This window comes from Mesorhizobium sp. ESP-6-4 (assembly GCF_020164735.1).
Classification (GTDB): domain Bacteria; phylum Pseudomonadota; class Alphaproteobacteria; order Rhizobiales; family Rhizobiaceae; genus Mesorhizobium.
In genome coordinates this window covers 57,672-115,342 of the sequence record NZ_JAIUGS010000015.1, presented here as the reverse complement: position 1 = coordinate 115,342, position 57,671 = coordinate 57,672, and the positions used below count along the sequence as shown (strand labels likewise).

Genomic DNA, 57,671 nt, shown 5'->3' with positions numbered 1-57,671 from the left:
ATTTCGAAAGCTCGATGTGGATCATTCCTGAAGCACGCATGAAAATGCGCCGGCCGCACCGCGTACCCCTTTCAAGGCAGGCCATAAGCGTCTTGACTTCGCTTAAAGAAATCTCTGGTGGTGGATCGCTGCTCTTTCCTGGCGTTCGATCGGTTTCGCGTCCGATTTCCGACAACACGCTTAACGCCGCCCTTCGCCGCATGGGCTACGGCAAGGAGGAAGCGCCGCGCATGGTTTTCGAGCAACAGCATCAACTCTGCTAAACGAATGCGGAAAATGGCATCGGGATGCGATAGAGCGCCAACTGGCCCACATTGAGAACAACGACGTTCGTCGAGCCTACGCCCGGGCTGAGCACTGGGAAGAGCGCGTCAAGATGATGCAATGGTGGGCCGACTATCTGGATGAACTCGAGAGCAACAGCGGACGGGTGATCTCAATCGGCGGACACGCCAAGCCAGCTCTCTATACGCGCGCCGAAATGGGAATGGTCTTCCAGCTGTCCAATCTCTGGCCGCATCTTTCGGTGACGGAGAACGTCGCGATCGCCGTGCGCAAGGTGCGCGGGCTTCCCGGTAGGGAAGCGAAGCAGCTGGCGCTGGAGATGCTCGCCAAGGTCCACATGACCCACCGCGTCCACGACGAACCAACCTCGGCGCTCGATCCGGAACTGGGTGCATGAGGTGCTGAAGCGGCCGGCAGGACGAACTTGCCGTCGACCTGCTTGAACTGGGCTCATTTCTCCTCCAGCCTCTTTCGAAACATCACCGAATGCGGCAATGATCGGTCCGAGGGACACGGAAAGAAAGAGTATCCCTGCCACGGGCGATACGCGGAAAGCTGTACTGTGACTCGCAGGTGTCACAGCTTTCCTACTCCGTTGTGCTGGCTTTTTTTCTGCGCCGATTGGTGTGCGACTGCGCGACGGCCACTTTCAACTCGGGTGTGATCTCCAACGGCGCGTTCCCATGTGGGTTCTGCAGCCCCTCGACGTGGACGGTCGGGAATGGGAGTTCGATGCCCTGCTCCTTGAAGACCTGGCGGAGACGTACATAGAATTTGCGTTTCATGTTGAAGGCGCCTCCCGGTCTGGTTGTGGCCTTGACCCTCAATACGATGCCATACTCGCCGAACTCCTGTACGCCCTGCATTTTGATCGGTTCGAGCACCCAGTGTTTGAACTCGGGATCTTCCGCCAGTTCGAGCCCGATCCGCTTGATTAGCTTGCGGGCGAAGTCGATATCGGTGTCATAGCCGACGGTGATATTGAATTTGTCGATAACCCAGTCACGGCTCTGGTTCTGAACTGCCCCGAGTTCACCGAAAGGTATCGTGAACAGCGGACCACGATGGTGGCGCAACTTCACCGAGCGCAGCGAAAAGCTTTCCACAGTACCCTTGTAATTGCCCGAGGAAATATATTCGCCGACACGAAACGCATCATCGAGCAGAAAAAACACGCCCGAAATGATGTCCTTGACAATGGTTTGTGCCCCAAAGCCCACCGCGACGCCGACGACGCCAGCGCCAGCGATCAGCGGGCCAATCTGGATACCCAGCGAGGCGAGCATCATAAGCACCGCCATCACTATGATCGATGCGAGCAGAATGTTCTGGAGGATAGGCAAGAGCGTGTGCAGCCGCGCCTGCTGCGGATCGAGGATCGGGACGTCCTCGTCGCCGATCACAGGGTGCGGTGTTTCGATGCCCAGCTTTCGTTCGATCAAAGCTTTGATGATCGACCAGCCGAAATCGGCTGCGAGGGCAATGACCACGACATTGATCAGGCCGCGCAATACGACCGTGGTCGTCGTATCGCTGTCCCGCATCGACTGCATGTCCAGGCCCCAGACACGCGCGAGAAAATAAGCCGCCGCCAGGATCAAGATCATCCGGACTCCGCGGTCGATGACAGCGATCGTCACCGCCGGGATCGTAGGCCGGCCAGCATCCTCCGAACCCGGCCGCAGGACGAAATTGACCCCGCGCTGCGTCAGCACGACCGCCAAAGGCAGGAAGAATGCGGCGAAGGTAAACCAGAATAATATATTGAGGCCGGCGATGCGCAGCAGGAACAGAACGACGAAATAAGCAGTCAATAGCCATGTCGCTGCCGTGTGGCCGCTTTGGTGCGCACCGTCTCGCTGTGTTCTTGGTCGACGCCAAACCGCAAGCAGCAAGAGCAACAGCAGTACGAAATCGGCGCCCGTTGACAGGACCAGCATTCCGTCCCGATCGATGCCGAGACCCGGCAAGAGGATAAACGCCGCGCCGAAGAAGGCGAAGACGCCGACGATCCGGGGTAGCCAATAGAACCAATGGTCGGCCGTTTCGTTGGTGATCGGCAAAGCACGAACCTCGACGGCGTTCTCGACTTTCATGAAGGAAGGGACGAGCATGGCTGCGAGGTACATGCGCACACCCGCCGTAACGACCGCAGCCATCAGAAATGTCAGCACGATCTCGCGGATAAGCATTGGCCAGTCGAACAACATGAACGCGCCGGCGCTGCCCAGCGCGAACGAGACGATCAGCAGGCTGGAATAAAGCGTGCGGCCGCCAATCTTCTTGGCTCGCCCAATCGGCGTATCCTTCGACTGCGCGATGATCCAAAGACGAAACGGACGGGTGAGCCTGTACATTGCCCAGGTGAGCGCCACGCCGGCGGCGATGAAGATCGCAATCAGCATGAATACGCCGGCAGAGCCCTTGCTTGACATATCGTCCATGGTCTCCGTGCGAACGCGCGCGAACTGACCTGGCAGCAAGGGCACGGTTCGCGCAATTCTTTCGATATGATGCTTGATCCGATCGAGCGTCGAGGATGCCATCGTATTCATCTGGCCCGGTGCGGCCGCGGGGTCGGACGATATGTCGGCCGGCGAAGCTCCCGCCTCGGCAGGCGCTCCCGTCGGCCCGGAGCCCTGCTTTCGCTGTTCGGCCACCCAGGCCTTCACTGACGGATCGTCGAAAAGCTCGAACAGCTGTTTGACCTTTTCAGGCGGGACGGCCGCCGGCGCCTGTGCCTGTACCGGACCGGCCAACAAGAGGGCGATCCCAAGGACAAGCGGCCCGGCAATCACCGCCAGCAGCGCCGTCAGATCTCCGAAATGTCGTGCCGGGCGCGCCAGATACCCGGCTCCCAATCGTCGATTCATGAGTGGCATCGTGGTTTAACCTTCCCTCAAATCGGCAGGCAACGACGTCTATGTCCCCCATTACTCCTACCTTGAAGAAGCCGAAGTTGTGGTGCAAGACTTCATCGTTCCGAGCTAGACCGTTGCGCCGGGCACGTTTTTGACATTCGCCGACTCTTGCCGAAGAAAACGAAAGCTCGATGATCCAGGACAATGCTACCGCAGGCGGTGTGATACCGATGTTCGATGCCAAGAACACCATCGGCGCAACGCTTGCCGGCATCCGCCGGAAGACCTACCAGGTACTGGATATAGTCGTGATGGATGATGGGTCGACGGACGGATCGGCGTCGATTGTGACGGCCTGCGCCGAGAAAGACCAACGCATCCTGTTCCACCTTCGAACTAGGCGCGGGTAGGACGGCGTGGCGTCTAATCCTTTGGTTTCAATCGTGGTTCCTGCGCACAACGCGGAGGTAACGCTGGCGCGCGCGCTCGATTGCCTTCTCGATCAGGAAATAGTGGATTGGGAGGCGATCATCGTCGACGACGCCTCCACGGACCGCACCCCCGCTATCATTGCCGGTTATGTGGAGCACGATGCCCGATTTCGGGCGTTGAGGTCTTGCGCGTATAGCGCCGCCGGCGCGCGCAATAGCGGGATTTCGACAGCGCGCGGCCAATGGCTCATGTTTCTGGACGCGGACGATTGGGTGGATGCCAGCTTCCTTGCGAAAATGCTGGCCGCATTGAAAACCACGCCCGATGCAGTGGCCGCCTATTGCGGTTCTCGGCGCGTGATGCCCGATGGCGAACTCACCCCGTCGAGCATCTCAACTGAGGTTGCGATCCAGCCCTTCGAAACTTTCGCCCGCCGGTGTGCCATTCGCACTCACGCGCTGCTGGTCGACCGGGAGACAATTGTCGAGTTGGGCGGTTTCGATGTGTCGCTGCGCACCTGTGAGGACTGGGATCTGTGGCAGCGCCTCGCACGTCTAGGCAAACGTTGGGTGATGGTCGACGAGCCGCTCGCTTTCTATAGCGTCAGCCCCAACTCGCTCTCCCGCAATTCGACGCAGATGCTGGCAGATGCGGAAATCGTGATCGCCCGCGGCTTTTCTCCTGATCCCAGGGTCAAACACCCAGCATCGGCTCACGCCAATGGAGCGATCGAGGCGAACGGCCGCACCGCTTCCCAGGCACTCGCGTGGTTCGCACTGTGGAACGCCGCGTCGGATTGCGGCGGCGGCTCGCACTCGATCAACCCGCAGTCCCTGCGCGCGCTCCCGGCAGGACGTAAGTGGGCGCGTGAGGTCGCCAAGGTGGTCTTCGATGGCCTTTTGGTAGGAAGCCTATCGGTGCCAACGCAACTGGCTGCCAGATGGGAGAGGTTCGGCGGCTCTCTCACCGAGCTGATCATCGAATTCGGCAAGATCTGGGACGATCCCGCTGCGGGTCGCCGCGTCCAGTATCACCTTGAGCAAATGCTTCTCGACTTCGACGATCTCGCCGCGCCGCGCAGACTGGCACGGACACTGGGAATTCGCGTCGACGCTCGAAATCCGATCTCGATAGAATTGCCGGAAGGAATCGACCAAATTTATGCCTATCTGATGGTGGACGGCCGGATCGGGGCCCGCGTGCAGTTCGGCGCGCTCGGGAAAGTGACAAGGAGCCATTGGATTAAGCTGGCCTCGCAGAGCGGCGTTGCCGACGATTCAAACCTGTCTGCAGCCGAGGCGTCGTTGCCCATGGCGGAGCATCCGTCTGATCCGGACAGCCACTTCGGCGAACTCGCCCGATTGGTCGCTGAAGCGCAGGGGCTGGTTCGGTCGAGCGCCGAAATTACAGAGCCTCTTGCAGTGCCGCGCCGTCCACGGGCCGCGGATGACCACGACAATGATCGCACGTCTTTCTGGAATCGTTATTTCGCGACGGAGGACCCCTGGAACTACAGTTCACCCTATGAGCAGGAAAAATATGAGCGGCAGCTCGAAATTCTGCCTGCCGGTCCTATCGGACGGGCGCTTGAGCTGGCCTGCGCGGAGGGCCACTTCACGCGGCAGCTGGCGCCGCGAGTGGGCCATTTGACCGCAACTGACATCTCCGCCATAGCCATCGGGCGGGCGCGCGCGCGATGCAGCGATCAGCCGAATGTTGAGTTCGGTGTGCTGGATTTCTCGGCGGACACGCTGCCAGGTGGGATGGATCTGATCGTCTGTTCGGAAGTGCTCTACTACCTGGATGATCTCGCCGAGTTGCGGCGCATCGCCAAGAAATTTGTTGAGGCGTTGGCGCCTGGCGGCAGTTTCATCAGCGCACACGCATTCGTGCTCCGTGACAATGTTGAAAGGACGGGCTTCGACTGGAACACTTTCGGCGCACAAGCGATCTCGGGGACGCTGGCAGTGACTGAAGGCCTCGTCCTCGAACAATCGATCCAGACCGAGCTCTATCGCATAGACCGCTTCCGCCGCCTGTCACCAGACGACGTGGCGACGGAACCGATGATTGATCATGTGCCGATCCGCGCGCCCATCGGTATTGGGGTCGCGCGAAATATCGTTTGGGGCGGGGCACGGGCCTTGCGCCGCGACGTCGCACGTAGCGAGCGGCGGCAGCGTATCCCGGTCCTCATGTATCACAGCGTCGCCGATGATGGTCCGGCCGCGCTCGCCCGTTTTCGGTGCACGCCCGCCGCATTCGAAGGCCAGATGGCATGGCTGCGCGCCAATGGCTTTCACGCGATTATGTCCGAGCAGCTGGAATGGTCCATTGCCAACCGTCACTCTTTCGTCGGCCGCCCAGTGCTTATCACCTTCGATGACGGCTTCCAGAACTTTGCCGACCATGCCTGGCCGACCTTGCGCAAGAACGATCTGACCGCGGAAGTATTCCTGGTGACGGACTTGGTGGGCAAAAGTGCACAGTGGGACACCCACAGTGGTCCCCCGACGCAGCTTATGGACGCCGGGACGGTGCGACGCCTCGCCGGCGAAGGTGCGTTCTTCGGAAGTCATCTGGCGACGCATCGCGCGATCGATGGTCTGTCGAGTTCTGACTTGGCCGCCGAGCTCCTGCGCTCTCGTATGTTCATCGAACGGTGGACCGGTCGTCCAACCACGACGTTCGCGGCACCCTTCTCTGTCACCGACCGACGGCTTGGCCGGCTGGCCAAAGAGTGCGGCTATCGGATCGGCTTCGGCGGCAAACACGGGCCGGCGGACCTCGATTGCGACCCCATCGACCTTCCGCGCATCGAGATTCGGGGAGACCGCTCGCTCGACGACTTTGTTGCCACTGTCGAGGCCGTGCTCCAATGAACGGTGAACAAACCTCTTCTGCTTTTTTGTCGGTGTCCGCCGACTACTTGGTCGCAAGTCTATTGGGCGACCTGGGACACGGCTGACATCAGCTCCTGCGGATTCGGCGCCCCAAACATGTATCGCCCACCCTCTGGGACTTCAGTGAAGCTCCAGCGGACGACCCCCTGCCGGTCCAGCAGGAACTGACCGATCAGTTGTCCGTGACCCGTTGCCATCATCTGCTCGTCGGCCTCGGTCACTTCGTAATGGTCCTTCTTGTCCAGGAATTCGCTGGCCGCAAAAGGATCCATGGGAGCGGGCAACTCGCCTGGTATGTCGACCCGCATATCCTTTGCCGCTGCCATCGAGACCTTGTACGGCCAGTTTGTCTCGTTTTGGGTGAATTCGAGATTGGGCAGTCCAAAGGCACGATGTGAAGCGCGTTCGGGGTCGGAGGCCGCAAGCAGGTTCGGCATCGGGTGATAGCGGAAATAGAGACGCGCCCGTTCGATCGGCGTGTTGACCACTGTCAGGCTTTCCACCCCCTTTTCGCGCAGCTCCGGATCAAGCCGCGCCTGGGCGGCGATATGGCGCCGGCAGAACGCACAATGCAGACCTCGAAACAGGCCGACCAGAACCGGCTTTTGTCCGCGAAAGTCGTCAAGCGCGATCTTGCCTTCCTGGGTAATGGCGTCGAGCACCACGTTCGGCGCACGGTCGCCCGGTTGAAGCGGTACCAATTCAATACGCGCGGACATTTTCAACCTCCCACCCGGCTAGTCGAGAAAAGGCAGCACCACAAGCGCTTCCGGGTCGAGCCCGTGCTGGGCGCATATTCCCTGCGCCAGGGAAAAGTAGCGCTCGGCCTCGGCCAGATTGTCGAGGTCGAGATTAAGCGTTGCAAGACCATCATAGCACGGAAACAGCAGTTGGGGCTCGCCCGTTTCGCTGGCCACGTCCAGTGCTTCGTGGAACAACGCAACTGCCAGTTCCGGACGGCCGTTGCACTGGTGGATCTGCCCAAGCACGATCAACGGCACCGCCAGGTGCTCGCGCTGGTCGAGCGCCCGGTCGATCTCGATGGCCTTCTCGGCAGCAGGCACGCCCTCCGTTGGACAGCGATCCGTAAAAGTACAGCAAGCAACCGCCAGATTGGCGAGGAGGCGCGCCTGGAAACCCAAATCACCAATACGGCGTGCCACTTCAAGACCGCGCCGGCAGACCTCCATCGCCTGTGCCGGATCGATGGTCGTGTAAAGCACGCCGAGATTGGTATAGCCGCGGCAGGCCGCGCCCAGCAGACCGGCGGCTTCGGCCAATTCGATGCTGCGCTCAATCTGACGTACGGCTTCATGGTCTCGCCTAAGGCGAGCCAGCGCAACAGCCTTGGTATTGAGTGCCTCGGCGGTCACAAGAGTGGCATCACGCCCCACCTCTGAGACATGCTCGGCTGTCAGAGTGCGTACGCAATCCAGCGCCGCGTCTGCCCATTTTGCCGCGAGAGCGTGATCTCCGCCACGAAACGCCTGTCGGCCACGTTCTTGCCAGAGATGCGCCTGCTCGACCGGGGCATCCGCGCCATCGAGAAGCGCTGCCGCTTCGGCATAACGGGATTCTGCGTTGTCCCGCTTGCCGACGTCCCAGAACAGCCGACCGATCTTGCGCAAAACTCGCGCCGAAGCGACGCGATCGGCGGACTCGCGATATGCCCGCAAGACCGTCTCGTAGTGCTGGTGCGCGATCTCGCGGCGGCCTAGCGGACCGCTCAAATCGGCAATGCGCTCTGCAATTGCCAGTTTGAGCGGTGTTTGCCCGACCGCGCCCAACGCAGTCATGGCTCGCTCGTAGAAACGAAGGGCGTCGTCGTTGGCATATATCATGCGAGCGCGATCGCCCGCCGCCTGCAGGTATTGCGCGCCCCTTTCCCGCTCGGCGCTCTGTGCGAAATGATGACCGAGCACGGTCAAATCCTCGAGCCGTTCCGGCTTGTCGCCGCACAGTTGCTCCAAGGCGGCACCGATCCGCCCGTGGATGTCGGTCCGGCGTTGCAGGAGCAGATTCTGATAGATCACGTCCTGCAGCAATGTTTGCGTAAAGCGGTAGCTTTGCGATGAGACCGAACCTGATCCGGCAACTTCCTCGATGATTTCCGCATCGCAAAGCAGTTCGCAGCCGGCTTCCAGGCGGCTTGGGTCGGCTGTCACGGCTTTTAGAAGTGTGGCATCGAAGCGCGGGCCGATTACCGCGGCTTCCTGGGCCAACCGTCGCACCTCTTGGGGCAGTCGGTCGACGCGGGCAAGCAACATTGCCTGGATAGTGGCGGGAATGCCGGTTGCGACTTCGCCTGCCACAGTCTGCCATCGCTGGCCCTCGCGCACCAGCACACCCCGATCGATAAGGCCGCGAACGATCTCCTCTATGAAAAGCGGGTTGCCGCCCGCGCGCTCGAGGATCTGGTCGGGAAGCCCTCCTGCGGTGTTTACCCAGCTCTCGCCGAAAAGCGCCGCCAGCAGGCTGCGTCCGTCGTCACCGTTGAGCGGCGAAAGCCTGAGCGCTGTGTGACTGACCCGACTTGAGTCGAGCTGGTCGTTGTGCGGCGCCGGACGATGCGTGACCAGCAACATCAACCGCGTGCGTTCCAACCTGTCCATCACGAAACGCAGTGCCTCGAGCGACACGGCGTCGGCCCAGTGCAGGTCTTCGACGACAATCAACAGCGGCGACAACGCAAGCCGCCGTTCGATGATCGTGCGGACCGCGTAGAGAATTTGCCGCCGCAGTTGCTCGGGCTCGACATGCTGCAAGGTGGCGTCGGGGTCGTCAAGCCCAAGCACATGGTAGAGCAAAGGCATCAGCCGCTTCGCCTCCTCGCCCTGCAGGCCGAGGTCGGTCAGCAAGCCTCCGAGCTTCGCCCGGATCTCGTCCCCATTGTCGTTTTGCATCATTCCGGCAGCGCTGCGCACCACTGCACCCAAAGCGCCGAATGATTGTTCGCCAAGCGGCGAGCACGTGGCCTGCCGCACGGCGACGTTGCGAAAACGATCCTCGTCGCCGACGCGGGCGACGAACTCCCTCACCAGCCGCGATTTCCCGATACCGGCTTCTCCGACGAGGCGGACAAGCTGGGCCGAGCCGCCGCACGCCTGATCAAGGCTGGCCAGCATTCTATTGAGCTCCGCACCGCGGCCTATTATCGGCGCGCTGAGGCCGAGCGCCTCGAGCCCGCGCGCTGCACGCGGCGCCGCAAGCGGTCCATCCAGTCGGTGGACTAGCACGCTGCCAGCCTTGCCGCGAAGCACGACATCACCCAGCGACTCGTAAGCAAAGGCATGCCGGGTCAGCCTGTGAGTGAGCTCGCCAACCAGCACCTCACCCGGTGCGGCCAGCGATTGCAGGCGTTGCGCCGTGTTCACCGTATCGCCGGTCACCGAATAGGATTTGGCGGTACCGATGCCCAATCCCCCAGTAACGACCGGACCAGTGTTTATGCCGATGTGAAGCAACAGAGGCGAGCCGGAGTGGGGAGCGCTTTCGCCGAGCCGTGCCGTCCGGGCCATCATGTCGAGAGCGGCGCGAAGCGCACGTTCCGGATCGTCCTCATGCGCGACCGGTGCACCGAACAAGGCAAGCAGTGCATCGCCGATGAACTTGTCGACGAAACCGCCAAAGTTTCGCACTGCCGCTGTCAATTCCTTGAACAGTTCGTTCTGCAGCGTTTGCATGACCTCTGGGTCGAGTTGCTCGCTGAGTGTGGTGAAGCCGCAAAGGTCGGCGAACAAGACCGTTACCGTCCTGCGATCGGCGTCAGAGACGGGATGCAGCCCGTCTTCGCTTTCGATGTTTGCAAGCAGCGACGGAGTTCGAGAAGGCGGCACAATGGTCCGGCTTGGTGTCGGATCAGGCCGTTCGACGGCTTTTGCCGGCGCACCGACGCTTGTCCCACATTTCGGACAGAACTCGAAATCAGGTGCGCAGACGTAGCCACAACTGGAGCATGGCACGGGCTGGCGCCTGCCACACCTCGGACAGAAAGCGTAACCGTCCTCAACCTCGAAACCGCAGCCCGCGCAGTCCATCGAACAAGACCTCACCAGGGGCCGTGACGGCGTGATCTAGCTACGCACTTCACGGCCGGGTATTCACACAAGGATGAACCGATAGCCGTCGACCAGCAAGCGGCAACGCAAATGGGCATCGAGCGATTAGTGTGGGTTCTGTGGCAGAGCGCTGTCGATTCGGGCGGCTGCCTGGCCGTCCCTTGCGAAAGTTCCCTCTTACCCTCCGTCTTCCTGCTATCCTGGAAATGAGGAGACGACCCATGAGCGAGAATCGTAAGCTAGCGGCAATCCTGGCTGCCGATGTGGTCGGATACAGCCGGCTCGCGAGCGCGGACGAAGATCGTACTTTGGCGAGGTTGCGGGCGCTGCGCAGCGACCTGATCGATCCGACCATCGAAGTGCACCACGGGCGGGTGATCAAGCGCACCGGGGATGGAGCGCTGGTCGAGTTCCGCAGCGTGGTGGATGCCGTGCGCTGTGCCGTTGAGGTTCAGAACGGCATGGTCGAGCGCAATGCCGGCGTGCCGCAGGACCGCCGCATCGAGTTCAGGATCGGCATCCATCTGGGCGATGTGGTCGAAGAGAGCGACGGCGACCTGATGGGCGACGGCGTCAACATCGCCTCGCGTTTGGAGGGCGTCGCGGCGCCCGGTGCCATCTGCCTGTCCGAGGATGCCTATCGCCAGGTCAAGGCGAGGCTCGACCTCTCGGTCAGCGATCTCGGCAGCACACAGCTAAAGAACATCGCCGAGCCGATCCGGGTCTATTCGCTGCAAGTCGGCGCCGGGACCAAGGCGGCCGCGACCCCGGAAACCGCGCCGAGCCGGCCCGCGACGGCAGCGCCGCCGAAATTGTCGATCGCCGTCCTGCCGTTCGCCAACATGAGCGGTGACGCCGAACAGGATTACTTCGCCGACGGCATCTCTGAAGACATCATCACGGCGCTGTCCAAACTGTCGCAGCTCTTCGTCATCGCACGCAATTCGTCGTTCACCTTCAGGGGCCAGAACGTCCAGGTGCAGGAGGTGGGCGCGAAGCTCGGCGTGCGGCATGTACTTGAGGGCAGCGTACGCAAGTCGGGGAACAGGGTGCGCATTACCGCGCAGCTCATCGATGCAGCCTCCGGCGGCCATCTTTGGGCCGAGCGGTTCGATCGCGACCTGACCGACATATTCGCCGTGCAGGACGACGTGACGCAGCAGATCGTCGGTGCGTTGGCGCTCAATCTGACTGAGGGCGACCGTCAGCGGCTGGCGCCCGAGTATGCGCGCAACACGGAGGCGTATGACTATTTCCTACGGGGCCGAGAGCTGTGGCACCGGCTGACGAAGGAGACGAACGTCGCAGCCCGCGACCTCTTGCAACGTGCCATCGAACTTGACCCGAAATTTGCCTCTGCCCACGCCTTCCTCGCCCTGACGCACGGGCTCGATTACCTGAACAGGTGGAGTGGGTCGCCGCCGGAATCGATGGCGCAAGCGGAAGAGGCTGCGACGCGAGCGGTAACGCTGGATGAGAGCGATCCCTGGGCGCACTGGGCGTTGGCTATCGTCAAGCTGTATACACGACGGCACGATAAGGCCATCAACGAAGCCGAGCACGCGATAGCCCTCAATCCGAACTTCGCCGAAGGGCACGTGATCCTCGGCGAGGCGCTGCACTATTCGGGCAGGTCCGAAGAGGCGCTCGAGAGTTTCGCCCGGGGCAAGACCTTGAATCCATACTTTCCGGATGTGCTTCTGCATTTCCAGGCTTTGGCATCGTTTCAACTCGGAAGGTACGAAGAGGCCGTTGACCTCTTGCTGCAACGGCTGGCTCGCAACGCTGCCACCGATGTCTCGCGCGCGCTTCTGGCCGCCAGCTACGGCCATCTGGGCCGTTTCGACGAGGCCCGTGGGGCATGGCAGGAGGTGCTGCGCGTCAATCCGGACTATTCGCTGGACTACCGACGCAAAGTCTTGCCCTACAAGAACCCTGCCGATTTCGAACTCGTCGTGGACGGGCTCCGCAAGGCCGGTATCGTGCAATGACAGGTGAGGCCAAGTCAGGTCTGGCCTTGAACTGCAGCCGATCGCGATGGAGCCTCCGTAACCGTTTTGTTTCCGTTTGACTGCTGCTAACCCTCAAGGAAGCGGCCGGATCAGACGCCAGAGGCTCACCGATAAATCGCCGTCGCTTGCGGTTGCACCCTAGAAAAACAGCCTGAGATAAGGGCTGAAGTGAGGCTCAGGTCGCCTTGATCTCTGCCTGGCCGACCTTGCGCCACCGGGCGTCTTCGCGAACCAGTTTCAGATCGTCGGTCGTCTCGGCAAATGTCCGCAAACGATATTGCCGGAGCAGTTCCGGGAAGAGAGCCCCTGCCGGCAGGCCGGCAAGCTGCTCGCGGACAGAGATCCTTTCATCGATGACCCGCACGCCCCACGCATTTTCCTGAACCTGCAGCTCCGCGGCCAGATCGCGCTCTTCCTGCGCGTTTTCGTCCAGCGCGGCCAGCAGGATCGAGTGGAAAAGCGCCACATAGCCAATCTGTCTCAGGCCGCCCACAACCCGCACGCGGGGCAATATGGCAAGAACGAGGAACGCCAGGAACAAGTTCGGCAGCAGCATGCCGTCCAGCAGCGCCTGCCTGAGATGCGGTCGCTCGAACGGGATGGAAAGACCATGCGGCCTGTCAGGCTCGATCAGGTGCCCGCCCTCGAGGACGAGCTTGCGCACGCGCTCCTCGCGGATGCCCCAGAAATAGGCTGTGGCATTGGGCAGGAATCTGCCAAATGGGCCCGATGCGGTCTCTTGCAAGGCACGTTCGAGACGCTGGCGCCTCGCGGGTTCAAAGAGCAGGCTGGAGAGGAGGCTGCCGTCATATTGCAGATGCCGGACCATGGCGGCCGCGGCGAGCCGATCATCAATGAAAACCGGCCGGGTCACGCCGGAACAATCCCAATTGGCGACCAGATCCTGGTTGAAGGCTGTCAGCGCATCGGCAGCGGTTCCAAACACCTTGTCTTGACTGGCAAGCAGTGTGCCCAGCCAGCGGCTGGCATCCGTTTCATCGCCCACCGCTTCGAGCGCGCGCTTGTTGAGGGAGACGGGACCGGCCACGCAGGCACTTTTGCGGCACAGTTTATGGCGCCCTATGCCAAACAGGTTGATCTTGTCGCCGCCGACATCGAGCCATCCCGGCCCCTCCCGGCCAATTGTCTCCATGGTCATCGTCGTTCCCATGAAGCCGAAGAAGACCGACAGCCCGTTTTCGACCGCGCCGAGCCAGGCAAGCAGGAGGGCATCGAAGGTGATCCGGTCCATCAGAAGCAGGCAGTGCAGGCCGGCCTGAATCACCGGTCTGTGCTCGAACTCTTCGAGGGCCTTGCCGATCTCCTCAGGCTGCATAATCACACCGAGGCGCTGATGCAGGACTTCGCGCAGGATCGAGCGGGCAGCGATCGCGGGGCCGGATGTGGGCCTTGCCACCGGCCGCCACAGATGGCGGGCGTAGTCGGAAACCGGTGCATTCCAGTTCTGCTCGATGTCACGCACGACTTCCGGGCAGAGTGGCGACAGCAAAGCCAGAATTTCCACCGGAGGCGTAGGGGTCGGGTCAAAGACGGCGGTCATTGGTTCCCGTCAGCCGCTTGCGGTGCAGAGGCCAAGGGAACCAGACTTGCTGGACGCGCTCGGCCCACGCAACGCGATCAAATGGTGTAAGACGAAATTGACCGTATCCCACGGAGTTCTCCATCAGCAATCACCCGTTCGCCGACTCGGCACAAAATGTCAGATCGGCTGCACGGCCAAGGCCAACAGCGGATCTCAGAACCGCAGCCGGGCCATGCTCAGGAGGTCGTGGTACCGCCCGTCGGTAAAACCGGCCTTCACATGCCGACCTTCGATCTCGAAGCCGTGGCTCGTGTAAAGACGGATAGCCGGTTCGTTGTCGGCATAGACGGTCAATTCGACCCGCTTCAGGGCCCGCCAGTTGTCGGCCACGTGAAGCAGCGCGCCAAGTATGGCGGAGCCGATCCCCTTGCCGACAAAGGCGTCGTGAAGGCCGATGTTGATCTCGCCGATATGCGAACGGCGCGGCGAGCCCTGTACGATCAGGCTGCCATGGCCGACGATCTTGCCGTCCACCTCCGCAACGATCCAGGTGGTTTCCTGGCCGGACTTGGCGATACGCCGCTCCACCTGCTCCACCCTCTCGAAAGGCATCCTGAACGTGCCCCAGCGGAAACCCGGCATGTTGAAGATAGCGCAAAGCGCCTCCGCATCGCTTGACCGGATGGGTCGGAGCTGTGGCCGGATCTTCTCGGACGATGGCGAGGTCGTGCTGGTCATGGCGTTCCCGGCGAAGGCAATCGGTCCGGCACGATGCACCGGACCTCAACTGGAAATCCAGCCGTCTCTTCGACCTACGATGCCGGTTGCGAGCTGAAATATTGGGAGGCGGTGTAGAGCTTGAAGGCGCCGCTGAGACCGATCCAGCCGAAAAGGGCGAGCCAACACAATGTCCCGGTCGCCGTCCAGCCGATCCGGTGCACTGCAGCGTCGGTGATGAAGAGGCCGAGGATGGCAAGCAGGCCAACCAGAAACTGCGCCAGGCCTAGCACCAGCAGTTCCTCGCGCGGCGCGTTTTTCCAGAGGAGATATACGCCGCCGGCGCCGGCGAGGAAGATGGCGCTGTAGACCTGGGCGTGGAAGGGATCGACCGGCCATGGCCAACTGCTGCTGACCACCCGGGGAAACAGCAACATGCCGACGCCGTATAGCCCAAGGATCGCCGTTTCCGCTGACATGTAGCCGCGCCATGCGGGGGTTAAGGCCACGCCTTTTACCGAAGGACGGGCCCTGGCCCGCCACAGGAACAGCCCGGATACCGCGGCCGAGGCAAGATAGACCAAAAACCACAGCCACGGCGCTTTGCGCTCGAAGTTGAAATAGCCGAGATTGATGAACGAAGCCGCCGAGACGATGACCGTGAAGACGAAGGCCATGACCAGCACGAGCCTGCCGGGCGACCAGCGGTTCCAGAACAGCAGCGCCGCCATCACGACCATTTCGGCGGTGTAGAAGCCTCCGAGGAAGCGGGCATTGAACGGGGTGACGGCCCAAGGCCACCTCGGCTTGACCAGCACAGGCGCGAAAAACAGGCCCGCGCCCACGATCAGGACGATGATGACCGCCACCGAAAAAAGGCGCAGGGCCGCGGGAAATGGCGGATTGTCGGATGTCGGCATGGGAGAGAGTCCCCAAGGTGAATGCCCGTGGACCATCATAGTGCCGCTTGCGGCCGGTGAAAATCTGCCGAATGGAATTGAACCGTCATCAGGTTTGTCTATTCGAATGGTCGCACGGTCCGTTTCGAAGTAAAATGCAGCGGCCGGACCAAGGAGCGGTCCGGTCAACATGGCTTGGGCGCATTTTCGGAGCCTGCACGATGAACGAAGCTCAGGATCTGTTCTCGCTTTTGCGGCAATCACCAGATGTCGATCCACTTGCAATCGACGCGATCCAGCGAACCATCGCGGAAGGCGGGGACCGTGAGCTTTGCCGCATCAATGCGCCGGCCTTCGCCAGCGAGCATGGCCTCGACGAGGAGCGCACCATAGGCGCCTTTCTCCATGCGGCGCGGGTCGGCATCTTCGACATTTCGTGGAATGTTCTGTGCCCCGGCTGTGGCGGCGTGCTCGACACCAACGCCACGCTGAAAACGGTGCAGAAGGACGAATACACCTGCACGCTGTGCGCCGAGGGTTATTCACCGACCCTCGACGAGATGGTCGAGGTGACGTTCACCGTCAGTCCCCGCATACGCAGGATCGCCGCCCACAATCCGCATGAGCTGCCGTTGATGGAGTATTTCCGGCAGATCTACTGGGCGTCCGGCGTCGATCTGCCGGATGAAGACTTCGCGAAAAGGATGGAAGAGATCTCGCTGGAGGACATCGAGCTTGCGCCCGGTGAAAAGGCGGTTCTGCCCGTACAGCTTCCGTCAGAATTCATCATCGTCTTCGAGCCGGTCACCCATTCAGTGCAGTTCATCGACGTGAAGGGTGAACCGACAAAGGAGCGCCGAGGCCTCTCCTTGGTCTTCGACCGCGACCATGTCCAGAGCCAGACGCTGGAGATGCAACCCGGCCCGTTGCGCATTTCGCTGGAAAATAGAACAGACACTCGCGTGCTACCGACGGTCTTCATCGCCGGCCAGGGCTTGCATGATTTGCTGCGCAAACGCCGACCCTTCCTGACCGCCAAGCGCCTGCTCACCAACCAGACGTTTCGCGATCTCTATCGCACGGATACGGTCGACATCAACCAGCGCCTGAAGATCACCAGCCTGACCTTCCTTTTCACGGACCTGCGCGGATCGACCGCGCTCTACGAGCGGGTGGGCGACCTTTCAGCCTTCGATCTCGTGCGCGAGCATTTCCAGGTTCTGCACGAGATCGTCGCGGCGGAGGCCGGCGCAGTGGTGAAGACGATCGGCGATGCGGTGATGGCGACCTTCGCGACGCCTGATCGGGCGATTGCTGCGGCCCTCAGGATGCGCGAGGCAATGCGTGCGCTCAACAACGAGAGCGGGCGCGAGGATCTGCTGCTCAAGATCGGAATCCATGCCGGCCCCTGCATCGCCGTGTCCATGAACGAGCGGCAGGACTATTTCGGCCAGACGGTCAACATCGCTTCGCGAGTCCAGAACCTTGCCAACGCACAGGCGATCTTCGCCACTCGCGCGGTGGTTGACGACAATCTCACCGCCGATCTGTTGCGCAGGAAATCGCTGAAGCCGGAACCCCACGAGGTCTCGCTGCGCGGCATTGAGCGAGAGATAGCAGTATATACGATCCCCTGAAGACTCGGTCGTCCCGGTCCCTTACACGCGCCTGCAGATAAAGTAACGATCGGCAGGCACCGAAGGCGGCAGCGGGAGGCGTTGCAACTGCGGGTGATCGAGCGGCGTGCCGCTGACCACGATGCCGCCGACGCGAAGCAGGCCCGCGGTCAGATCGGGAAGCCAGGTAGCGGTCACTGCGTCGCGATCTTCATAGCCGGTGCCGATGTCGGCATGAACAAGAGCGGCGTCGATGCCAATGAACCTGATCGCCGTCTCACGTATTTCGCCGAGCACCAGGTTTTCGGCTTCGGGAATTGAGCTGGAGTGTGCGGCCAGTGCGCGGTCGAACGCCACGATCCGGCGTCCGGGCAGGCGCTCGCGCAGATGGTGGAACGTGCGGCCATTGCCGAGGCCGAGCTCGAGGATGGGGCCCTCGATCTTCGCCACCTCCGCGCAGACCTGATCGAGAATGTCGCGCTGTGCCGTCAGCCTGCGGATGAAACTCTCGAGGCGACTCATATGCGTTTGTGTGCCCTGAACCAGCCCAAGAATCCGGCAATGCCCGCCACCCGGGTGAAACGCAAAAGTAGCGTGCCGGACCCGATCCAGCCTCGCCGCATATAGAGCAATTCCAGGAAAAGTGGAAACGGTTTTCCTTCCGGAATTGCGTCAAAACAATGAGATAGAGCGGGTTGCTGTTTCCGCGAAACGGTGAAACCGCTCTAGAGGCGAACGGTGAACGCTGCAACAGCCGTTGGAATCTGCGGCCCGGCGCGCGGCGGAATAGCGATGTCACTTGTAGGGGTCTGCGGCATCCCGCAAGCCGTCGCCGAGGAAGTTGAACGCCAAGATGACGAGAATGACGGGGAGGATCGGCAAAAGCAGCCATGGATAGAACGCGATCACGCTGACGCTGCGCGCCTCGGTGAGCAGGATGCCCCAGCTGGTTATCGGCGCCCGCAAGCCGAGCCCCAGGAAGCTCAGCGCCGTCTCACCCAGGATCATGCCGGGTATGGAGATCGTCGCCGTCGCGATCAGATGCGACATGAAGCCCGGAATGAGGTGCCGCCGGATAATGCGGCTGCTCGAGGCGCCCATCAATTGCGCGGCCAGAACGTAATCCTCCTCACGCAAGGCTAGAAGTTTTGAGCGCACGGCCCGCGCCAGTCCGGTCCAGTGGAGCAGCCCGAGGATGACGGTGATGCCGAAATAGATCAGGATCGGACTCCAGGTTATCGGCATGATCGCCGCCAGAGCCAGCCAGAGCGGAATGCTGGGGATCGATTGCAGAACTTCGATTATCCGTTGAACGATCAGGTCGAAGATGCCGCCGTGATAGCCGGCCAGCCCCCCGATGACGATGCCGAGCAGGAAGCTGAAACCGATGCCGACCAGGCCGATTGTCAGTGAAATGCGTGCGCCGTAGATGATGCGCGAGAGCACATCGCGCCCCAGCCTGTCGGTGCCGGCCAGAAAGAGCTGGCCGTTTTCGGCAGGGCAGACAAGATGCCTGTCACCTTCGATCAGACCCCAGAATAGGTAGCTGTCGCCCTTGCAGAAGAAACGGATCCGCTGAACATCATCCTGCTTGTCCATATAGTTCCGCTTGAGCGTGTCCATATCCAGCGTCATCTCGCGGCCATACACGAACGGCCCGACAAACTGGCCGTTGTGGAACAGGTGCACCCACTGCGGCGGCGAATAGATGTAGTCCATGTTGCGCGTGTGCAGATTGTAGGGCGCCAGGAACTCGCAGATCAGTATCCCAAGATAAAGCGCTGCCAGGAATATGCCGGATATGAGGGCAAGCCGGTGCCGTCGGAATTTCCACCACATCAGCCGCAACTGCGACGCCTGGAAGACTTTCGACTGCTCAGGCGTCATCGCCTCGACCGACTGCAGGTCAAAGGGCGCAATGGAAACGTAGTGTTGTAGTGGAGCACCCGGAGCGGGCAGCGGCGATTGCGTATTCATTTGGTGCTCCCGCCCTGCAAACGAATTCGCGGATCAAGCAGCGCCAGCGCGAGGTCGGAAATCAGGACGCCGATGACCGTAAGGAAGGCGAGGAACATCAGGAACGACCCTGCCAGATACATGTCCTGGCTTTGCAGCGCCTTGATCAGCATCGGCCCGGTCGTTTCCAAAGACAGCACGATCGCCGTGATTTCGGCGCCGGAAATGATGGCCGGCAGAATAGAGCCGATGTCTGAAATGAAGAAATTGAGCGCCATGCGCAGCGGATATTTGACCAGCGCCTTGAAGGGATGAAGGCCTTTGGCGCGCGCGGTCACGACATATTGCTTGTGCAGCTCGTCGAGCAGATTGGCGCGCAGCCGCCGGATCATGCTTGCCGTGCCACCGGTGCCGATGATCAAGACCGGGATCCAGAGATGGGCGAGGATCGACTTCGCCTTGGCCCAGCTCATCGGCTCGCCGAGATATTGCTGGTCCATGAGATGGCCGATGGACGTGCCGAACCAGATGTTGGCGAAATACATCAGGATCAGCGCCAGCATGAAATTCGGAATGGCAAGGCCGAGAAGGCCGAAGAAAGTCAGGCCGTAGTCGCCCCAGCTGTATTGATGGGTGGCTGAGTACATGCCGATCGGAAAGGCGATGAGCCAGGTGAAGATGATCGTGACGAAGGAAACCAGCACGGTCAGCCACATTCGGTCCCCGATGACGTCGCGAACCGGCAGCTCATATTCGAAGGAATAGCCGAAATCGCCGTGCAGCATTCCGCCGACCCAGTAGAAGTAGCGAATGACCGGCGGCTTGTCGAAACCATACTCCTTTCGCATCATCTGGATGCGATCGGAATCCACCGCTTCGCCCTGAGCCCGAAGCTCGGAAACATAGCTGTCGAAATAGTCGCCCGGGGGAAGTTCGATGATCGTGAACACCAGCGCCGATATGATCAGCAGCGTCGGAACCATCACGGCGATGCGCCAGACAATATATCGAAGCACGCTCAGGACTCTCCAAGCCAGAATGTGTCCATCATATAGACACCGAAATAGGCGGTCGGGTCGTAGCTGTAGAGCGCCTTGTCAGGCAGATTGCGCAGCCGCGAGGACGCCAGAATCGGCTGATGCGTTCCGTTCACCGTGCCGATCGAAAACACCTGATCGGTGTAGATCGACAGCATTGAATTCCAGATTTCGGCGCGCTCAGCGGCTCCGGTCGAAGCGTTCCAGCGCTTGAGCAAAGCCATCAACTCGACGACAGACGGAAGATCGGGCGCCTCACCGACCTTGCCATGAGACAAGTAGTGAGCACCCCAGAGCGGCCATTGCAGCTGGTCGTCCATGGTGGGAGCCAACTGGTACGGATTCATATCGGCGGTCGGCACGCCATTGTCGATGCCCGACCATATCGACATCATGATCTCGCCGCCAAGCGCGCGGCTGCGGAAGATGTCGCGCTGCGAAGTCCGGACGAACAGGGCGAGGCCGATCTCGCGCCAGTGATCGGTGATGAGTTCGAGCGCGTCGGTTTCCAGTGTGCTTTCGCCGGCCGTTTCCACGATGATTTGCGCCGGGCGTCCGTCAGGAAGTATCCGCAAGCCGTCACCGTCACGCGTCTGAAGCCCGACCTCATCGAGCAGCGCATTGGCCTGGTCGGGATCATGGGCTACCCAGGCTTTCGCGAATTCCGGCCGGTAGAGCGGGCTCTCTGGCAGGACCGTATCGGCACTTTCCTGCGCCAATCCGTAGAACACCGCCAAATTGATCTCGCGCCTGTCCACAGCAAGCGAAAGTGCGCGACGCATGCGCACGTCACGAAAAAGGCCACGCCACACCTGGTCGGCACAATTCAGATTGGGCAGCAGCGCCAGCCGCGAACCCTGTGTGCGTTTCCACAGATGCATCTTCACCGGGTAGCGCTTCTCCGCATCCTTCAGGAAGGAGTAATCGGCAAAGTCAATTCCCATACATTGCAGGTCGCTCTCGCCGGCACCGGTCTTGGCGGAGATGATCGCCGACGAGCTCACATTCATGATTACCCGGTCAACATAGGGCAGTTGCCGGCCATTCTCGTCTATTCGATGAAAGAACGGGTTTCGCTCGAAGACAAACTGCTCGGCCGGCGGCTTGGTCCGGTTCTGCCAGGGATCGAGCGTCGGCAGTTCCGGGTTCTCCGGGCGATACTGCCGAGACATGCGGATATGCAGGAGCGTCCATTTCTTGGCCCTGTTCTCCTCCATCAGGCCGGCGAGCCGGAATGGATCCTGGTATTTCTTGTGGAACTGCTTGAGATAGGCGGCCGGCAGAACAAGCGATAGCGGCGAAGCGGCAGCGAGCTTGGGCAGGAAGTCGGGATTTGGCGCATCCCAGCTATAGCGGACCGTCAGCGGATCGACGATCTCGAAGCGTGGCGGCTTGCCGTCCGCCAGCAGCGTCGGGGGGAGCCCGCCTTGCGTAAGCTCATCGTTCAGCCAGACATCTTCCCAGCAATAGCGAAAATCCTCCGGCGTCAGCAGGCTGCCGTTAGACCATTTATGTCCTTCCCGTATCTTGAAAGTGAAGACGCGATCGTCCGCCACGTCGAAACTTTCGAGAATGTCGGGTTGCAGGTTGAGCTTTTCGTCATAGCCGACCAGGCGAGCATATCCGTAGATGGTCATCAACCGGATATCTTTCTGGCTGCCGATGATCGTGCGCAGCGTGCCGCCATACTGGCCGGGCTGCCGGCCCATTGCAGCGAGGTTCACCACGCGCGGGCTCTTGGGCAGGCGTTTGGCGAGTGCCGGCAGCGCCAGGGCCTTCAGCAGCGGCTGAAGAAATTCTGGCTCCAGATCGCCGGCGTGCAACGTGCTCGGCACAAATGCCGAAGCCAAGAGTCCGAGGACGGTGCGCCGGCTGATCAATGGCGCAGCTCGCTGACATCGGCCGAACGCCGGGCCAGCACGAGGTGGCCGCCGCCAAGATCGAGCGGCGATAGCATATCGTCGCTGCCCTCGTCGCGGAATTGCGGTCCCCAGGCGCTACTGTCGGAAGCGCCGCTGAGCTTCAGCGTCTTGAAATCCATCGGCCTATCGAGATCGGGGAAAGGCACTGCGGCGACCAGTGAGCGCGTGTAGGGGTGGATCGGTTTCCTGAGCAGGATTTCGCGCGGCGCAAGCTCGACGATACGCCCGCCGCACATCACGGCGATGCGGTCTGCCATGTAGTCCACCACCGCCAGGTTGTGGGATATGAACAGGTAGGTCAGTCCCAGTTCCTTCTGCAGATCCTTCAGAAGGTTCAGGATCTGCGCCTGGACGGAGACGTCGAGCGCCGAAACCGGCTCGTCGCAGATTAGCAGTTCAGGCCCCAGCGCTAGCGCGCGCGCGATGCCGATACGCTGACGCTGCCCGCCGGAGAAACTGTGCGGGTAACGTTTGATAAAGCGCGGATCGAGCCCGATTGCCTGCATCAGGTTCTTGACCATGGCTAACCGGGACGCGGCATTGCCGCGCTGATGGATTTCCAGCGGCTCGCTCAAGATGTTCTCCACCGTCATGCGAGGTGAAAGCGACGAAACCGGATCCTGAAAGACCATCTGGATTTTCGCGCGCAGCATGTGCAAGGCCTCTCCCTCGCCTGCCAGGACGTCGATCGGTCCCTCGCGGCTGTTGAAGATCACAGAACCACCGCTGGGAGTGACGGCCCGCATGAGAATCTTGCTGACGGTGGTTTTGCCGGAACCGCTTTCGCCGACCAGACCCAGGCATTCACCTCGCCTGATGTCGAAGCTCACACCGTCGACGGCGCGAACAGAGGTTTGATGATCCCCGCCGAACCATCCGGACTTGCGGATGGTGAAGGTCTTTGTCAGATCCCTGACCGACAGCAGGATGTCGTCCGGCCCCTCCGATGCCGGCGCGGTCTGCTTGCCGAGCAGGTTTCCGACATTCACCGGCACCTCGCGTAGCGCCTTTAGCCTTTCGCCAGGCTTCAGGTCGAAATGCGGAACGGCTGCCATCAGGCCCTTAAGGTAAGGATGGCCTGGCCGGCGGAATATCGCCTCGACAGGTCCCGCCTCCATGATCTCGCCATGGTACATGACCACCACCTCGTCGGCGACATTGGCGACCACGCCGAGGTCGTGCGTGATCAGCAGCATCGCCATGTTCAGCTTGGTCTGAAGCCCGCGCAGCAATTGCAGGATTTGCGCCTGGATGGTGACGTCCAACGCCGTCGTCGGCTCATCGGCGATCAACAGGGCGGGCCGGCAGATAAGCGCCATGGCGATCATGGCGCGCTGACGCAATCCTCCAGAAAGTTCGAAGGGATACATGTCATAGGCGCGCTTGGGATTGGGAAAGCCGACGAGGCTGAGCATTTCCTCGGTCCGCGCCTTGCGCTCCGCCCGAGCCATGGGCGTATGAATCTGCAGGGATTCGCTGACTTGGTTGCCGATCGTGTGGAGCGGCGACAGCGATGTCATCGGCTCCTGAAAGATCTTGCCGATGCGGCTGCCTCTCAACGCCCGGATTTCGGGCCCATCACGCGACATCTTGAGAATATCCTGCGTCGTGCCGGGCTTTTCAGGATCGGAGAACAGGATCCGGCCGCGAACATGGGCTGTGTTCGGCAAAATGCCCATCACGGCTTGGCTGAGAACCGATTTACCGGAACCTGACTCGCCCACAAGCGCGGTAACCTTACCGGGCAGGACGCGAAGATTTGCGCGCCTGACGGCATGCAACGGCCCCCCCATGATGGCAAAAGAGATGCCAACGTCTTCGATCCGCAGCAGATCGACACTCGAATTCATTCTCACACCAGCCCCACTCTGGCAGCTCTCCAGAAAGCGAGACTAGCGCATTGTCAGCGCAGAGCAACTTGGATTCGAAGCGGTCGCCAGTGGCGGAACCGACGACCAAACTGGCTACCAAAGGCGATCGGGCCAGATCGCGGCGGTTTACTGGAGCTTACTCGGGTCGCCCGCCGCCATCCGCGCGGCATCGCGATGAAGCAGCATGACCTGCTCGGCGTCCGATCTTCGGTCGTGAATCGGCTCCGGCGCACCGTCTTCATCGGGTACGAGGGCTCCCGACAGATCGGGTGAAAGCACCATCAGCTTCTGCTTGATGCCAGCCAGTTCCTCGTGGCCGAGCGTCAGCCAGCTGTTGGCGCCGCAATAGCCGGCGAAGTCTTTGCTGGCCAGAACGCTGTGCGGATATTTCTTGGTCAGGGTCTGCAGGCGCTGGACCTCGTTCACAGCCGAGCCGAAGACAGAGAATGTGAGCCGGTCTTTAAGCCCGACATTGCCAAACATCACATTGCCGACATGCAGGCCGATACCGAATTTGATGTCTGACAACCCCTGCTCCTTTCGGCGCAGGTTGAGATCCATCATGCGCGCGCTGGCCTTGTGCGCGGCCGCAAGCGCAGCCTGGCAGGCGATCTCGGACTGCGAACGGTGCCTTTCGCAAGGGTAGACGGCAATGAAGCCATCACCGATGAAACTCATGATCTGCCCGCCGTTGCGATTGAAAGGTGCGGCAACGGCGTCGAAAAACTGGTTCAGCGTATCGATATAGACTTCGCGGCCGGAGGTTTCGGCGAGCCTCGACGACCCGCGCATATCTCCCATTACCAGTGCGGCCCGGATTGTATCGCCCTCGCCGCGCTTGATCTGGCCGTCAAGAACGCGCCTGCCAGCGTCGCCGCCGAGATAGGTGGTCATCATGTTGTCGGCGAGCTTGGTGAGCACCGCCATCTTGGTGGCGATAGCGAGATGGCTCTGGATGCGCAGCAGCGCCGAAATCATGCTGTCGCTGAAGCCCGCGGCGCTGTCGGTCGACCAAGATCCCATCATGCCCTGACTGGCGTTGCCGCTGAAGGGATGGACGAAAGCCATGTAATCGGTGATGCCCATAAGCCGGAGGTCATCGAAAACAGGAAACTCCGACACCACCGACGGGTCGAGCCGGCGTCGCAGATGGTCGAGCTTATTGCTGAGCAGATGGTAGTATGGGCTGGTCAGGAATCTCTCAGACGGCACACCGGCCTCCTTGCGGAAGCCTTCCACTTCCATGCCCTGGCCGCGAACCCAGGTGAAGCCAAGCGCGTCATAGAGCGGGTGAAGCATCGAGAAGCTCAAATGCACCCGCTTCAGCGGCAGGCCGGCAGCAGCCAGCCGTTCGCAAAAGCCATTTACCAATGTTTCCAGGTCGTTGCCCGCCAGCGCCGATTCGTTCAGCCAATCGGCAACCTTATCCATGAGAATGGTGGAAATTTCTGCGTACGATGTGCTCATGCTATCTCGAAACCCGTCGGAAGACGGAACCATTATCCTCTGATCTGCCATAACACAGTCCGTCAACGACCCAACGATAAGACACCCGAAGTCAACAAGGCCGGCCTCGGCGGCAAAAGCGGCGAAGAATATCCCGGATGACTATCCTTGCGGCCAAGGGGAAGGCATAAATGCATCTGTATTCGGTGGCGTTATGTGGCGAGTCAGCCGACGGAGTGCAACCACGATCCTGACACCGCACAAGAAATTCGCCGGCTCAGATGCCGTCAGGCCTTTAGCACTGTCTCTCGGTCCAGCCCGAGGCGGCCAAAAACATTGCGTGTGTCGACGATTAGAGGGGCGTGATCGGCGATCGTCTGATAGTCGATCGCGTCGTGGTCGGTTGCAACGACGACAGCATCGAAATCCTTCAGAGCCGCCTCGGTCAATTCGACCGAGCGGCGCCCCTTGATCGCCATATGCTCCCGCGTGGTCGGTATCTCGGTAACATGCGGATCGTGGAACTCCGCCTTGCCGCCCCATTCCTCGATGAGTTCAATGAGCCGCAATGAGGGGCTTTCGCGGATATCGGGCACATTCTTCTTATAGGCGAGCCCGACGATGAGAATGCGCGAGCGGCTGAGCGCCTTACCACAGCGCCGGTCCAGCGCCTTCGCCAGTTCATCGACCACATGACGCGGCATGGCCGTGTTGATCTCTGCCGCCAGCTCGATGAAGCGGGTCGGCAGTTCGTATTCGCGCGCCTTCCACGTCAGGTAGAAGGGATCGATCGGAACGCAGTGCCCGCCAAGTCCGGGGCCAGGATAGAACGGCATGTAGCCGAAGGGCTTGCTCTTTGCCGCCTCGATCACCTCCCAGATGTCGATGTCCATCGCACCGAGCACGACCTTCAACTCGTTGACGAGTGCTATGTTGACCGAGCGGAAGATGTTTTCCGTCAGCTTGACCGCCTCGGCGGTCGCCGTGGTGGAAACCGGAACGACGGTCTTGACCACGCCCTGGTAGAAAGCCTGCACGAGCGTCGCCGCTTCAATGCCGTCGCCTGCCACGACCTTAGGGATCGTCGCGACTTCGAAGCTGCGGTTGCCGGGATCCTCGCGTTCGGGCGAGAAGCCGAGGAAGAAGTCTATCTTCGACCGCAAGCCGGTTTCTTCCAGTATGGGCTTGATCACGTCATCGGTGGTGCCGGGATAGGTGGTCGATTCCAGCACGACCAGCTGGCCGGGACGCAGATGCTTCGCAATGGTGCCTGCCGTGTTCCTGACAAAGGAGAGATCCGGCTCACGGTTTTTCGTCAGCGGTGTCGGAACGCAGATGATGATGACCTCGCAGACGGCCAGTTCCGCAAAATCCGCAGTGGCGCGGAACCGTCCGCTCGCCACCTGGCCGGCAAGGGCTGTCGACGCCACCGCCTCGATGTAGGATTGGCCGTTGTTCAGGCTCTCGACCTTGTGGGCTTCGATGTCGAAGCCCGAAATCGGGAAGCCGGCGCGTGCGACCGCAACCGCCAGCGGCAATCCGACATAGCCCAGTCCGATCACGCCGACTTGTGCAGCGCGCGTCGAAATCCGGTTTAGAAGATGGTCATATATCGATCGTGAGGCGTCCAAAAATCTGCTTTCCCGTCAATTCGGACAGGCTGTCCGTTCCCGTGGCGAGGCTCATGAGGCTCCAGGGACCATGGTCGAGGCATATTGCGGAAGATTGGTTTCCGCAAGCCGTCATCAAACCGGCACCTTCGCCTTCAGGCTTGCGGCAGCCATCGCATAGCCGCCGGCAGCGCCATCGATGAAATGAAGGTGGTCGCGCTGCAGCGGCGAAGCGACGAGGCATGTCATCAAGGCCGATTTCTGGCGGTGCAGGCCATAGGTGCAGATGCCCGCCTCTTCCGCCTGTTTCAGCCGGTTCTCGATCCGTTGCAAGACGTCCGAGTCAACGTCGATGGTCATCTTCAAGCCGTCGTCGAACTTCCGGAAGTCCGAATTGCTGGCCACTTCACGTTTATAGACCTTCGGATCGAAACCGCCGATCGTCCAGCCACATCTATCGGTGACAGCCGTAAGCGTCATGAGGAACACCACCCACAGCTTCGTCAGCCACCGCCGTCCAGCCGGCGCCGTGGCCCGCGCTTCGATATCGAGCCCGGCGGGCAGCAAACTGTAGGCCGGCCCGTCCGCCGGTACGGGGTGGCCGTCGCGCTCCTGCCTGCCGGCAAGGGCGATGATGTCGGAAACCAGCAACTGAAAGCCGCGCAAGTCGCGCGACGCCCCCGGTATGGCTATGATCGAGACGATTTCGCCATGCCGGGCTTCGATCGGGTTCCAGCGGCAGGAGAGGCCGGTCAGATCCGGCCGCGCGCCGGCCGGCGCGGGATCGATGCGGTAGCGCCCCGCTTTCATCTCGGCTTCCGCCCAACTGCCGCCACCGCCGGCGAACATTGCATAGAAGACCGCTTCAGAGGCCTGGAACCTCGCCACGCGAACGTCGAGTCCTTGCGCTCTTATATCCCTTATCGGCACGATCGCGGCACGCAGGGCCAGGTCCAGTTCGTCCGCCACCCAACTCTGGACAGCGGCAAGCGCGTTGCGGGCGATCTCCAGCGCCGAGCCGGGAAATGCCACGAGCGCGCCGTCGCCGCCAAAGACAAAGGGAAAATCTTGCCGGCCCAGCGCATTGAGCAGCGCCGAAATGACGCTGGCGCCGGCCATATTGACGGTTTTATAGCGCCCAGCCTCGATCGCCTTGGTCGAGCCGACAATGTCTGCGGCGGCCAGCGCCCAGTCATCGGGGAGAGGCCGATAGTTGTCGATATCGGCAACGCCTTCGAACTTTGCGAAAACCGGCAGAGAAGCCACAAACGGGTCGGACGCGGCAGCTGTTTCCATGGGCATCAGATAGCACATTCCACTGCTTGAAGGGTGAAGTCTATCATGCTGCGAAATTGACTTGCGCCGGCTTTCCGATGATAGGGTCCGGCAATGCGAATTGCCTTCTACGCGCCGCTGAAGTCACCCAATGATCCCGTTGCCTCCGGCGACCGCCAGATGGCACGGACGCTGATCAAGGCGCTGCAGCACGTGGGGCATAGCGTCGAACTGACATCCGAATTGCGCTTCTATCTACGCGAACCGGAGCCGAAAAGTTTCGATGCGCTCAAGATCGAGGCCCGAGAGGAAGCCGCGAGGTTGACAAGGCTTTGGGATCGTGACGGCAAGCCCGATCTCTGGTTCACTTATCATCCCTATTACAAGGCACCCGACCTGATCGGGCCCGAGCTGGCGGCGGCCTTTGCTGTCCCCTATGTGACGGCGGAAGCCTCCTATTCGAGGCGGCGCAACGCCGGTTTGTGGGGTGATACGCAAGCGTTGGTAACGCGAGCCGTCGAACAGGCGGCACTGAACATCTGCTTTACGCAAAGGGACCGCCAGGGACTGGCGGATGCGGTACCCGGCGCCACTTTCGGCACGCTTTCGCCCTTCATCGACACATCGGCATTCCGTGAAATGCCGGCACGGGGTTGTCCGACGCGCCTTGTTACCATCGCCATGATGCGCCGGGGCGACAAACTCGAAAGCTATCGCATGCTGGCGCAAGCGCTCGGTTCGATCGGTCACCTGCGCTGGACCATGTCGGTCGTCGGGGACGGGCCTGCCCGTGACGAGGTTAAAGCGCAATTCGCTGGCTTGCCCGCCGACCGTATCGAATGGCTTGGCGCGATTGAGCCGGCCGCCGTGCCGGATGTCCTCTACAGTGGGGGAATTTACGTCTGGCCGGGTTTCGGCGAGGCCTATGGTGTTGCCTATCTTGAAGCACAGGCCGCCGGCCTTCCGGTGGTGGCTCAGGACATCGCCGGCGTGCCGGAGGTCGTGCGGGATGGCCAGGCCGGGTTCCTCACCCCGCCGGGCGATGTGACGGCGTTCGCTTCTGCCATTGAAAGGCTTCTGGCCCGTAACGACGAAAGAACCATCATGGCCGCAGAAGCCAGACGTTTCATCCTCGAGGAGCGCTCGCTCGATACGGCGGCGGCGCGTCTGGCCGAACTTCTTGCGAAGATCCCGGTCTCATGACATCCGATCCGATCTGGCAACCCTTGGTGGAAGAACTGGCGCGCTGGCAACGGGCGGACCGCAAGGCAGAATTCTGGCTGCGCGACGATGACGCCGTGGATCCGACGCTTGCGCTTGATCGGCTGCTCGACCTCACCGGTGAATTCGGGGTTCCGGTCGCTCTGGCCGTCATTCCAGCCCTGACTGATGAGAAGCTTGTCGTCCGGCTTGACGAGGCGCCGCATGCCACGGTCGCCATCCATGGCTGGGCGCACCGAAATCATGCGCCCGAGGACCAGAAAAAGCAGGAACTCGGGCCGCATCGGCCACCCGAGGCGGTGCTCGATGATCTGGCTCGCGGGCTCTCTCGCATAACCGGCTTGCACGGCGCACGTGCCGTTCCGATGCTGGTGCCACCCTGGAACAGGATCGACGCCGGCTTGGTATCCGACCTTGGGTCGATAGGATTTTTGGCACTGTCGGCCTTTGGGCCGCCGAAGCCGGCTTCGCTGGCGGTCATCAACAGCAATGTCGACATCATGGATTGGCATGGCACGCGCGGCTGCCGCGATCATGGCCTATTGGTTCAGGCCGTCGCCGCGCAATTGCGGCATGCATTCGACGGCGGCGAACCGGTCGGCCTGCTCACCCATCATCTCGTGCATGATGAATCGGCCTGGCTTTTCCTCGAACGGCTGTTCGCCGTCACCGCACGCAATGCAGCCTGTGCATGGCATCCGATCAGGACATTGATCGGGCGCAGCGCCAGCAGAGGAAAATAGCTCAGCCCGCTTTGTGCGATAAGACTGGAAATTCGAGCGTCTGACCATCCCGCGCGGCAAAAGAGCCGGCAAACCTGTTCTTGGCCAGTTTCTCGATCTCGTCCAGTTCCTCGTCGGTGCGCGCCGGATCGTGGTGAACCAGCGCAAGCTCCCGCGCACGGGCCGCCTCGCAGAGCTTGACCCCCTGTTGCCATGTCGAGTGCCCGTTCCCGCGGTAGCGTTCCATTTCCTCCTCGGTGTAGGCGCAATCGTAAATGACGAGGTCGGCATCTTCGATTAGGCCGAGCACCGCCTGATCGAGTTTACCCGACTCATGTTCGGTGTCTGTGATCACCGCCACGACGCGGCCACCCCATTCGACCCGATAGCCTATACAGCCACCGGGATGGGTGAGACTGCCGGTTCGGATCACCACCCCTTCACGCGGCCGAAGCACGTCTCCTGACACGAAATCGCAATAGTCGAGGCTTGCCTTGCAGACGTCCAGTCTCACCGGAAACCAAGGCGGCCGCATGAACTCATCGACCATCTGTCGGGTCGTCATGCGTCCTGCAAGATGCCCGGACCAAAGCCTGACTTTGACGCTGCGGTCATAGATCGGCTTAAATGCCGGCAGCCCGATGATGTGGTCATAATGGCAGTGGGTGAAAAACAGGTCGAAATCGGTCACGCCCGACGCCCGAAGCGCCCAGCCGGCAGGCCGCAAGCCGGAGCCGGCGTCGAACAGAAGCGTATGCTTGCCGCATCGCATCTCAATGCAGATCGTGTTGCCGCCATAGCGGGAGAAGTCTGGCCCCGATACCGAAATGCTGCCGCGGACGCCCCAAAACCTGACCAGGAAAACGTCGTCGTCCATGCAAGCCCTTCATAGTCCCCTAGGCCATCGTAGCCAAACAACTGCTGCTAGGCGAGACAGGTTTTCCTCCTGATGACCTTGTCGATGAGAGGTCAGTGCCATCACGACGGCAAGGATCGGCGCAAATCATTCGTTATTTGGCGCTTCGTGCGTCGATCAGATCCGCGGTCGTATGGCTTAGGCGATCGGCGAGAACCCGAACCATCTCGACGGTCATTTCCGGGAACTCCTTCATAAGCCTCAGGAAATGATCCTTGCGAATTCTCAAGGCTTCCACCGGACTTGCGGCTCTGACGGTGGCCGTGCGGGAGCTGTTGCACAATATGGCGATCTCGCCAACGATCGAATTTGGCAGCAGTTCGGCAACTTTTATCGGTCCGCTCTCGGAATCGACCAGAATATCGGCCTTGCCTGAAAGGATGACATAGGCGGCGTCTCCCTCGTCGCCCTGCCGGAAAAGGATCTGGCCGGCGCTGTAGCTTACGCGATCAGATGTGAACGCAAGCAGCTTGAGCTTTGCCGGCTCGATGCCAGAGAACAAGGGAACGCGTTGCAGCATTCCGACCTCATCCTTGAGCAGCATTGTCGCAAACCTCCCAAAATTCACGTCTGCCAGACTAGAACAACCGACATCCAGATGGAATCAATTCTGCTTGCGGATAGCGGGACGAACCGCGCGAACGTGGCGGCCTGATCAGTTGGAAACCTTAATCTCTTGAGCTTGCAGCAAGTTCCCATCGGCGGAACGATCCCATCTGAATGTCCGGGCTCTATGACAGCAGTTCCTTGAAAATACCGCTCCCCGCCAAAAGCGTCTCGTGTGGTCCGTCTTCCACCAAACGACCCGAGTCGAAGACGACAACGCGATCGAACATCATCGCCATTGCCGGATTCGTCACGACCCACACAATTGCCGGCGAACGGCCGTCGCGTCTGGCTTCCTCGAGCACGTTTTGCAGCACCTTTTCTTGTACGCGCTGGTCGAGCGCCGACAGCGGCCGGTTGAAAATGAGAAAATCGGGACGCTTGAGCAGGGCCCGGGCAACATCGAGCTTCTGTCGCTGTCCACTGGTCAACCGCCTGCCGCCGGCGCCGACGTTGAAGTCCAAACCGACATCCAGCAGTTCGGCATAAAGCCCCAATTCATCAAGAATGTCATAGACGATGGAGCGTATGCGGTCCGGCGCGTCGGGATGGTTGCTGCCCAGACGCCCGAACAGGACATTGTCCATGACCGTAGCCGCGGCAATGTATTTGGCAGGATCGTAGCGTTCGACCGCATTTTGCAGCTCGGGAGGCAGGCCTTCATAGAACCGGTTGCGTGCGGCGACGATCTTGTTCATCAATTCGTCGCTGAGCAGGCCGAAGCGATGCCGTGGCTCGATATAGGCAAAGCTCAGCGTGACGATCATGGCGCGGTCGTTCTCCGAGACCGTCTCGTAGGGACGGTTCTTGAGCCGTTGCAGCAAGGTTTCGTAGGCTGGTATCTCCTCGGCGCTCATGAAGGCGAGCTGCTGGAAGAACTGGTGATCGGGCGGCAGGTCGGCAAACAGCTCGATCGCTTGTTTGGCGATATCCATGCCCATTTCGTAGAGCATGCGATCGAGGCCGGCTTGCATCAGCACCGACGCGAAATAAGGATTGGCCGCCAGAGCCCTGTCGGCCAGCTCCGGGCCGGCGGCAGCGCCGAAGAGCAGGTTCTGGCCGATCGTTGCTTCCTTGTTGTAGGCGCCCGGTTCGAAAGGAACCACCAGTCCGCTCAATCCTTCGTGTTCCAGCCGGGTTCGCAGCGCCGCACGCAATTCGACGATCCGCCCGGCAAGTTCCGTGTGACGCGTGAGGTCGGCCGAAGAACGCAAGCCTAGATCCAAAATGTCGCGCGACAGAAGAACCGCGTCGAGCACCTGGCGCACGGCTTCAAAGAGGTCGTGCGGGCCGGTAGCGCCGACGGAAGCATAGTCGATCCAGTCGCTGTGGATATCAAGGTCCGGGTTGCCTGATCGGCGCGCCTCGTGGATGTTCCAGCGGTGCTGGTCCGCCGCGGCACCGTCATAAGTCACCGACGTCAGCGGCGCATGCTTCAACCCGTAGAGCAGATTGTCGCGGAGGCTTGCCTGGAACAGGAAAACATCCGACGAGGCATAGGACATGCGCCGGCCGGTCACTGCTTCGGGGAGTTCAAGCAGGTCGTCGGCACCCGAAGCGACCCTTCCGCTTTCCGGCCAGTTCAACCGCGCGAAGGCCTCTGCAAGCGCCTCCGCTCCACCTGTTGAGGTGCTGACCAGCGCCACCGTCTCCCCCGGCTTGACCTGGAGAGAGATACGGTCGAGGAGCATTGCACCGCCATCGTCTGCCATGGACAGACCGATCGCCGACAGGGGGTTGGTCATCGGACCGGGATCGTCGATCGTCAGTGCCCCGATTCGCGGCGCAATGAGACCCTCGACGGTGAATTGTTCGACGACCTGCTGGTATTTGACCTGGACATCCTGCCGGTCCTGATCCCAGTCGATCAGTTCCTTCATCGGTCCGGGCAGGTCCTTGTAGGCGCCGATCACGGCCACGAGCTGACCGACGTCCAGCCGCCCCCGAATGACCAGATACCCGCCGACCATGTAGAACAGAAAGGGCGTGATCTGCGCGAGAAAATTGTTGAGGAACTTCACCATGAATTTCCATTGGTAAAGATCGAAGCGGATCTTGAAGATGAGCCCGAGCCGGGCAGCTATGTCGGCGCGCTCGTAGTTTGACGTATCATGGACGTGAACCGCGCCGATGCCGTCGACGATTTCGCCGACGCGGCCCGATAGCGCGCGCGCCGTCAACTGCCGTTTGCGCCCGAGCACGATCAGCCGCCGCCGCATTCGCGGGATCAGCACGATCTGGATCAAGACGATCACGGCGGCGATCATTCCGAGCCAGAAGTTCTGGACCACGATGAACAGCATGGCCGTCACCGCCTGGCCGCCGAGCAGCACCGGCTGCAAGAAAGCATCGCCGATGAAACCGCCCAGCGGCTCCACCTCGTCCTTCACCATGGTTGCCACCTCGGCGGATTTCACGCGCTTGAAATAACGCGGCGGAAACCGCAGCACACGATCGACCAGTTCGAAGCGGATACGGCGCAGCATCCGTTCACCGAGGCGGCCCTTGTAGGTGTTGATGTAGAATTTGAACAGGCCGTTGATGATGACCAGCAGGAGGAACACAAGGCTCAGGGCAAGCAGCGTCGTCGTGCGGTCGAGCTGAAAGCCAGGAAAGAACTGGACCTCTCCGATGAACGGCAGGTTATAGTGTAGCCTCATGAATGGCTGGGTCGCGCCCGGCTGCTCGAAGCCGCGACCTTGGATCGGGCCGTTGACAATCAACTTCGGCAGGTCAAAGGACATGAAATACGGGATCATCGAAAGCAAGACGATAACCAATATCCAGAGCTGCTGCTTCTTGGTGTGCGTCCAGATATAGCGAGCCAGGCTGGGTTCCATATGCGACTGTGGACCTTCAGTTTAAAGAACAAAGTAAAAGCATCAGCTGGTGGACGGCGCATCGGCAATCATCACCGGCGACATGTTCGAAGCCTGCGAGGCGGCTTGGCGGGGCAAGATTGCGTTGTGTCGCCCGAAATCCCAACGTACAAGGCGAATATGATGGATGTCACGCAACCGCGCAATGCCGGCATGGACGGGCACGAGCAGGCCTTGGACCTCACGCGGGGAATTGCTGCCTATGTCAACCACCCTCTCGTGGCAGGGCTGGCGCGCGTCATCGCCAAACATCCGAAGGCCGACATCGCCAACGCCTTCAACCACAAGCAGGTGGCCTGCAAGATGTGGGCGCTCGACAGGCTGTTCGAAAGCTGCGGCGGGCGCTTCGGGCGCATATGGGTTCTGGGCGGATGGTACGGCATATTGCCGGCAATGCTTTTCAACGACCCCCGCTTCGATATTGCGGCAGTCGATAGCATCGACATCGATCCCGAAGTCGCGCCAGTTGCCCGGACCCTCAACCGGGAAGCCGGCGGCCGGTTCCGGGCGCTAACAGCAGATATGTACGCACTCGACTATGCGGCCGGGCCGTCCGATCTGATAGTCAATACGAGCTGCGAGCACATAGCCGATCTGCGTGCCTGGCTTGCCCTGCTTCCGCGGGGCACGAATGTACTGCTGCAATCAAATGACTATTTCAGCGAGCCGACGCACATCAACTGCGTGGCTTCACTTGCAGCTCTCGAAGCAATGGCGGCGCTGCGGGAGATACGATTCTCTGGCGAACTACCGACAAAAAATTATTCGCGCTTCATGCTAATTGGAACTGTTTGATGCATTTAGGACAACGACATGCATCAAAACAAAGACTTAAAGCGCGGCGCCTGAATCCGGTTCAGCGCGACGCGCTTTAGGCCCCGCCATCTGCTTGATCATGTCCTATTCCGAGACCGGGCCCCATTTTAGGGGCCGTGTTCGATGCCGCTCGCACAGGATTTGCGCCGAGTGACGCGCCCCTTCCAGATCGAGACGATGCGCGGACGGCCTCGGTGCCACAAGCGCCTGTTCGATCGCCTGCGCCAAACCTTCAGGCGTCAGGTCCTTTTCCATCAGCACCGTTGCAAGCCCGAGTTCTTCGAGCATCAGGGCGCGAACTGTTTGTTCGGTTTCCCCGCCGGCTGCAAACGGCACGAGAAGGGAGCGACAACCCGCGCGGAGGACATCGCAGACCGTGTTGTAACCCGCCTGCGAGACCGACAGGCGGGCGCCGGTCAGCAAGCTGGCAAAATCCTCGCGGAAGCGGAAGATGGACAGGCCCGGTGTGGCATCGCGTGCGATCGCGTCAAACTCGTCTTTCGGCAGGTTGGGGCCGGTGATCAAACACCATTTCCAGCCATTGTTGGCATTCCGCGCCGCTGCGATGGTGGAACCGACAAGGCCCGTTCCGGCAGCCCCGCCGCCAACCGACACCAGAATGTCGAAGCGCTCGGTGGCCGCGGGCGATGGCGGCGCGGCAACGAGCCCTGTGTAGGTGACCTCGGCCCTGATTGCCCCAGCCAGCGGAAATGTCTTGTCGATGGTTGCGAAAGCCGGATCGCCGTGGACCATGACAAGGTCGAAATGCCTGTTGATGAGATCGACCGTTTCCTCATTTCGGCCCGGCTTGACGCGCTCCTGAAGGATATCACGGACGGACGTCACCAGTAGCGGCCTGGGCGACGTCGCGTCGATGGCCTCGATCAGCGGCAAGAGTTCGAAACGCATCTGCCGGCGTCCAAATGGAAACGCCTCGACAATGACGATATCAGGCCTGCAATCCAGGAATGCCTGCAGCAGCATTCCTGAACGCCGTTTCTTGAAATCATCGTCGATGGGTTTGCCCTGCAGGTCGACAAGTCCGGAAAATCCTTCATCACCGGAGGTGACGGGTGGCAGGGACACAGATTTTACACCCAGTCCTGGAAACCCCGCGATCGACGCTCCGCCAGTCACCACGGTTACGTCAAACCCGTCATCGACCAGCGCCGCCGCAATGCGGCTGGCGCGCGCGAGATGGCCGATACCGAGGAGGTGCTGGACATAGAAGAAAGCGCGCAGTCGCTTCATTCGGCGGCCCGCCACTCCCGCTCGAACAGTTCCTTGAGCTGTCCAATGCTAGCCATATGGTCGAAATTGCAGCGCACGCACTGCTCCGCGGCGTCGCCGAGGCGGGCGCGAAGCACGGGATCACGGATCAGGCGCTCCAGCGCCTCTGCCAGGGCAATTGGGTTTTCCGTCGGAACCAGCAGCCCGGTTTCATCCGGCGACAAAAGCTCCGGCACGCCGGAAATATCGGTCGACACGCAGGCAAGCCGCTGGCTGGCCGCCTCCACCAGGACATTCGGCAGACCGTCCCGGTCGCCATTTGCGGTGATCCTGCAGGCCAGGGCGAAGATGTCGGCGAACCGGTAGTGCTCAAGCACCTCCTCTTGCGCAAGCGCGCCCTTCCAGGAGACGCGTCCATCCAGTCCGAGCTTTTGCGCCAGCGCCTTGAGCCGTTCCAGTTCCTCGCCGCCGCCGATATGCTCGAAACGCCACGCCAAATCGCCAGGCAAGAGGGCAAGGGCCTCCAGCAAGGTATCGTAACCTTTCTTTGCAACGGCGCGCCCGACGCTCAGAATGATGACCGGTTCGTCCGGCGCCGAGCCGTCCCGCTGTTTTCGCGCCTCGCCGAAACTGCCGAAGCGATCAAGGTCGAGCCCATGGTAGCTCAGATGCACGGACGAGTTGCCATTGGCGAGTTCGTTCAGACGGTCGAAGCCGGTTTTCGTGCAAGTGACCGTCCAGCGCGCCGAGGAAAGCTTGCCGGCCAGATCCCAGTCCGCCGAAGTCCAGATGTCCTTGGCATGGGCTGAGCAGCTCCAGGGCAGACTACGAAGCAGGCTGGCATAGCGCGTCACCGAGGCCGGCGTGTGCGCGAAATGTGCATGCAGCCATCCCGCGTCTTGCGGCCATTCGGCCGCCAGCACGAGCGCTTGCCCGAAGCGGCGCACGCGATTGCGCGTAAAGTCGCGGGGGATATCGGCAGCCAGCGATCCGAGCGCGCGCCAGAACCCCGGCCGCAGCAGATAGGCAAACAGCGAGCGAACCACGCGCAGCGGCTCGTGATGCAGATATTCCGGCAGATAATGGACGGGCGCTTTGATCTCGTCATGCACGGGGTGGCGTTTTGCGTCGGTCGGCCGCCTGAGCGCGACGAGTATCAGGTCGAATCCCGCGCGCTCCAGACCGAGCAGTTCCTGCGCGATGAAGGTTTCCGACAGCCGCGGATAGCCCTTCAGAACCACGACGATCTTGCGACGTTGCAACTCAGCTCATTCCCTCAATGACCGAAAGGTGAGGGCTGGCCCGCCGATCGAGCAGTTCTGCAACGATTTCGGAAATATGAGGCAGCCCTTCCAGCCTCAGATGCGGATTGCTCTGGGATGGGCGGGGCCGGTCCGGTAGCGCCACCAGTGCATCGGCAAACCGCTGGGAATCCTTGGCTTCGTCCGGCAAAAGCATCTCGATGAGGCCGAGTTCGGCTGCGCGCCGAGCTCGGATCAGTTGTTCCTGGCGGGGCTCGACGCGCGGCACGATCAGCGCCGGCTTGTCGAAAGACAGTATCTCGCAATAGGTGTTGTAACCACCCATTGCCACTACCGCCTTGGCGCCGGCAATCAGGTCTTCCATGCGGTTGTCGAACTCGATCATCTTGACGCAGGGGATCTTGGACCCCTTCTTGAGCAGCTTGTTGCGCTTGCGCGCCGGCATGTAAGGCCCAAGCACGATCAGCGCCCTATGCTGCAATTGCGGGTCCTGCTGATAGGCATCGATGACGTCGTGGATCAGTTCCGCGCCGTCACCGCCGCCCCCCGTGGTAACGAGGATATACTCGCCCTCGGGCCGGTGGCCGGGCAACTCGTTCCGCTGCAGGCTCCGTTGCAGGAAGCCGACGAACCGCATCTTTGCCCTGACAGCCGGCGGCACATCCAAGCCGGTCAACGGATCGTAGAAATCCGGCGGGCCATAGGCCCAGACCTTGTCGTAGAACAGGCCTATCTTGCGCATCACATCCCTGCGTGCCCACTCTGCTTCGAGCAGATGCGGCGCATCCATCACCTCGCGCAGGCCAAGCACGAGCGTGGTACCTCGCGTCTTGAGGTAGGACAGCGTGTCCTCGATCTCACCGCGCAGGCCGAGCGGTTCCTTGTCGACGATGAAGATTTCCGGCCGGAAGGTCTCGGCTGTGTGGCGGATGATCGACTGCCGCATCCTGAGCGTCTCATGCAGATCGATATCCTTTTCCAGCGAGGTGTATTCGCCGTTGCGCAACTTGATGACGCTGGGGATCTTCACGAAGTCGACACGGGCGCGATAGTCGAAGGCGCCGGCGATAGGCGCGCCTGAAATGATCAGCACCTGAAGTCCGCGGAAATCCTCGACCAGCGAATGCGCGATCGTCCGGCAGCGCTGCAAGTGGCCGAGCCCGAACGTGTCGTGGCTATACATGAGAATTCGAGCGTCTTGTACGTGCTGCGTCATATTGAACGTCTTTCAGAATTCTCGCGTTGAGAACCGGGGACGACCCGCTGGATTCGAAACCACCCTCGCGAGCCCACCGACCTGTTGTGAAACATGAGGGCAAAATTTTCAATTTGTATTCCTCAAGGGGCCCATATGCTGAAGCGGGAGCCGCACCCGCTCAGTTGCCCGCTTGCCACGGATCATGAAGAACCTGCACCATTCGCTGGTATTGATCATCCCCGATTCCATCTTTGGCTGCCGGCCCTGAGCGCTGCCGCCGTCGTTACGCGGTTGATCGCCTTGCGGTTGAACGCCCGTGAGCGCAGAGATTGCGGACCGTCACACTGCTTTGACGACCCCGCGCCTGCCGGCTTGATCGCTGATAAGTCGCGGCCGCTTTTAAGATGGAATCGCTCCAACTTCCATTGCCACGTCGGTGACGTGGCGTTCGGCTGGGTCAAACCAACGGATTCCGTCTTGCGGGCTTGGTATTTGTCTGACATAATTTACCATCTTCTAATGTTGCAGTGGGTAATTGGGGCACAGAAATGGCGAAGGAATCTTCGAGTGCCGCTTCTTCGGCAAGTAAAGCGGACGCAAATCTGATAGGTAATGCAGAGGGAAACGGGCTGAACTTCATGGCCTCCCAGGCTCGCGAGGGCGGGGCCGGCGGTGATGCTCCAGGTGTCGACAAGATACGCGATCTTTTGTTCGGCAATCAGATGCAGGACTACGACCGCCGTTTCTCCAAGCTTGAAGAGCGGTTCCTGCAACGCTTCAAGGATGTCGAGTCCGAAACCAAGCGCAATCTTGAAACCTACGAGTCGAATGCCAAGAAGCAGGTCGACTCGCTGGCGACGCAGTTGCGCAACGAAAAGGATGCGCGCGCCGAGGCCGACAAGGAGATCGACCGCAATCTTCGCGATCAAAACCAGGCGCTCGAAAAGCAGGTGCGCGCCTTGTCGGACCAATTGAGCGAGCTCGAGCGCGAATTCGCGGATCGGATGAGCAGAAGCGACCATTTGCTGCGCGAGGAAATCAAGCAGAAGAACGAAAGCGCTCAAATGCTGATGGAGAAGATCTTTTCCGATCTAAGCAACGTCAAGACTGACCGGAATCTTCTGGCCGGCCTGTTCGTCGAGGTCGCGAAATGTCTCAACCAGGATCCCGTCGGCAGCAAGGGCAATTCGGAGCGTGGCTGGAAAGTGAGTTGATCGGAACTTGACGTCGAGCGTCGAACCAATCAGCCTATCTCAAAGACAAGCTTCGAACGATACCGGTATTGATCGCGAGGCTTTGGCCCGCCTTTTGGTGGAAATTGCCCGGAACGTCGATCCGGACAACCGTGCCCTTTACGAAGGCGTTCCGGCCGCCGATCATCGGCTTGAAAGGCTCCGCCAACTGCTCGTCGGCGGCGAGATCTCGGAGCTGTCACGCGTTACGCACCTGCTCGACGAACCCGAGCAGCTTGCCGCCGCGGTGGGAAACGTTCTGCCCGAAGCAACGGCGCGCGCGTCCCATGCGCAACTCGGCGAGGCCCTTGCCCCGGCCGTCGAGAGAGCCGCGCAGCGGTCCATCCAAAAGAACCCGAACACGCTGACCGATATATTGTATCCGGTTTTTCTGCCGGCCATTCGCAAGTCGATCGGCGAAAAGATCGACCAGACCTTCCAGTCGTTGAATGAGTCTCTGAGGCATATATTCACTTGGCATGGGTTGAAGTGGAGGTTTGAAGCCTGGCGAACGGGGACAAGCTTCTCGGCAGTTGTTCTCAAGCATTCTCTTATCTATCGCGTGGAACATGTCTTTCTCATCAGTCGCGCTTCTGGGCTCCTGATTGCGCATGTAACATCCCAAGACGCAACCAGCGAAGACCCTCAACTGATTTCCTCGATGCTGAGCGCCATCCAGGATTTTGTGAAGGACTCTTTCAAAGAGAAGGAAAACAGCGGCCTCGACACCATCCGGTTTGGGGAACTTCGCCTCTGGTCGGAAGTCGGACAGTTTGCGACCCTGGTTGCGGTGATCCGGGGAAATCCTCCGGAGGAACTGCATGAAGCCATCCGCGACGTACTGCTTCGCATCCATCAAGAATCCTCGCGAGCCCTGGAGCGGTTCGACGGCGATAGTTCCCAGTTGCCCGGCGTGGAGACGCAGTTGCAGACCTGCGTCGAGCTGCAGCACATGGATACGAAAGAGGGATTTCCGTGGCTGGTGGTGACGGCGGTCCTGCTGGCATTGATCGTGGGGGGCGGCTGGTTCTTTCTGTCCTGGCAATCCGCACACCGCTGGCAGACCTACCTGTCGCGGCTGGGAGCCCAACCGGGTATCGTCGTTTCGGACCAAAAAATCCGTGGCGGCGAGTTCTATGTCGCCGGCCTGAGAGACCCGCTCGCCGCGGACCCACAGTCGCTGCTGCCGGGAACGAAGGTCGATCCCGCCCGCGTTCATTCAAACTGGCACTTTTATCAGAGCCTCGAGCCGGAATTCGTGCTGAAGCGGCTGTCGGCGTCGCTGGCGCCGCCGGATTCGGTACGACTCTCGGTCGTCGATGGTCGCATCGTCGCCGAGGGCGAGGCGACCACCACGTGGATCGACCGGGCGCGGGCCGCTGCCCAGCAGCTTTCGGCAGGCGGCCCGGTCTTCGACATTTCCGGGGTCAGCGATGTGAGCGCCGAGGAGCGCTGGCAGGCCTACGTGTCGCAACTGGAGACCCAGCCTGGCATCATCGTCGCCGATCACAACGTGCGCGACGGCCAATTCTACATTACAGGTCTGAGAGACCCGCTTGCCGCCGACCCAAGGTCGCTGTTGGCGGGAACGCAGGTCGATCCCGCGCGTGTTCATGCAAGCTGGCAATTCTACCAGAGCCTTGAGCCGCAGTTCGTGCTTAAACGGCTGACGGCCTCGCTTGCTCCGCCGGATTCGGTGCGGCTTTCAGTCGTCAATGATCGCATCGTTGCCGCGGGTGTAGCCACCACCGCGTGGATCAACCGGGCGCGCGCGGCCGCCCAGCAGCTTTCAGCCGGCGGCCCGGTCTTCGACATTTCCGGGGTCCGTGATGTGAGCCCCGAGGAGCGCTGGCAGGCCTATGTGTCGCGCCTGGAGGCGCAGCCCGGCATCATCGTCGCCCAACAGAATGTGCGCGATGGCCAATTCTATATTGCCGGCCTGAGAGACCCGCTTGCCGTCGACCCGCAGTCGCTGCTGTCCGGGACGCAGGTCGATCCCGCGCGCGTTCATGCCAGCTGGCAATTCTATCAGAGCCTTGAGCCGCAGTTCGTCTTGAAGCGGCTAACGGCGTCGCTGTATCCGATGGATAAAGTGCGACTTTCAATCGTCAAAGGTCGCATCGTTGCCGAGGGTGAGGCTCCCGACACCTGGATAGATCGGGCGCGCGCAGCGGCAAGACAGCTTTCAGAAGGCGGGCCGGAGTTCGACATCTCCAAGGTTCGTGATGTGAGCCCCGATGCACGCGCGGCGGAGCATTGGCAGTATTATGTGTCGCGACTTGAGGCTGAACCGGGAATCATCGTCGCTCAGCAATCGGCGAGGGGCGGAGATTTCTACATTTCCGGTCTGAGAGATCCTCTTGCCGTCGACCCAAAAGCTCTGCTGTCCGGAACACAGGTCGATCCCGCTCGCGTTCATTCACAGTGGCAATTCTATCAGAGTCTTGATCCGAAGTTCGTGGTGAAGCGGCTGACGGCGTCGCTGTCCCCGCCGAAATCGGTTCGGCTTTCGATCGTCCAGGGTCGCATCGTCGTTGTGGGCGAGGCACCTGCCGGCTGGATCAGCCGAGCGCGGGCCGCCGCCGACCAACTTTCGGCGGACGGAGTGGTTCTGGATGTCTCGCAGCTGAGCGAGCTAAACCTTGCAGAGCTTAATCAGTTGAGAGAGGCCATCCAGACGACCGATATTTTCTTCTCTTCCGGTAGAGTTGTCCCGGGACCGGAGCAGACGCCGGTGCTCGACAGACTGGCTAATCAGCTGAAGGAATTCGCAGAAAATGCCCACAAGGCAGGCGTGACGGCGCGGTTCATGTTGACAGGCCATTCGGACATAACGGGTCGCGAGACGGCCAACGCGTCGATCAGCGCCGCCCGCGCCGAGACAGTTCGCGCGCTTCTCAACAAGCGCGGCGTCGCTCCGGAACTCCTGCAGGTTCGGGGCGCCGGCACCTTCGAGCCGGCGGTGCCCGAAAATGAAAATAGCCGAACTGGGAACTCCACCAATCGCCGGGTTTCGATTACGGTGAACCTAGAGTAGCGCGGAGCCCAGGATGCTGCAAAAAAAGATCTGCATGTTGGGCGGGTTCGCCGTCGGCAAGACCAGCTTGGTGCGCAGGTTCGTCCAAAGCATCTTCTCGGAAAACTACCTGACCACGGTCGGCGTCAAGATCGACAAGAAGAGCGTCGCGTTTCCGGACAAGACAGTGGACCTGATCTTGTGGGATCTGGCCGGCGAAGACGATATCGGCTCGTTCCGCGTCAGCTATGTGCGAGGCGCGACCGGGCTCGTGCTGGTCGCCGATGGAACCCGGCCAGCCACTCTTGCGGTGGCGCTCACGCTGCGCGAACGGTGCGAGGCCGAATTCGGCGCCATGCCGTTCATATTGCTGTTCAACAAGTCCGACCTGACTGATCGGTGGGCGATACCGGAGGGCGAGATCGACGAACTCAAGCAACGTGGATGGCAGATCTATCTGACGAGCGCGCTTTCGGGCGAACATGTCGACGATGCGTTTCGTCAGCTTGCTTCGATGGTCGCCAACTAGACCATGTCCAGTTTGCCGAAAGAAGTCAGAAGCTGGATATACGACTTCTTCTCGAATGAGCGCTTCGCAGCTTATCTGATGATCGATACCCGGCAATGCATAGAAGCCAAGGGCGGCAATCTCGACTTTTACGGGCTCTCGTCGCTTCGCCTCGGCGAGCCCGTTGCCCAGCAGCTTGAATTCATGGAAGGGCTGCTGCCTTGCCCCGAGCTTCCATTCCATATGCCCATGATGGAACTGCCCGGCGGGCATGTCGCGGACCTTCACTTCTTTGGCGATGGCGACTCGGTGTGGCTGGTCTTTCTCGACGCCACGCCCGAACGCGACCACCAGCAGCGGCTTCAGCAGAAGGCATACGAAATGACGCTTCTGCAGGAGAGGGAGCGTCAACTCAATGCGAAGCTGCAATCGACGAATGAGGCATTGAGGGAGAGCCAGGAGGGTTTGTCGCGCGAGTACCGGCGCGCCGAATCCCTGCTCCTTAACATTCTTCCGGCCTCGATCGCGGAGCGGCTGAAGGCGGACGAGCAAATTGCAGACAACCACGCGGAGGTCAGTGTGCTCTTTGCCGACATCGTCGGTTTTACGGAAAGAGCGCGGAGCGTCGGAGCCACGACGACGCTCGCTATCTTGAATTACTTCTTCAGGGCTGCGGATCTGCTCTCGGAACAGCATGGCTGCGAAAAGATCAAGACCATCGGCGATTGCGTCATGGCGGTCGCTGGCCTGCCCGTCGCGCGACCAGATCACGCGCACGCCCTTGCACATTATGCGCTCGAGCTGCGGGAGGCGGCCAGGTGCGAGCGCTTCGCAGGAGAACCGCTAAGCCTTAGAATTGGAATTCACTCAGGGCCAATCGTCGCGGGCGTCATCGGCAAAAGGCGGTTCGTCTATGACCTGTGGGGCGACACCGTCAATCTCGCCGCGCGCATTCAAAAAGCCGCAGAGCCCGATGAAATCCGTATTTCGGATGCGACTCATCAATTGCTTGGGCCGGAATTTGCTTGCGAGCCGCTCGGGGAAACGGAATTGCGTGGCACAGGTCGCGTGCGAATGTGGCGGCTCTAGGCACCTTTACGCTTGCCTCGAAGGCATCCTATTTTGGAGGGCAGCAGCCACTCGCGGGCATAGAAATGTCGGTACTGCCTTTTGTAAGAATTTACGCGCCGCTCAACGCGCTGCTGGCTGCGCCTGGGCTTCTGGCGGTGGCTGGGCTCACGATACCGGACATGTCCGGACGAAGCAGGCTGGCTCTGGCTGTGGTGCTCGCTGTTATTTGGGGCGCCTATCTCCTGCAAATGGCCGCGACGCTGCTCAAGCGCCAGGCGGTAGACGCTAGGGACAGGACGCCGGCAATCGCCATCGATGTGCTCGCGGTCTTGGTTCCACTCGCCGCATTTCTGCTCGTTGGCACGCCCGACCGGAGCCTCTACTGTGCTGTCTGGCTCCTGAAACCGCTGCGCGACTCGACTTTCTTCCCGGTGCTGGGCAGGGTGCTGGCCAACGAAGCGCGCAACCTGATCGGCGTTACCACGCTCTTCGGCGTCGTTCTGTTCGGTGTCGCTCTCGCGGGCTATGTCATCGAGCGCGATATCCAACCGGAAAAGTTCGGCAGCATCCCCCAGGCAATGTGGTGGGCGGTGGTCACGCTGTCCACCACCGGCTATGGCGACGCTATTCCGCAAAGCTTCGCTGGCCGTGTCCTTGCTGGGGCTGTCATGATGAGTGGCATCGGCATCTTCGCCCTCTGGGCAGGCATTCTTGCCACCGGCTTCTATCAAGAAGTCCGTCGCGGGGACTTTGTCCGTAATTGGCAATTGGTCGCCGCCGTGCCGTTGTTTCAGAAGCTCGGACCGGCCGTGCTGGTCGAGATCGTGCGCGCGTTAAGACCTCGCACCGTGCCGGCGGGCGCCGTGATCTGCCGCAATGGCGAGAGCGGTGACCAGATGTTCTTCGTCGTGGAGGGGCGCGTCAGCGTCGCAACGCCGAATCCGGTGGAGCTTGGCCCTGGCGCCTTCTTCGGTGAGATGGCGCTGATCAGCGGCGAACCGCGTATGGCGACCGTCAGCGCCGCAACGGCGGTCTCACTGCTATCGCTGCACTCGTCGGATTTCCAGATGCTATGCGGCAGCAGCCCGGAGATCGCGGAAATCATCCGCAAGACCGCGCTCGAGCGGCGCGGCGCGGCGCCGATGCCTTGACGGCGAGCCGGTGCTTGGAGAGCTCGAGACCGTCCCTGGTCTCCACGTTGCCTTCAGCCACAGTGGCGCCACGCTTGGACTGATTGTCGGAGAGTTGCTTGCCCGTGAGATTGTCTCAGGCAACCCGCACCCAATGCTCGCGGCCTTCCGCGCCAGCCGTTTCAGTTGAGAGGCAACGTTAATTGTCTAAATGGGCTATGGTAGCTCAACGTTAGACTCCATAAGCACGCCGATTTCACCGAATGCGACGCCCCTTCGAAATGCCAAAAGACACTTCGAGCTCCTTCAAACGAGAGGGTTCGAATCCATAATATGAATCGACTCTCAAAAATTCAGCGAGAACAGTAGATGTAGGCATAGTGTGGTAGGCTCGGAGGGCGTGAGAACAAACGGGAAAATCAATACGTTAGCGGCTGGCCCGCCAACCTTTTCCCTCGTACTCTCTCGTATGGTCTGACGAACCCAAAGACCAAGATGGAGAGTGATTTGAAGCTGTTCCATGCGCAATTCAACCCTACGCTAAGACGATCCCTCCCCTCTTTGAACGCCCTCGACACTTCCTCAAGCTTTCCGCTGAACCAGCCGTTCTGAGCCGAATCCGACTCAAGCATTCCATGGGTAAACGGCGGCTCTGCGCCAAGAAGTGGGCTTGGCGATCGCGCGGCCACCGAGCGAGTGTTCAGTGGTAGTAGATGCCGCCGTCGACGTTGAGCGCCTGGCCGGTGACGAAGGCCGAGAGATCCGAGGCGAAGAACAGCACCGGTCCGACGATGTCTTCCGGCGCGCCGAGGCGCTTCAGCGCCGCGACCTCCTCCCAATGGCGGATCGCCGCTTCGCTGCCCAGATTGTTCTTGCCCATCTCGGTCAGGATGATGCCGGGGCAGATGGCGTTGACGGTGACGCCGTCCATGCCGACCTCCTGCGCCAGCACGCGGGTGAGCGTGATCACCACCGCCTTGGTCGCGGCGTAGTGGCCCTGCGTCGGCACGCCCTGCCGGCCGGCGATCGAGGCGATGTTGATCACCCTGCCCGACTTCCTGGCGCGCATATGCGGCAGCACCGCCTGGCACATCATCAGCACGCCCTTGGCATTGACGTCGAAATGCGCATTCCAATTGGCCTCGTCGAGATCCTGCAGTAGACTTGGCTTCAGGATACCGGCATTGTTGACCAGAACGTCGATGCTGCCCGCAGCCTTGAGCAGGGCCTGCGCGGCCGCCTCGATGTCCTTCTTCTTGCTGACGTCCATCGTGTAGACATACGCTTTGCGGCCGGCCGCCTCGATCTCGCCCTTGGTCAGGTCGAGCTCCGCCGCCTGCGACGGCAGATCGGTGATGGCGACATCGAAGCCCGCTTCGGCGAGCCCCTTGGCGAGCGCCCTGCCGATGCCGCGGCTGGCGCCGGTGACGAGAGCCGTCTTGCCCTTGGCTTCGGGGAGAATGGTCATGCTGCTTCCACCTTTGATGTCTTGACCGGGAGCGAGTTCATCGCCGCGATCGTGTCGTCGAACGAAACGAGTTTGCCGTCGGAGCCGAGCCCCATCGCCACCTTGGCGGCGACGGCGCTGGCAAAGCGTGCGGACTGCCTCAGGTCCCAGCCCTTGACGATGCCGACGATGATGCCGGCGGTGAAGGAATCGCCGCAGCCCGTGGTGTCGAACACGTCGACCTCGAAGGCGGGCAGATGGAAATCCTCGCCATGCTCGGGCGAGACATGCACACCGTGGGCGCCGAGCGTGAGGATGCAGTTCTTGACGCCCCTCGCCTTGAAGAAGGCGGCGACGCGGGCCGGATCGCGGTCATGCGCCATCTCGCCGGCTTCGTCGATGCTGGGCACGAAATAGTCGATGTAAGGAAGGCACGGCTCGACCAGCTTCCAGGTCTCCGGCGTCGCTTGGATCAGATCGAAGGTAGTGACGCGGCCAAGCTTCTTGGCGCGCTTCAAAAGCTTGACGGTCGGCTCGCCGTCGAAGCGCTTCAGGAGGCCGGTGCCGCCGACATGGACGACGCTCGCGTCGAGCGCCGCGTCGAGATCGGCATCGGCGACCTCGAACAGGGTCGCGGTGCCGGGCACATGCAGAGCCGGCCGCTCGCCGTTCGGCCGCACGGGCAGGATGGTGGAAGACGTCTGGACGCTGCCGTCGCGGCGGACAAGGCTCGTCTCTAGACCGTATTTCTTGAGCTTGGCGAGGAACCAGTCGCCCATATCGTCGGTGCCGAGCGTGGTGACGGCGCGCGTCTTCAGGCCGAGAATGGCGCAGTCCATGCCCGTCGCGCCCGCCGTGCCGGCGACCGTCATACGGATCTCCTCGATATAGTCGGCGCGGCCCCCTTCGGGGATATGCGAGACCGGCCGTCCGAGGATGTCGAGGACGTAGAAGCCGATCGAGCTGACGTCGAATTGTGGCATGGTTGACTTAACCTTTCGAGTTCAATGAGCGGCGCGGCGCAGGCCGAAGCTCGCGGCCAGCACCAGGAAGACGAGCACGCCGATGCCGACCTGCTGCCAGTAGAAATTCCAGCCGACGAGCAGCAGCCCGTTCTTGACGATGGCGAGCAGCAGCACGCCGAGCAGCGTGCCGATGACCGAGGGCTTGCGCTCGCGGCTCAGCGTCGTACCGATGAAGGTGGCGCCGATCGCATCGAGCAGGAACGCGTTGCCGGAGAGCGGCACGTACGACTTCACCGTCGACGACAGCAATATGCCGGTGACGCCGGCGAGCAGCGCGCACAGCACATGCACCATCGACAATTCTCGCGGCACGCGGATGCCGGAATACCAGGCCACGCCCGGCTGCGCGCCCATCGCCTGCACGTAACGGCCGAAGACTGAGCGATGCAGCAGGACATGGACCGCGATGACGAGGACGATCAGAACGAGGACCGGGGTCGGTATCCCGAACAAGGCGGTGCGGGCGATGGCGTTGAACTGGTCTGCTGCATAACCACTTGTGAGATAGATCGGCTGGCCGCCGCTGGTGGCGAGCTGCTGCGTGCTCTGGCCGATGAAGAGCACGCCCAGCGTCGCCAGGAACGGGCTGATGTTGAGCCTGGTGATGAGGATCGCATTCAGCACGCCGACGATCAGCGCGGCGCCGAGCCCGCCCGCTACGCCGACTACGCCGCTGTAACCGGCGGCCAGAAGCATGACGAAGATCATGCTTGCCATGTCGACCGAGACGCCGACCGACAGATCAATGCCACCCGACGAGATGACGATGGTGAGACCCAGCGCGACGATCGCCAGCATGACGACGTTGTTGACCAGCACGTTGAAGAGGTTGGCCGGCGTCAGGAAGGTCGGGCTCGCCACGGCGAATAATATGACGATAACCGCGAAGGCGATGAGCACGCTGTATTTGGCGAGGAAGCCGCGCACACTCACCTTGGCTGAATTGTCGTTGGCTGAGACGCTCATCGCGAACCCTCCGAACCGCGGGCAAAGGATGTGATGGCCACCACCAGCAGGATCAGCGCGCCCTGCACGCCGTTGACCCAGTAGCTGGAGACGTTGAGCAGCTGGAAACCGTTCGCGAGCAGGCCGATGAACAGCACGCTGAGCAGCGTGCCGCCCATGGTCGGCACGAAGCGGCGCGAAAAGACGGTGCCAAGCAAGGCCGCCGCCAGCACCGACAGAAGCAACTCGCCGGAACCGGGCGTGCTGGCCGACAGGCGCGAGACGGTGAGGATCGCCGCCACCGCCGCGCAGAGGCCGCTTAGAACATAGATGAAGGAGACATAGAAGGGCACGCTGATGCCGGCCGCGCGCGCCGCCTCGGGATGGCCGCCGACAGCGTAGAGCCTGAGACCGAAAGAAGTACCGTGAACGAGCACGATCATGATCGCGGAGAAGACGATCAGCGCCCAGGCAAGCGCGGAGACGCCGAGGAAGCTGCCCGAAACCAGCACGCCGAGCAGCGGGGAGGATGCGCCGACCACCGTGTTCTGGGTGAGCGTGAGTTCCATGCCGGCTGCGACGTTGAGCACGGCAAGCGTTGCGAGCAACGGCAGGATGCCGAGGCCGACCACGGCAAGGGCGTTCAACGCGCCGACCGCCATGCCGACGGCGATGGCCGCGAGCACGGAAAGGAAATCGCCATAGCCCATCGACAAGAGCGTCGCGTAGACGGCGGCGCAGAGCCCCATATTGGCGGCGATCGACAGATCTATGCCGCCTTCAGTGACATCGGAACCGCCGCCGATGATGACGGCCGTCATGCCATAGGCGAGCACACCTAGAATCGCCGACTGCTCGACGACGTTGATCAGGTTGAAGGTCGAGGTGAAGCCCGGCGCGAAGATGACGAAATAGGCCATGATCGCGGCGAAGGCGGCGATCGCGCCGAGCCGCACGACGAGCGCGCCAAAGCGCCGGCCGGCGCTCTTTGCGGCGGTCTGCTTCTCGTCGGAAACGCCGACTTCGGTGTGGAGAACAGTCGCGCTCATGCGGCTACCCCATCGGTGTTCGAGCGCGCGCCGGACGAAGCCGCCAGCAGCGCGTCGCTGTTCATCGCGGGACCGGAGAAGCTGCTGGCAAGCCGGCCGCGATAGACGACCAGGACACGGTCGCAGACGCCGACCAGCTCGAGCAGGTCGGAGGACAAAAGCAGGATCGCCGCGCCCTCGCCCGCCAGCCGGTTCAGCAGGTTGTAGATCTCGACCTTGGCGCCGACATCGACGGCGACCGTCGGCTCATCCAGCACGTAGACGCGCGACTGGCAGCTCAGCCATTTGGCGATCGCCACCTTCTGCTGGTTGCCGCCGGAGAGCTCGCGCACCAGCGCGTCGCGATGCGGTGTCTTGATCGACAGTTCCTTGATCAGGCCGTCCACCGCCTGGTTCTCAGCGCCACGGCTGACCATGCCGCTGCGCGAATAGCGGCGCAGGCTGGCCAAGGAGATGTTCTCGCACACGGACAGACCAAGCGCCACGCCATGCGCACGGCGATCTTCCGGCAGCATGGCGATGCCATCGCGCACGGCCTTGACCGGCGTGGACAGCGACAGCTCCCTGCCCTCGACCTTGACTTGGCCGCCATCGGCAGTCTTGAGGCCGAACAGGCACTGGACGATCTCCTTGGCGCCGGAGCCGAGCAGCCCGGTGAGGCCGACGATCTCGCCGGCGCGCACATTGAAGCCGATGTTCTCGAAACTGCCGCCGAGGCGGAGGTTGGAAACCTCCAGCACCGGCGCGCCTAAAGTGACCGAGCGCTTCGGGAACATCTCGCCGACATCACGGGCAATCATCATCGCGATGATCTCGTCGATCGGCGTCTGGCGCGGATCGACTGTGCCGACATCGGTGCCGTTGCGCATCACGGTGACGCGGTCGCAGAGTTTTTCGATCTCCTGCATGTAGTGGGAAATGAAGACCACGGCGATGCCGTCGTCGCGCAGCCGGCGCAGCACGTCGAACAGGCTGTCGACCTCGCGCTTTACGAGCGCCGCCGTCGGCTCGTCGAGCACCAGCACCGACGCCTTCTGCGCCAGCGCCCGGGTGATCTGCACCACCTTCTGCTGCGCCGTGGTGAGGTCCTTGACGAGGGTTCCGGCCGGCAGTTCCATGCCGAAGAAGCGCTTCAACAGATCGGCGGCGCGGCGCTCCATGGCACGGCGGCTGACGAATGGACCGAGGCCGATTTCGTGGCCGAGGAAGACGGCTTCGCCGACGGTCGCGGTCGGCACCAGAAGCCTGTCCTGATGGATGAAGTGCACGCCGAGCTTTTCGACCGACGCTGGTGTCAGCGAGGTAATGACCTCGCCATTGATGACGATCGTGCCGCTGTCCGGCTTGATGATGCCGGCCAGCACCTTGATAATGGTCGACTTGCCGGCGCCGTTCTGGCCGACAAGGCCGAGGATCGAGCCGCGCGCGATCTCGAGGTTCGCGTTTTCCAGCGCGCGCACCGGACCGAACCGTTTCGATATGCCCGTCATCGATACAGCAATTTCTCTTGTTGCTGTCTGCATGGCCGTCAATCCTGGTTGGCTGTGACGGGCGGCCGCATAGGCGCGGCTGCCCGTCGTTCCGTTCCGTCCTATTGAACGCCAGCCTTCTCGGCGGCGTCGAGGAACGGCTTTCCTTTTTCGGCGGCGTTTTCCTTGTTGATCAGCACCGAAGGCACGAAAGTGAACGGCGGCACCTTTTGGCCGGCCAGATATTTGGCGGCGTTGTCGACCGAGGTCTTGCCGATCTCATAGGGCTGCTGAGCCGCGACCGCGCCGGCCGACGACTTCGGGTCCATCACCATCTTGATGACTTCCGGGCTGCCGTCGATTCCGTAGGTCTTGACCTCGTTGCGGCCGGCGGCTTCGACCGCCTGCGTGGCGCCGATCTGCGGCACGTCCCAGCACGCCCAAACCGCGCCGATCGACCCCTTCTCGGGCGACTTGGTCAGCATGTCGGTGACATTGGAATAGGCGCTCTGCACCGTGTTCGGGATGACGTCGCGCAGTTCCGGCTCGATGATCTTCACATCCGGGAACGAGGTCAGCACGTATTTCAGCTGGTCGTAGCGGATCTTGCAGACTGGCACGCTGTAGAAGCCGTTGAAGACCAGCACATTGCCCTTGCCGCCCATGTCGGCGACCATCTGCAGCGCGATCTCGGCGCCGATATTGTAGTTGTTCGACGTGGTGTTGTTGATGGCGTGCGGCGTCGCGGTGTCGACCGTGAACAGCGGAATGCCGGCGTCGCGGATCTTCTGCAGCCAGGGGTTCAGCACTTCGAGGTTGCCGAGCTGCTCGATGATGGCGTCGGGCTTCTGGGCGATCAGCGTCTGCAGCTGCGCGATCTGCTGCTGGTCCTTGCGGCCGGCATCGAGCGCGATGACTTCACCGCCGAGTTCCTTGACGCGGTCCTGGATGCCGCGGAACGCCATCAGGTCCCAATAGTGGTCCGTGCCGATGGCGGAGACACCGATGCGCTTGCCCTTGAGCGACAGCTCCTCGGCACTCGCGCTGGAGACGGCGGCAACGCTGCAAGCCGCCGCTAACCCAAAAGCGAGCGCCTTGACGAGGCCTTTCATGGATCTGGTCATTTTCATTCCTCCCTTGTTGATCGCTCCGGGCCTTCCCGGAGGATATGCGAAACTGTGAAATTGCTGCCCCTCAAGCAGCGGCGTCATTGTCGCGCAGGCCGTAGCTCGCCATGCGCTTGATGACGTTTTCGATCTCCTCGTCGGACAGGATCGGCGGCTCGCCGATCTGCAGGGCGCCGTGATACTGGCGCGCCAGCGTCTCGACCTCGACCGCCAGCCACATCGCCTGGGCGAGGCTCGATCCGACGGCGATCATGCCGTGCTGGGCAAGCAGGCAGGCCTTGCGGTCGCGCAGCGCCTCCACCGCATGCGCTGAAAGCTCCGCCGTGCCGAAGGTGGCGTAGGGCGCGCAGCGTATGTCGCTGCCGCCGGCAACCGCGACCATGTAATGGATCGCCGGTATCTTCCGGCCCATGATGGCGATGGTCGTGCAGTAGGTCGGATGCGCGTGAACGACGGCGTTGACCTCGGGCCTGGCCTTCATGATGTCGAGATGGAAGCGCCATTCGCTGGACGGTGGCAGGCGTCCGTCGACCTCGCCGTCCCAGCCCATGAAGACGATGTCTTCCGGCTGCAGCGTGTCATAGGGCGTGCTGGTCGGCGAGATCAGCATGCCCTCGCCATGGCGCCGGCTGATGTTGCCTGACGTGCCCTGGTTGATCCCCAGCGCGTTCATCTCGATGCAGGCATCGATGATGGCCCGGCGCGCCTCGAGGTCCGAAAGGGTCATGCGGTATTCCAATCCTTGCGAGGCCAATTACCAGGCCGTGTAGCCGCCATCGATCGACAGGATCGCGCCCGTGACGTAGCTCGACGCGGGCGACGCCAGGAACAGGATCGCCGAGGCGATCTCTTGCGGCGTGCCCAAGCGCCCCATCGGCGTCATGTCGATCCAGGTGTTGAAGAGTTCGGGACGCTCGCGCATCTTCAGTGTCATCTCGGTGCCGACATAGCCCGGCGCCAGCGCGTTGACGCGCACGCCTGACTTTGCCCATTCGACCGCGAGCGCCTTGGTCATCATATGCACGGCGCCCTTGCTCACCATGTAGGACGGCGCCGTCTGCGGACGGTTGATGATCAGGCCCGACATCGAGCCCAGATTGACGATCGAGCCCTTCTTGCGGGCGACCATCGAGCGGCCGAAGGCGCGCGAGGCCCAGTAGACGCCGTTGACGTTGACATCCATCACCAGGCGCCATTCCTCGTCCGGCGTGTCAAGCGCGGTGTTGAGGCGTGCGATGCCGGCGCTGTTGACCAGGACATCGACCTTGCCGAAGTCCGCGACGATCTGAGCGGCCATCGCCTCCACGGCTTGCGGATCCGTGACGTCGAGCACGCGGCCATCGACGCTCGCGACGCCAGCCGCCTTGAGCGCCTCGACAGCAGCTTTCAGCCCGTCCGCATTCATGTCGAGAAGCACGATACGCGCGCCGCAAGTCCCCAGCGCCCCGGCGGCCTCGAGACCGATCCCGCTGGCGCCGCCGGTGACGACGGCGACCTCGCTCGTTAGGTCGAATTGCGACCGGTAATCCATGCACGTCCTCCATCAGGACGAGCTTGAGCGCGGGCAAAACACTGCCCTCGCCGCCGAAGCGGCGCCGCAAGCCAGCCGATCCTGATAATGCCTCCGGGGTCAGGCTCCTCCCGACCCCATGACAGGGACGTTACAGAAGCTTTTTCCACCCGTCAATCTGGTTATAACCAGAAAACAGATTCTTTTTTTGGTGGCTGGCAAGTCAGGTGCGATCGACGCCGTTCACCGTCGCTGACGGCTGCTCGACCGCCATATGGATGCGGGCGACGGAGGAATTATAAAAGGCCTCGTAATATTCGAGCGCGGCACCGTCCGCGTCATAGGCGATTGACTCGATCTCGATCAGCGGCGTGTTGGCGGCGACGCCCATTTCGTCGGCCTCTTCCTTGGTGGGGAGCGCGGCGCGCAGCCAGCGGTCGGCGCGCTTCACCGTCAGGCCGAACACGGCGCGGATAGTGCCGAAGATGGACTGGTTTTCCGACAGGATGTTCTCCAGACCCGGCACCCGGTGCCCCGGCAGGCTGATGCGCGTCATGGTGATAGGCGTGCCGTCGGTCATATAGACGCGGCTGATGCGGACCACGCTGCCATTGGCGGGAATGCCGAAGACCTTCGACTCCTTGTCGCTCGGCGGGCAGCGGTAGATCTCCAGCGTGCGGGTCGAGACCTTGTGGCCCTTGGCGGTCAAATCGTCGAAGACACCGAGATTGGCGGTCATGAAGTCGACATGCTCGCGGGGTGCCGCGACGAACATGCCCTTGCGCGGCATCTTGATGATGCGGCCTTCGTTGGACAGCGAGCCGATCGCGGCGCGCACCACAGGGCGCGAGACGCCGAAGAAATCGCAAAGCGCCTGTTCCGAGGGAATGCGTGAATTGGCGGCAAGCAGGCCGGTGTTGATCGCTTCCTCGACCTGGTTGCGCAACTGCACCCAGAGCGGTGCGGCCTCGTCGCGGTTGAGCTGCACTTTCGAGCCGATCGAGCGGAAGGCCTCGGCCGCCTCGGCGTCTTCCTGATCGTAACGAGGACGCCCGCGCGTTCTGGTAGCTTGTTCCATCCGATCCTGCCGCAATTCATTTGCCGCGACTCAGATAAGCGGCAGCGCCTCGCTAGCGGAGGCCGCCGGCCATTTTCACGCTCTCCGGCAAGTTTCGCAACCATAGCATGGCGGCCGCCCCCAGAAGCGGTCCGGGAACCAGCAGCAGGAAGGCCCAGCGCCAGCCGCCAATGAAGTAGGCGAAGCGTGGGGTCAGCCAGATGGCGAACACCGTCAGCGCAAAACCGGCGCCGAGTTGCACCGATAGTGCCGTGCCGACGAAGCGGCGGTCGGCAAGCTCGGTGACGGCGGCGGAGAATTGCGCCGAATCGCCGATCACTGACACGCCCCAGACAATGGCCACCAGCATGAACAGCCAGAGCGGGCCGGTGAACAGAAAACCCATCAGCAGCGCGCAGCTTCCCGAGACGATCATCATGCCGGCGGTGGTGGCGGTGCGGCCGACGCGGTCCGACAGATAGCCTCCGAGCAAACACCCCAGAATGCCGGAGGCGACGACGAGGAAGGTCGAGAGCGAGGCAGCGGCCGCCGTTCCGATCGCCTGTGCTTCGAAGGCGGCGCGCGTGTAGGCGAGCAGCCACGCCCACATGGCGTACAGCTCCCACATATGGCCGAGATAGCCGAGATTGACTAACAGCAGCGGCTTTTCGCGAAAGACCTGGCCGATGCGCGAGGGCTCAAAGATAGCCTTGCCGAAGGGATGGGGTCCTTCCTTCGCGAACAGCAGGAAGAGCAGCGCGCCCGCCGCAGTGGCCAAGCTTGCCCCGGCAACCACCGGACGCCAGTCGAGCGCGGTCGAGACAGCGCGGAAAAGATGCGGCAGCGCCGAGCCGACAGTCAGCGCGCCGATGACGGCGCCGAGCGCCAGTCCCCTTTCGCGGGTGAACCAGGTGGCGACCAGCTTCAGCGCCGGCGGATAGACGCCTGCGAGCGCAACACCGGTGACGATGCGCGCGACGATCATGCCGCCAGGTCCGGGATGGAAGAGCAGCGTCGCGTTGGCCAAAGCGGCGACGAGCGCCGCCGCCGCCATCAGGTGACTCAGCCGTACGAGGTCGGGAAGATTGACCAGACTCGCCGCCAGCGCGCCTAGAACGAAGCCAACCTGGACGCCATTGGTCAGCCAGGCCTCGGCGCCCGCGCCCAACGCCAGCTCCTGCCTCAGTTCGGGAAGTATCGCGGTGGCCGAGAACCAGGTGGTCAGCGACAGGACGACTGCGAGGCAAAGCAGCGACAGCACGCGCCAGCGCTCGCTGTCGGCCGCCGTGCCAACCCCGCCGGCCGTGCTCATGCGCCTTGCAGCGGTACGGTGAAGACCGTGGCTGTGCCGGTGAGGCAAAGTTCGCCCTGGCCGTTGCGCACGCTAGTCTCGATCTTGCAGATAGGCTTATCGGACCGCACTTCCTTGACCTCCACGCGTCCGGTGATCTCCTCGTCAACGCCGACCGCCTTGACGAACTTCCAGGCCACTTCGAGGAACACGGTTCCGGGGCCAGGCAGATCCTCCGCGACCAGCGCGTTGAGGATACCCGAGGTGACGCCGCCCGGGACAATCAGCTTGCCGAACACCGACTTCTCGGCCAGCGTTCGGTCGTAATGCAGCGGGTTACGATCGCCGGTGATGTCGGTGAAGGCCTCGATGTCGCTCATCCTTGTGCGGCGCGTGCGCTCGGCGAAGGCCCCGACCTGCGGGCGACCCTTCACGACACCCACCCAACCGTCTTTCGTCTCGGTGCTCATTGCGGCTTCTCCTCTGCTCCGGGTTCGACTG

Annotated in this window: 44 protein-coding genes and 3 pseudogenes (2 of these 47 cut by a window edge); 15 read left to right on the top strand and 32 right to left on the bottom strand. The window is 61.6% G+C overall.

Annotation, left to right across the window (positions count from 1 at the left end):
* Both LB523_RS22585 and LB523_RS22580 read left to right on the top strand, forming a co-directional pair.
* Positions 1–460: pseudogene (locus tag LB523_RS22585) on the top strand (tyrosine-type recombinase/integrase); its annotated part reaches 753 nt to the left of the window's first position; the annotation flags it as partial.
* Positions 461–472: 12 nt separating this feature from the next.
* Positions 473–673 (top strand): annotated as a pseudogene (locus tag LB523_RS22580) (ectoine/hydroxyectoine ABC transporter ATP-binding protein EhuA); the annotation flags it as partial.
* A gap of 199 nt (positions 674–872) precedes the next feature.
* On the opposite strand, the gene LB523_RS22575 reads toward LB523_RS22580, so the two are convergent.
* Positions 873–3,158: a mechanosensitive ion channel family protein gene (locus tag LB523_RS22575; RefSeq protein ID WP_224607105.1), complete on the bottom strand. Its 2,286-nt coding sequence runs from the start codon at positions 3,156–3,158 to the stop codon at positions 873–875.
* A gap of 179 nt (positions 3,159–3,337) precedes the next feature.
* Between LB523_RS22575 and LB523_RS22570 the strand changes: the two genes are divergently transcribed.
* Both LB523_RS22570 and LB523_RS22565 read left to right on the top strand, forming a co-directional pair.
* The gene (locus tag LB523_RS22570; protein WP_224607102.1) at positions 3,338–3,556 is read left to right on the top strand and encodes a glycosyltransferase family 2 protein; all 219 of its coding nucleotides are present in this window, start codon (positions 3,338–3,340) and stop codon (positions 3,554–3,556) included.
* A 6-nt stretch (positions 3,557–3,562) separates the two neighbouring features.
* Entirely contained in the window at positions 3,563–6,460 is a 2,898-nt protein-coding gene (locus LB523_RS22565; RefSeq protein WP_411966490.1) for a glycosyltransferase, read from the top strand.
* 59 nt (positions 6,461–6,519) lie between these two features.
* Here the strand turns inward: LB523_RS22565 and LB523_RS22560 are convergent, their stop codons facing one another.
* Complete coding sequence (locus LB523_RS22560) at positions 6,520–7,200, bottom strand: redoxin domain-containing protein (RefSeq protein WP_224607096.1); 681 nt, start codon at positions 7,198–7,200, stop codon at positions 6,520–6,522.
* A gap of 18 nt (positions 7,201–7,218) precedes the next feature.
* Positions 7,219–10,518 (bottom strand): adenylate/guanylate cyclase domain-containing protein, encoded by a 3,300-nt coding sequence (locus LB523_RS22555; RefSeq protein WP_224607093.1) that lies wholly within the window; start codon positions 10,516–10,518, stop codon positions 7,219–7,221.
* A gap of 242 nt (positions 10,519–10,760) precedes the next feature.
* On the opposite strand from LB523_RS22555, the gene LB523_RS22550 reads away from it, so the two are divergent.
* Positions 10,761–12,530 (top strand): adenylate/guanylate cyclase domain-containing protein, encoded by a 1,770-nt coding sequence (locus LB523_RS22550; RefSeq protein WP_224607089.1) that lies wholly within the window; start codon positions 10,761–10,763, stop codon positions 12,528–12,530.
* Positions 12,531–12,726: 196 nt separating this feature from the next.
* Here the strand turns inward: LB523_RS22550 and LB523_RS22545 are convergent, their stop codons facing one another.
* From LB523_RS22545 to LB523_RS22535, 3 genes are all read right to left on the bottom strand, one after another.
* Positions 12,727–14,112, bottom strand: a complete 1,386-nt coding sequence (locus LB523_RS22545) for a hypothetical protein (RefSeq protein WP_224607087.1) — start codon at positions 14,110–14,112, stop codon at positions 12,727–12,729.
* 195 nt (positions 14,113–14,307) lie between these two features.
* The gene (locus tag LB523_RS22540; protein ID WP_224607085.1) at positions 14,308–14,832 is read right to left on the bottom strand and encodes a GNAT family N-acetyltransferase; all 525 of its coding nucleotides are present in this window, start codon (positions 14,830–14,832) and stop codon (positions 14,308–14,310) included.
* Between the two features lie 74 nt (positions 14,833–14,906).
* Entirely contained in the window at positions 14,907–15,902 is a 996-nt protein-coding gene (locus tag LB523_RS22535) for a hypothetical protein (protein ID WP_224607083.1), read from the bottom strand.
* A gap of 29 nt (positions 15,903–15,931) precedes the next feature.
* Here LB523_RS22535 and LB523_RS22530 point away from each other — a divergent pair, with 29 nt between their 5' ends.
* Positions 15,932–17,347, top strand: a complete 1,416-nt coding sequence (locus LB523_RS22530) for an adenylate/guanylate cyclase domain-containing protein (RefSeq protein WP_224607080.1) — start codon at positions 15,932–15,934, stop codon at positions 17,345–17,347.
* A 21-nt stretch (positions 17,348–17,368) separates the two neighbouring features.
* On the opposite strand, the gene LB523_RS22525 is transcribed toward LB523_RS22530, so the two are convergent.
* The 8 genes from LB523_RS22525 to LB523_RS22490 form a co-directional block, all read right to left on the bottom strand.
* Positions 17,369–17,848: a class I SAM-dependent methyltransferase gene (locus tag LB523_RS22525; RefSeq protein ID WP_095765756.1), complete on the bottom strand. Its 480-nt coding sequence runs from the start codon at positions 17,846–17,848 to the stop codon at positions 17,369–17,371.
* A gap of 273 nt (positions 17,849–18,121) precedes the next feature.
* A complete protein-coding gene (locus LB523_RS22520) occupies positions 18,122–19,303 on the bottom strand; it encodes an ABC transporter permease (protein WP_224607078.1) in 1,182 nt (393 codons plus the stop codon).
* The gene (locus LB523_RS22515; RefSeq protein WP_095765758.1) at positions 19,300–20,298 is read right to left on the bottom strand and encodes an ABC transporter permease; all 999 of its coding nucleotides are present in this window, start codon (positions 20,296–20,298) and stop codon (positions 19,300–19,302) included. Before LB523_RS22515 ends, LB523_RS22520 begins: the two co-directional genes overlap by 4 nt.
* Positions 20,299–20,300: 2 nt before the next feature.
* Entirely contained in the window at positions 20,301–22,199 is a 1,899-nt protein-coding gene (locus LB523_RS22510; RefSeq protein ID WP_224607076.1) for an ABC transporter substrate-binding protein, read from the bottom strand.
* On the bottom strand, positions 22,196–24,091 hold the full coding sequence (locus LB523_RS22505) for an ABC transporter ATP-binding protein (protein ID WP_095765760.1): 1,896 nt from the start codon (positions 24,089–24,091) through the stop codon (positions 22,196–22,198). The genes LB523_RS22510 and LB523_RS22505 overlap by 4 nt, the downstream gene beginning before the upstream one ends.
* A 147-nt stretch (positions 24,092–24,238) precedes the next feature.
* Positions 24,239–25,579 (bottom strand): adenylate/guanylate cyclase domain-containing protein, encoded by a 1,341-nt coding sequence (locus LB523_RS22500; protein WP_095765761.1) that lies wholly within the window; start codon positions 25,577–25,579, stop codon positions 24,239–24,241.
* Between the two features lie 266 nt (positions 25,580–25,845).
* The gene (locus tag LB523_RS22495; protein ID WP_095765762.1) at positions 25,846–27,189 is read right to left on the bottom strand and encodes a nucleotide sugar dehydrogenase; all 1,344 of its coding nucleotides are present in this window, start codon (positions 27,187–27,189) and stop codon (positions 25,846–25,848) included.
* 114 nt (positions 27,190–27,303) lie between these two features.
* A complete protein-coding gene (locus tag LB523_RS22490; RefSeq protein ID WP_224607108.1) occupies positions 27,304–28,464 on the bottom strand; it encodes a DUF3095 domain-containing protein in 1,161 nt (386 codons plus the stop codon).
* A gap of 93 nt (positions 28,465–28,557) precedes the next feature.
* On the opposite strand from LB523_RS22490, the gene LB523_RS22485 reads away from it, so the two are divergent.
* On the top strand, positions 28,558–29,646 hold the full coding sequence (locus tag LB523_RS22485; RefSeq protein WP_224607073.1) for a glycosyltransferase family 4 protein: 1,089 nt from the start codon (positions 28,558–28,560) through the stop codon (positions 29,644–29,646).
* Positions 29,643–30,407, top strand: coding sequence for a polysaccharide deacetylase family protein (locus LB523_RS22480; protein WP_224607070.1), 765 nt, complete (start codon positions 29,643–29,645; stop codon positions 30,405–30,407). The genes LB523_RS22485 and LB523_RS22480 overlap by 4 nt, the downstream gene beginning before the upstream one ends.
* A gap of 1 nt (position 30,408) precedes the next feature.
* Here the strand turns inward: LB523_RS22480 and LB523_RS22475 are convergent, their stop codons facing one another.
* The 3 genes from LB523_RS22475 to LB523_RS22465 all read right to left on the bottom strand — a co-directional run bounded on the left by LB523_RS22475 (position 30,409) and on the right by LB523_RS22465 (position 34,748).
* Entirely contained in the window at positions 30,409–31,263 is an 855-nt protein-coding gene (locus tag LB523_RS22475; RefSeq protein WP_140846255.1) for an MBL fold metallo-hydrolase, read from the bottom strand.
* Positions 31,264–31,396: 133 nt separating this feature from the next.
* Positions 31,397–31,846, bottom strand: coding sequence for a cyclic nucleotide-binding domain-containing protein (locus tag LB523_RS22470; protein WP_095765767.1), 450 nt, complete (start codon positions 31,844–31,846; stop codon positions 31,397–31,399).
* Positions 31,847–32,033: 187 nt separating this feature from the next.
* Positions 32,034–34,748, bottom strand: a complete 2,715-nt coding sequence (locus tag LB523_RS22465) for an ABC transporter transmembrane domain-containing protein (protein WP_224607067.1) — start codon at positions 34,746–34,748, stop codon at positions 32,034–32,036.
* Positions 34,749–34,907: 159 nt separating this feature from the next.
* On the opposite strand from LB523_RS22465, the gene LB523_RS22460 reads away from it, so the two are divergent.
* Positions 34,908–35,582: a class I SAM-dependent methyltransferase gene (locus LB523_RS22460; protein WP_411909021.1), complete on the top strand. Its 675-nt coding sequence runs from the start codon at positions 34,908–34,910 to the stop codon at positions 35,580–35,582.
* A 105-nt stretch (positions 35,583–35,687) separates the two neighbouring features.
* Here LB523_RS22460 and LB523_RS22455 read toward each other — a convergent pair whose 3' ends face one another.
* From LB523_RS22455 to LB523_RS22445, 3 genes are read right to left on the bottom strand one after another with little or no spacing between them, the layout of a single operon-like run.
* Complete coding sequence (locus LB523_RS22455) at positions 35,688–36,854, bottom strand: glycosyltransferase family protein (RefSeq protein WP_224607064.1); 1,167 nt, start codon at positions 36,852–36,854, stop codon at positions 35,688–35,690.
* Positions 36,851–38,095 carry a glycosyltransferase gene (locus tag LB523_RS22450; protein ID WP_224523651.1) on the bottom strand — a complete coding sequence of 415 codons (1,245 nt, stop codon included), beginning with the start codon at positions 38,093–38,095 and terminating at the stop codon, positions 36,851–36,853. Before LB523_RS22450 ends, LB523_RS22455 begins: the two co-directional genes overlap by 4 nt.
* A 1-nt stretch (position 38,096) precedes the next feature.
* Positions 38,097–39,311 (bottom strand): glycosyltransferase family protein, encoded by a 1,215-nt coding sequence (locus tag LB523_RS22445; RefSeq protein ID WP_095765770.1) that lies wholly within the window; start codon positions 39,309–39,311, stop codon positions 38,097–38,099.
* Positions 39,312–39,820: 509 nt separating this feature from the next.
* On the opposite strand from LB523_RS22445, the gene LB523_RS22440 reads away from it, so the two are divergent.
* The 6 genes and pseudogenes from LB523_RS22440 to LB523_RS22415 form a co-directional block, all read left to right on the top strand.
* Positions 39,821–40,507, top strand: a complete 687-nt coding sequence (locus LB523_RS22440; RefSeq protein WP_224545057.1) for a hypothetical protein — start codon at positions 39,821–39,823, stop codon at positions 40,505–40,507.
* Positions 40,508–40,514: 7 nt separating this feature from the next.
* The gene (locus LB523_RS22435) at positions 40,515–43,562 is read left to right on the top strand and encodes an OmpA family protein (RefSeq protein ID WP_224607061.1); all 3,048 of its coding nucleotides are present in this window, start codon (positions 40,515–40,517) and stop codon (positions 43,560–43,562) included.
* A gap of 13 nt (positions 43,563–43,575) precedes the next feature.
* Complete coding sequence (locus LB523_RS22430) at positions 43,576–44,070, top strand: Rab family GTPase (RefSeq protein WP_224603339.1); 495 nt, start codon at positions 43,576–43,578, stop codon at positions 44,068–44,070.
* Positions 44,071–44,073: 3 nt separating this feature from the next.
* Positions 44,074–45,138, top strand: coding sequence for an adenylate/guanylate cyclase domain-containing protein (locus tag LB523_RS22425; protein WP_224545054.1), 1,065 nt, complete (start codon positions 44,074–44,076; stop codon positions 45,136–45,138).
* Between the two features lie 65 nt (positions 45,139–45,203).
* Entirely contained in the window at positions 45,204–46,271 is a 1,068-nt protein-coding gene (locus tag LB523_RS22420) for a cyclic nucleotide-gated potassium channel (protein WP_224607058.1), read from the top strand.
* A pseudogene (locus LB523_RS22415) lies at positions 46,270–46,440 on the top strand (D-amino-acid oxidase); the annotation flags it as partial. The gene LB523_RS22420 and the pseudogene LB523_RS22415, both read left to right, overlap by 2 nt.
* Before the next feature lie 510 nt (positions 46,441–46,950).
* Here the strand turns inward: LB523_RS22415 and LB523_RS22410 are convergent.
* From LB523_RS22410 to LB523_RS22355, 12 genes are all read right to left on the bottom strand, one after another.
* Entirely contained in the window at positions 46,951–47,718 is a 768-nt protein-coding gene (locus LB523_RS22410) for an SDR family NAD(P)-dependent oxidoreductase (protein WP_140844173.1), read from the bottom strand.
* Positions 47,715–48,680, bottom strand: coding sequence for a carbohydrate kinase family protein (locus LB523_RS22405; RefSeq protein WP_224523639.1), 966 nt, complete (start codon positions 48,678–48,680; stop codon positions 47,715–47,717). Before LB523_RS22405 ends, LB523_RS22410 begins: the two co-directional genes overlap by 4 nt.
* A gap of 21 nt (positions 48,681–48,701) precedes the next feature.
* Positions 48,702–49,688: an ABC transporter permease gene (locus tag LB523_RS22400; protein ID WP_224523636.1), complete on the bottom strand. Its 987-nt coding sequence runs from the start codon at positions 49,686–49,688 to the stop codon at positions 48,702–48,704.
* Positions 49,685–50,716, bottom strand: a complete 1,032-nt coding sequence (locus tag LB523_RS22395) for an ABC transporter permease (protein WP_224607055.1) — start codon at positions 50,714–50,716, stop codon at positions 49,685–49,687. Before LB523_RS22395 ends, LB523_RS22400 begins: the two co-directional genes overlap by 4 nt.
* Positions 50,713–52,206 carry a sugar ABC transporter ATP-binding protein gene (locus LB523_RS22390; protein WP_224607051.1) on the bottom strand — a complete coding sequence of 498 codons (1,494 nt, stop codon included), beginning with the start codon at positions 52,204–52,206 and terminating at the stop codon, positions 50,713–50,715. Before LB523_RS22390 ends, LB523_RS22395 begins: the two co-directional genes overlap by 4 nt.
* Before the next feature lie 101 nt (positions 52,207–52,307).
* Complete coding sequence (locus tag LB523_RS22385; protein WP_224607049.1) at positions 52,308–53,309, bottom strand: sugar ABC transporter substrate-binding protein; 1,002 nt, start codon at positions 53,307–53,309, stop codon at positions 52,308–52,310.
* A gap of 70 nt (positions 53,310–53,379) precedes the next feature.
* A complete protein-coding gene (locus LB523_RS22380; protein WP_095765789.1) occupies positions 53,380–54,039 on the bottom strand; it encodes an L-fuculose-phosphate aldolase in 660 nt (219 codons plus the stop codon).
* A gap of 27 nt (positions 54,040–54,066) precedes the next feature.
* Entirely contained in the window at positions 54,067–54,843 is a 777-nt protein-coding gene (locus tag LB523_RS22375; protein ID WP_224545046.1) for an SDR family NAD(P)-dependent oxidoreductase, read from the bottom strand.
* Positions 54,844–55,045: 202 nt separating this feature from the next.
* Positions 55,046–55,900: a GntR family transcriptional regulator gene (locus tag LB523_RS22370; protein ID WP_095765791.1), complete on the bottom strand. Its 855-nt coding sequence runs from the start codon at positions 55,898–55,900 to the stop codon at positions 55,046–55,048.
* A 52-nt stretch (positions 55,901–55,952) separates the two neighbouring features.
* On the bottom strand, positions 55,953–57,191 hold the full coding sequence (locus LB523_RS22365) for an MFS transporter (RefSeq protein ID WP_224607046.1): 1,239 nt from the start codon (positions 57,189–57,191) through the stop codon (positions 55,953–55,955).
* Complete coding sequence (locus LB523_RS22360; RefSeq protein WP_224607043.1) at positions 57,188–57,640, bottom strand: MaoC family dehydratase; 453 nt, start codon at positions 57,638–57,640, stop codon at positions 57,188–57,190. The genes LB523_RS22365 and LB523_RS22360 overlap by 4 nt, the downstream gene beginning before the upstream one ends.
* On the bottom strand, positions 57,637–57,671 hold the 3' portion of the coding sequence (locus LB523_RS22355; protein ID WP_140844159.1) for a Zn-ribbon domain-containing OB-fold protein. Its footprint extends 406 nt past the window's final position; only the last 35 of its 441 coding nucleotides appear in the window; the start codon falls outside the window, past its right edge; its stop codon occupies positions 57,637–57,639. The genes LB523_RS22360 and LB523_RS22355 overlap by 4 nt, the downstream gene beginning before the upstream one ends.

Excerpts from the sequence above, each read along its gene's own strand:
- LB523_RS22575 (WP_224607105.1), bottom strand. The coding sequence starts at position 3,158 with ATGAATCGACGATTGGGAGCCGGGTATCTGGCGCGCCCGGCACGACAT.
- LB523_RS22570 (WP_224607102.1), top strand. The coding sequence starts at position 3,338 with ATGATCCAGGACAATGCTACCGCAGGCGGTGTGATACCGATGTTCGAT.
- LB523_RS22560 (WP_224607096.1), bottom strand. The coding sequence starts at position 7,200 with ATGTCCGCGCGTATTGAATTGGTACCGCTTCAACCGGGCGACCGTGCG.
- LB523_RS22555 (WP_224607093.1), bottom strand. The coding sequence starts at position 10,518 with ATGGACTGCGCGGGCTGCGGTTTCGAGGTTGAGGACGGTTACGCTTTC.
- LB523_RS22550 (WP_224607089.1), top strand. The coding sequence starts at position 10,761 with ATGAGCGAGAATCGTAAGCTAGCGGCAATCCTGGCTGCCGATGTGGTC.
- LB523_RS22545 (WP_224607087.1), bottom strand. The coding sequence starts at position 14,112 with ATGACCGCCGTCTTTGACCCGACCCCTACGCCTCCGGTGGAAATTCTG.
- LB523_RS22540 (WP_224607085.1), bottom strand. The coding sequence starts at position 14,832 with ATGACCAGCACGACCTCGCCATCGTCCGAGAAGATCCGGCCACAGCTC.
- LB523_RS22535 (WP_224607083.1), bottom strand. The coding sequence starts at position 15,902 with ATGTTGACCGGACCGCTCCTTGGTCCGGCCGCTGCATTTTACTTCGAA.
- LB523_RS22530 (WP_224607080.1), top strand. The coding sequence starts at position 15,932 with ATGAACGAAGCTCAGGATCTGTTCTCGCTTTTGCGGCAATCACCAGAT.
- LB523_RS22525 (WP_095765756.1), bottom strand. The coding sequence starts at position 17,848 with ATGAGTCGCCTCGAGAGTTTCATCCGCAGGCTGACGGCACAGCGCGAC.
- LB523_RS22520 (WP_224607078.1), bottom strand. The coding sequence starts at position 19,303 with ATGAATACGCAATCGCCGCTGCCCGCTCCGGGTGCTCCACTACAACAC.
- LB523_RS22505 (WP_095765760.1), bottom strand. The coding sequence starts at position 24,091 with ATGAATTCGAGTGTCGATCTGCTGCGGATCGAAGACGTTGGCATCTCT.
- LB523_RS22500 (WP_095765761.1), bottom strand. The coding sequence starts at position 25,579 with ATGAGCACATCGTACGCAGAAATTTCCACCATTCTCATGGATAAGGTT.
- LB523_RS22490 (WP_224607108.1), bottom strand. The coding sequence starts at position 28,464 with ATGGAAACAGCTGCCGCGTCCGACCCGTTTGTGGCTTCTCTGCCGGTT.
- LB523_RS22485 (WP_224607073.1), top strand. The coding sequence starts at position 28,558 with ATGCGAATTGCCTTCTACGCGCCGCTGAAGTCACCCAATGATCCCGTT.
- LB523_RS22480 (WP_224607070.1), top strand. The coding sequence starts at position 29,643 with ATGACATCCGATCCGATCTGGCAACCCTTGGTGGAAGAACTGGCGCGC.
- LB523_RS22475 (WP_140846255.1), bottom strand. The coding sequence starts at position 31,263 with ATGGACGACGACGTTTTCCTGGTCAGGTTTTGGGGCGTCCGCGGCAGC.
- LB523_RS22470 (WP_095765767.1), bottom strand. The coding sequence starts at position 31,846 with ATGCTGCTCAAGGATGAGGTCGGAATGCTGCAACGCGTTCCCTTGTTC.
- LB523_RS22465 (WP_224607067.1), bottom strand. The coding sequence starts at position 34,748 with ATGGAACCCAGCCTGGCTCGCTATATCTGGACGCACACCAAGAAGCAG.
- LB523_RS22460 (WP_411909021.1), top strand. The coding sequence starts at position 34,908 with ATGATGGATGTCACGCAACCGCGCAATGCCGGCATGGACGGGCACGAG.
- LB523_RS22455 (WP_224607064.1), bottom strand. The coding sequence starts at position 36,854 with ATGAAGCGACTGCGCGCTTTCTTCTATGTCCAGCACCTCCTCGGTATC.
- LB523_RS22445 (WP_095765770.1), bottom strand. The coding sequence starts at position 39,311 with ATGACGCAGCACGTACAAGACGCTCGAATTCTCATGTATAGCCACGAC.
- LB523_RS22430 (WP_224603339.1), top strand. The coding sequence starts at position 43,576 with ATGCTGCAAAAAAAGATCTGCATGTTGGGCGGGTTCGCCGTCGGCAAG.
- LB523_RS22425 (WP_224545054.1), top strand. The coding sequence starts at position 44,074 with ATGTCCAGTTTGCCGAAAGAAGTCAGAAGCTGGATATACGACTTCTTC.
- LB523_RS22420 (WP_224607058.1), top strand. The coding sequence starts at position 45,204 with ATGTCGGTACTGCCTTTTGTAAGAATTTACGCGCCGCTCAACGCGCTG.
- LB523_RS22410 (WP_140844173.1), bottom strand. The coding sequence starts at position 47,718 with ATGACCATTCTCCCCGAAGCCAAGGGCAAGACGGCTCTCGTCACCGGC.
- LB523_RS22405 (WP_224523639.1), bottom strand. The coding sequence starts at position 48,680 with ATGCCACAATTCGACGTCAGCTCGATCGGCTTCTACGTCCTCGACATC.
- LB523_RS22400 (WP_224523636.1), bottom strand. The coding sequence starts at position 49,688 with ATGAGCGTCTCAGCCAACGACAATTCAGCCAAGGTGAGTGTGCGCGGC.
- LB523_RS22395 (WP_224607055.1), bottom strand. The coding sequence starts at position 50,716 with ATGAGCGCGACTGTTCTCCACACCGAAGTCGGCGTTTCCGACGAGAAG.
- LB523_RS22390 (WP_224607051.1), bottom strand. The coding sequence starts at position 52,206 with ATGACGGGCATATCGAAACGGTTCGGTCCGGTGCGCGCGCTGGAAAAC.
- LB523_RS22385 (WP_224607049.1), bottom strand. The coding sequence starts at position 53,309 with ATGACCAGATCCATGAAAGGCCTCGTCAAGGCGCTCGCTTTTGGGTTA.
- LB523_RS22380 (WP_095765789.1), bottom strand. The coding sequence starts at position 54,039 with ATGACCCTTTCGGACCTCGAGGCGCGCCGGGCCATCATCGATGCCTGC.
- LB523_RS22375 (WP_224545046.1), bottom strand. The coding sequence starts at position 54,843 with ATGGATTACCGGTCGCAATTCGACCTAACGAGCGAGGTCGCCGTCGTC.
- LB523_RS22370 (WP_095765791.1), bottom strand. The coding sequence starts at position 55,900 with ATGGAACAAGCTACCAGAACGCGCGGGCGTCCTCGTTACGATCAGGAA.
- LB523_RS22365 (WP_224607046.1), bottom strand. The coding sequence starts at position 57,191 with ATGAGCACGGCCGGCGGGGTTGGCACGGCGGCCGACAGCGAGCGCTGG.
- LB523_RS22360 (WP_224607043.1), bottom strand. The coding sequence starts at position 57,640 with ATGAGCACCGAGACGAAAGACGGTTGGGTGGGTGTCGTGAAGGGTCGC.